Annotated in this window: 54 protein-coding genes and 3 pseudogenes (1 of these 57 only partly in view); 12 read left to right on the top strand and 45 right to left on the bottom strand. The window is 34.4% G+C overall.

The genetic code is table 11. The features are described 5' to 3' along the window. Nucleotide 1: 1 nt before the first annotated feature. On the top strand, nt 2-901 hold the full coding sequence (locus ACIP9W_RS03720) for a LysR substrate-binding domain-containing protein (RefSeq protein WP_400786168.1): 900 nt from the start codon (nt 2-4) through the stop codon (nt 899-901). 211 nt (nt 902-1,112) lie between these two features. Here ACIP9W_RS03720 and nhaC read toward each other — a convergent pair whose 3' ends face one another. From nhaC to ACIP9W_RS03700, 4 genes are read right to left on the bottom strand one after another with little or no spacing between them, the layout of a single operon-like run. Then, entirely contained in the window at nt 1,113-2,558 is a 1,446-nt protein-coding gene (gene nhaC, locus ACIP9W_RS03715) for a Na+/H+ antiporter NhaC (RefSeq protein ID WP_400786166.1), read from the bottom strand. Nucleotides 2,559-2,573: 15 nt separating this feature from the next. Continuing rightward, nucleotides 2,574-3,617 carry an Ldh family oxidoreductase gene (locus ACIP9W_RS03710; protein WP_400786163.1) on the bottom strand — a complete coding sequence of 348 codons (1,044 nt, stop codon included), beginning with the start codon at nt 3,615-3,617 and terminating at the stop codon, nt 2,574-2,576. Nucleotides 3,618-3,644: 27 nt separating this feature from the next. After that, a complete protein-coding gene (locus ACIP9W_RS03705; protein ID WP_400786160.1) occupies nt 3,645-4,400 on the bottom strand; it encodes a fumarylacetoacetate hydrolase family protein in 756 nt (251 codons plus the stop codon). 36 nt (nt 4,401-4,436) lie between these two features. Next, nucleotides 4,437-5,108 (bottom strand): GntR family transcriptional regulator, encoded by a 672-nt coding sequence (locus tag ACIP9W_RS03700; RefSeq protein ID WP_400786158.1) that lies wholly within the window; start codon nt 5,106-5,108, stop codon nt 4,437-4,439. Between the two features lie 447 nt (nt 5,109-5,555). Between ACIP9W_RS03700 and ACIP9W_RS03695 the strand changes: the two genes are divergently transcribed. Then, complete coding sequence (locus ACIP9W_RS03695) at nt 5,556-5,831, top strand: hypothetical protein (protein WP_400786156.1); 276 nt, start codon at nt 5,556-5,558, stop codon at nt 5,829-5,831. Nucleotides 5,832-6,052: 221 nt separating this feature from the next. Here the strand turns inward: ACIP9W_RS03695 and ACIP9W_RS03690 are convergent, their stop codons facing one another. From ACIP9W_RS03690 to ACIP9W_RS03570, 25 genes are all read right to left on the bottom strand, one after another. After that, entirely contained in the window at nt 6,053-6,409 is a 357-nt protein-coding gene (locus tag ACIP9W_RS03690) for a hypothetical protein (RefSeq protein ID WP_400786153.1), read from the bottom strand. A gap of 250 nt (nt 6,410-6,659) precedes the next feature. Beyond that, nucleotides 6,660-7,646 carry an agmatinase gene (locus ACIP9W_RS03685; protein ID WP_400786151.1) on the bottom strand — a complete coding sequence of 329 codons (987 nt, stop codon included), beginning with the start codon at nt 7,644-7,646 and terminating at the stop codon, nt 6,660-6,662. Between the two features lie 67 nt (nt 7,647-7,713). Continuing rightward, a complete protein-coding gene (locus tag ACIP9W_RS03680) occupies nt 7,714-8,370 on the bottom strand; it encodes an amino acid ABC transporter permease (protein ID WP_400786149.1) in 657 nt (218 codons plus the stop codon). 196 nt (nt 8,371-8,566) lie between these two features. After that, on the bottom strand, nt 8,567-9,118 hold the full coding sequence (locus ACIP9W_RS03675) for an amino acid ABC transporter permease (RefSeq protein WP_400786147.1): 552 nt from the start codon (nt 9,116-9,118) through the stop codon (nt 8,567-8,569). An 18-nt stretch (nt 9,119-9,136) separates the two neighbouring features. Beyond that, the gene (locus tag ACIP9W_RS03670) at nt 9,137-9,868 is read right to left on the bottom strand and encodes an amino acid ABC transporter ATP-binding protein (protein WP_400786145.1); all 732 of its coding nucleotides are present in this window, start codon (nt 9,866-9,868) and stop codon (nt 9,137-9,139) included. 38 nt (nt 9,869-9,906) lie between these two features. Further along, nucleotides 9,907-10,770, bottom strand: a complete 864-nt coding sequence (locus tag ACIP9W_RS03665; RefSeq protein WP_400786142.1) for a transporter substrate-binding domain-containing protein — start codon at nt 10,768-10,770, stop codon at nt 9,907-9,909. Between the two features lie 21 nt (nt 10,771-10,791). Continuing rightward, nucleotides 10,792-12,234, bottom strand: coding sequence for an aspartate ammonia-lyase (locus ACIP9W_RS03660; RefSeq protein ID WP_400786140.1), 1,443 nt, complete (start codon nt 12,232-12,234; stop codon nt 10,792-10,794). A 332-nt stretch (nt 12,235-12,566) separates the two neighbouring features. After that, on the bottom strand, nt 12,567-13,439 hold the full coding sequence (locus ACIP9W_RS03655; protein WP_400786138.1) for a LysR family transcriptional regulator: 873 nt from the start codon (nt 13,437-13,439) through the stop codon (nt 12,567-12,569). A gap of 1,269 nt (nt 13,440-14,708) precedes the next feature. Further along, nucleotides 14,709-15,890: a J domain-containing protein gene (locus tag ACIP9W_RS03650; protein ID WP_400786136.1), complete on the bottom strand. Its 1,182-nt coding sequence runs from the start codon at nt 15,888-15,890 to the stop codon at nt 14,709-14,711. After that, nucleotides 15,890-17,134, bottom strand: a complete 1,245-nt coding sequence (locus tag ACIP9W_RS03645) for a tetratricopeptide repeat protein (protein ID WP_400786134.1) — start codon at nt 17,132-17,134, stop codon at nt 15,890-15,892. Before ACIP9W_RS03645 ends, ACIP9W_RS03650 begins: the two co-directional genes overlap by 1 nt. A gap of 14 nt (nt 17,135-17,148) precedes the next feature. After that, nucleotides 17,149-18,894, bottom strand: coding sequence for an Hsp70 family protein (locus ACIP9W_RS03640; RefSeq protein WP_400786132.1), 1,746 nt, complete (start codon nt 18,892-18,894; stop codon nt 17,149-17,151). A gap of 13 nt (nt 18,895-18,907) precedes the next feature. Then, nucleotides 18,908-19,798, bottom strand: a complete 891-nt coding sequence (gene grpE, locus ACIP9W_RS03635; protein WP_400786129.1) for a nucleotide exchange factor GrpE — start codon at nt 19,796-19,798, stop codon at nt 18,908-18,910. A gap of 20 nt (nt 19,799-19,818) precedes the next feature. Next, a complete protein-coding gene (locus ACIP9W_RS03630) occupies nt 19,819-21,300 on the bottom strand; it encodes an AAA family ATPase (RefSeq protein ID WP_400786128.1) in 1,482 nt (493 codons plus the stop codon). 75 nt (nt 21,301-21,375) lie between these two features. Further along, entirely contained in the window at nt 21,376-22,797 is a 1,422-nt protein-coding gene (locus tag ACIP9W_RS03625) for a J domain-containing protein (RefSeq protein WP_400786126.1), read from the bottom strand. A 231-nt stretch (nt 22,798-23,028) separates the two neighbouring features. Next, nucleotides 23,029-23,925 (bottom strand): HNH endonuclease, encoded by an 897-nt coding sequence (locus ACIP9W_RS03620; protein ID WP_400786123.1) that lies wholly within the window; start codon nt 23,923-23,925, stop codon nt 23,029-23,031. A gap of 639 nt (nt 23,926-24,564) precedes the next feature. Further along, a complete protein-coding gene (locus ACIP9W_RS03615) occupies nt 24,565-25,029 on the bottom strand; it encodes a hypothetical protein (protein ID WP_400786120.1) in 465 nt (154 codons plus the stop codon). 283 nt (nt 25,030-25,312) lie between these two features. Continuing rightward, the gene (locus ACIP9W_RS03610; RefSeq protein ID WP_400786119.1) at nt 25,313-25,690 is read right to left on the bottom strand and encodes a transposase; all 378 of its coding nucleotides are present in this window, start codon (nt 25,688-25,690) and stop codon (nt 25,313-25,315) included. 94 nt (nt 25,691-25,784) lie between these two features. Next, complete coding sequence (locus ACIP9W_RS03605) at nt 25,785-26,501, bottom strand: hypothetical protein (protein WP_400786117.1); 717 nt, start codon at nt 26,499-26,501, stop codon at nt 25,785-25,787. Between the two features lie 570 nt (nt 26,502-27,071). Then, nucleotides 27,072-28,871, bottom strand: coding sequence for an ABC transporter ATP-binding protein (locus tag ACIP9W_RS03600; RefSeq protein WP_400786115.1), 1,800 nt, complete (start codon nt 28,869-28,871; stop codon nt 27,072-27,074). 330 nt (nt 28,872-29,201) lie between these two features. Continuing rightward, nucleotides 29,202-29,654 (bottom strand): lasso peptide biosynthesis B2 protein, encoded by a 453-nt coding sequence (locus ACIP9W_RS03595; RefSeq protein WP_400786112.1) that lies wholly within the window; start codon nt 29,652-29,654, stop codon nt 29,202-29,204. 31 nt (nt 29,655-29,685) lie between these two features. Beyond that, nucleotides 29,686-29,967, bottom strand: coding sequence for a lasso peptide biosynthesis PqqD family chaperone (locus ACIP9W_RS03590; RefSeq protein ID WP_400786110.1), 282 nt, complete (start codon nt 29,965-29,967; stop codon nt 29,686-29,688). Beyond that, complete coding sequence (locus ACIP9W_RS03585) at nt 29,957-30,889, bottom strand: aldolase (protein ID WP_400786108.1); 933 nt, start codon at nt 30,887-30,889, stop codon at nt 29,957-29,959. Before ACIP9W_RS03585 ends, ACIP9W_RS03590 begins: the two co-directional genes overlap by 11 nt. 247 nt (nt 30,890-31,136) lie before the next feature. After that, on the bottom strand, nt 31,137-31,265 hold the full coding sequence (locus tag ACIP9W_RS03580) for a paeninodin family lasso peptide (RefSeq protein WP_400786105.1): 129 nt from the start codon (nt 31,263-31,265) through the stop codon (nt 31,137-31,139). A 14-nt stretch (nt 31,266-31,279) separates the two neighbouring features. Beyond that, nucleotides 31,280-33,220, bottom strand: a complete 1,941-nt coding sequence (locus ACIP9W_RS03575; RefSeq protein ID WP_400786103.1) for an asparagine synthase-related protein — start codon at nt 33,218-33,220, stop codon at nt 31,280-31,282. Nucleotides 33,221-33,334: 114 nt separating this feature from the next. Then, complete coding sequence (locus ACIP9W_RS03570; protein WP_400786100.1) at nt 33,335-33,553, bottom strand: helix-turn-helix transcriptional regulator; 219 nt, start codon at nt 33,551-33,553, stop codon at nt 33,335-33,337. A gap of 420 nt (nt 33,554-33,973) precedes the next feature. Between ACIP9W_RS03570 and ACIP9W_RS03565 the strand changes: the two genes are divergently transcribed. From ACIP9W_RS03565 to ACIP9W_RS03550, 4 genes are all read left to right on the top strand, one after another. Further along, the gene (locus ACIP9W_RS03565; protein ID WP_400786098.1) at nt 33,974-34,375 is read left to right on the top strand and encodes a helix-turn-helix domain-containing protein; all 402 of its coding nucleotides are present in this window, start codon (nt 33,974-33,976) and stop codon (nt 34,373-34,375) included. Between the two features lie 497 nt (nt 34,376-34,872). Then, a complete protein-coding gene (locus tag ACIP9W_RS03560; RefSeq protein ID WP_400786096.1) occupies nt 34,873-35,112 on the top strand; it encodes a hypothetical protein in 240 nt (79 codons plus the stop codon). A 210-nt stretch (nt 35,113-35,322) separates the two neighbouring features. After that, entirely contained in the window at nt 35,323-36,507 is a 1,185-nt protein-coding gene (locus ACIP9W_RS03555) for a nucleotidyltransferase domain-containing protein (RefSeq protein ID WP_400786094.1), read from the top strand. A gap of 118 nt (nt 36,508-36,625) precedes the next feature. Continuing rightward, nucleotides 36,626-37,615, top strand: coding sequence for an IS4 family transposase (locus ACIP9W_RS03550; RefSeq protein ID WP_400786092.1), 990 nt, complete (start codon nt 36,626-36,628; stop codon nt 37,613-37,615). Nucleotides 37,616-37,824: 209 nt separating this feature from the next. On the opposite strand, the gene ACIP9W_RS03545 is transcribed toward ACIP9W_RS03550, so the two are convergent. Continuing rightward, a complete protein-coding gene (locus ACIP9W_RS03545; protein WP_400786090.1) occupies nt 37,825-37,950 on the bottom strand; it encodes a hypothetical protein in 126 nt (41 codons plus the stop codon). Nucleotides 37,951-38,006: 56 nt separating this feature from the next. On the opposite strand from ACIP9W_RS03545, the gene tnpB (ACIP9W_RS03540) reads away from it, so the two are divergent. The 4 genes from tnpB (ACIP9W_RS03540) (at nt 38,007) to tnpB (ACIP9W_RS03525) (ending at nt 39,654) form a co-directional block, all read left to right on the top strand. After that, nucleotides 38,007-38,177 (top strand): IS66 family insertion sequence element accessory protein TnpB, encoded by a 171-nt coding sequence (tnpB, locus tag ACIP9W_RS03540; protein WP_400786088.1) that lies wholly within the window; start codon nt 38,007-38,009, stop codon nt 38,175-38,177. Nucleotides 38,178-38,419: 242 nt separating this feature from the next. Beyond that, nucleotides 38,420-38,605 carry a hypothetical protein gene (locus tag ACIP9W_RS03535; protein ID WP_400786085.1) on the top strand — a complete coding sequence of 62 codons (186 nt, stop codon included), beginning with the start codon at nt 38,420-38,422 and terminating at the stop codon, nt 38,603-38,605. A 609-nt stretch (nt 38,606-39,214) separates the two neighbouring features. Beyond that, on the top strand, nt 39,215-39,403 hold the full coding sequence (locus ACIP9W_RS03530; protein ID WP_400786084.1) for a hypothetical protein: 189 nt from the start codon (nt 39,215-39,217) through the stop codon (nt 39,401-39,403). Then, the gene (gene tnpB, locus ACIP9W_RS03525) at nt 39,400-39,654 is read left to right on the top strand and encodes an IS66 family insertion sequence element accessory protein TnpB (RefSeq protein WP_400786081.1); all 255 of its coding nucleotides are present in this window, start codon (nt 39,400-39,402) and stop codon (nt 39,652-39,654) included. Before ACIP9W_RS03530 ends, tnpB (ACIP9W_RS03525) begins: the two co-directional genes overlap by 4 nt. 160 nt (nt 39,655-39,814) lie before the next feature. Here tnpB (ACIP9W_RS03525) and ACIP9W_RS03520 read toward each other — a convergent pair whose 3' ends face one another. The 4 genes and pseudogenes from ACIP9W_RS03520 to ACIP9W_RS03505 all read right to left on the bottom strand — a co-directional run bounded on the left by ACIP9W_RS03520 (nt 39,815) and on the right by ACIP9W_RS03505 (nt 43,078). Beyond that, a complete protein-coding gene (locus ACIP9W_RS03520) occupies nt 39,815-40,858 on the bottom strand; it encodes a tyrosine-type recombinase/integrase (RefSeq protein ID WP_400786079.1) in 1,044 nt (347 codons plus the stop codon). Then, nucleotides 40,851-41,363: pseudogene (locus ACIP9W_RS03515) on the bottom strand (tyrosine-type recombinase/integrase); the annotation flags it as partial. The pseudogene ACIP9W_RS03515 and the gene ACIP9W_RS03520, both read right to left, overlap by 8 nt. A 15-nt stretch (nt 41,364-41,378) precedes the next feature. Continuing rightward, on the bottom strand, nt 41,379-41,819 hold the full coding sequence (locus ACIP9W_RS03510; protein ID WP_400786077.1) for a hypothetical protein: 441 nt from the start codon (nt 41,817-41,819) through the stop codon (nt 41,379-41,381). Further along, nucleotides 41,816-43,078: a site-specific integrase gene (locus ACIP9W_RS03505; RefSeq protein ID WP_400786075.1), complete on the bottom strand. Its 1,263-nt coding sequence runs from the start codon at nt 43,076-43,078 to the stop codon at nt 41,816-41,818. The genes ACIP9W_RS03510 and ACIP9W_RS03505 overlap by 4 nt, the downstream gene beginning before the upstream one ends. A gap of 303 nt (nt 43,079-43,381) precedes the next feature. Here ACIP9W_RS03505 and tnpC point away from each other — a divergent pair. Further along, nucleotides 43,382-44,947: pseudogene (tnpC, locus tag ACIP9W_RS03500) on the top strand (IS66 family transposase). Nucleotides 44,948-45,792: 845 nt separating this feature from the next. Here the strand turns inward: tnpC and ACIP9W_RS03490 are convergent. After that, nucleotides 45,793-47,028, bottom strand: coding sequence for an O-antigen ligase family protein (locus tag ACIP9W_RS03490; RefSeq protein ID WP_400786073.1), 1,236 nt, complete (start codon nt 47,026-47,028; stop codon nt 45,793-45,795). A 197-nt stretch (nt 47,029-47,225) separates the two neighbouring features. Here ACIP9W_RS03490 and ACIP9W_RS03485 point away from each other — a divergent pair, with 197 nt between their 5' ends. Then, nucleotides 47,226-47,393, top strand: coding sequence for a DDE-type integrase/transposase/recombinase (locus ACIP9W_RS03485; RefSeq protein ID WP_400786071.1), 168 nt, complete (start codon nt 47,226-47,228; stop codon nt 47,391-47,393). A gap of 127 nt (nt 47,394-47,520) precedes the next feature. On the opposite strand, the gene ACIP9W_RS03480 is transcribed toward ACIP9W_RS03485, so the two are convergent. The 10 genes and pseudogenes from ACIP9W_RS03480 to ACIP9W_RS03435 all read right to left on the bottom strand — a co-directional run. Further along, entirely contained in the window at nt 47,521-48,348 is an 828-nt protein-coding gene (locus tag ACIP9W_RS03480; protein WP_400786069.1) for a transposase, read from the bottom strand. Between the two features lie 121 nt (nt 48,349-48,469). Beyond that, nucleotides 48,470-48,808, bottom strand: coding sequence for a transposase (locus ACIP9W_RS03475; protein ID WP_400786866.1), 339 nt, complete (start codon nt 48,806-48,808; stop codon nt 48,470-48,472). Between the two features lie 29 nt (nt 48,809-48,837). Next, on the bottom strand, nt 48,838-49,176 hold the full coding sequence (locus ACIP9W_RS03470; protein WP_400786863.1) for a transposase family protein: 339 nt from the start codon (nt 49,174-49,176) through the stop codon (nt 48,838-48,840). Between the two features lie 676 nt (nt 49,177-49,852). After that, a pseudogene (locus tag ACIP9W_RS03465) lies at nt 49,853-50,021 on the bottom strand (IS1595-like element ISSpps1 family transposase); the annotation flags it as partial. Between the two features lie 224 nt (nt 50,022-50,245). Then, nucleotides 50,246-51,241 carry a UDP-glucose 4-epimerase GalE gene (gene galE / locus ACIP9W_RS03460; RefSeq protein WP_400786861.1) on the bottom strand — a complete coding sequence of 332 codons (996 nt, stop codon included), beginning with the start codon at nt 51,239-51,241 and terminating at the stop codon, nt 50,246-50,248. Nucleotides 51,242-51,294: 53 nt separating this feature from the next. Then, nucleotides 51,295-52,461: a nucleotide sugar dehydrogenase gene (locus tag ACIP9W_RS03455; RefSeq protein ID WP_400786067.1), complete on the bottom strand. Its 1,167-nt coding sequence runs from the start codon at nt 52,459-52,461 to the stop codon at nt 51,295-51,297. A 66-nt stretch (nt 52,462-52,527) separates the two neighbouring features. Beyond that, nucleotides 52,528-53,979 carry an oligosaccharide flippase family protein gene (locus tag ACIP9W_RS03450; protein ID WP_400786065.1) on the bottom strand — a complete coding sequence of 484 codons (1,452 nt, stop codon included), beginning with the start codon at nt 53,977-53,979 and terminating at the stop codon, nt 52,528-52,530. Between the two features lie 696 nt (nt 53,980-54,675). Next, nucleotides 54,676-55,476 carry a glycosyltransferase family 2 protein gene (locus tag ACIP9W_RS03445; RefSeq protein ID WP_400786062.1) on the bottom strand — a complete coding sequence of 267 codons (801 nt, stop codon included), beginning with the start codon at nt 55,474-55,476 and terminating at the stop codon, nt 54,676-54,678. A gap of 55 nt (nt 55,477-55,531) precedes the next feature. Then, nucleotides 55,532-56,653, bottom strand: coding sequence for a glycosyltransferase family 4 protein (locus ACIP9W_RS03440; RefSeq protein ID WP_400786060.1), 1,122 nt, complete (start codon nt 56,651-56,653; stop codon nt 55,532-55,534). Then, nucleotides 56,650-57,671 carry the 3' portion of a glycosyltransferase family 1 protein gene (locus ACIP9W_RS03435; RefSeq protein ID WP_400786058.1) on the bottom strand. It continues 64 nt past the right edge of the window, so only the last 1,022 of its 1,086 coding nucleotides appear in the window; the start codon falls outside the window, past its right edge; it ends in the stop codon at nt 56,650-56,652. Before ACIP9W_RS03435 ends, ACIP9W_RS03440 begins: the two co-directional genes overlap by 4 nt.

Here is a 57,671-nt window from a genome sequence, read left to right as displayed (position 1 = left end):
AATGGAGCTTCGGCATTTACATTACTTTGTAGCAGTGGCAGAAGAGCTGCATTTCGGGAAAGCAGCGAATCGCTTGAATATTAGCCAACCGCCTCTTAGTCAGCAGATAATTCACTTGGAAAAAGAAATGGGTGTCCAACTTTTTCAACGGACAAACCGATCAGTCCAATTGACACAGGCGGGAAAATATTTTTTAGAGGAAGTTTATGAAATACTAGCGAAAATAAAATCGAGCGTGGAGGATACACAAAAGTTATACATGGGGGAGGCTGGAACCTTGAAAGTGGCCTTTACCGGGTCGTTGAACTCATACCTGATCCAGTTGATCAATATGCACCGTGAAAGCTATCCCGACGTCAAAGTAACTTTGCATCCAATGTCTAGCACCGATCAATTAAAGGCACTAACCGATAAAGAAATCCATTTCGGCTTTCTCTGTCCGCCTATTACTAATCCTTCTTTAGATTTTCAGCATATATACGGCTCTCGTTTTGTCGCGGCTTTACCAATAAATCATCCTTTAGCTTCCAGGCCAGGACCTATTGAAATCAAAGAATTAAAGAGCGAACCGTTTATTATGGCTCCTCGAAGACTAGAACCCGGCTACTATGACACCATTATATCTATTTGTTTAAACGGGGGTATGAGTCCCATCATTTACCAGGAAGCTGAAGGAGTTACTCATATTCTTTCACTAGTTTCGGCAGGAATTGGCGTTACACTTGTGACAGAAGCCGCTCAGCAAGAATATCCGAAAAACGGGGTCGTCTATAAGCCTTTGAAAGGCCGCCAGCATGAAATGGATCTGTACATCACCTGGAACAAATACACCATCATGCCCATCACAAATAATTTTGTCCAGACGATGAAACATTCCCTAAAAGAAAAAGAATCCATCTAAAAAAGCGAGCTTCGAAGTCATATGAATTCGAAGCTCGCTTTTTTAATGTCTGAAGTAGATATGTCCCTTTAAAAGAATAGTAAACGGCAAATAGCATCCACCTACGTCCAGGTGAGTGTTATTTACCGTTTAGTTAGCCATTAGTGATATATTAAACTATTATCTTAATTGCTTCATGCACAAGGACACCTTTATTGAAAGGGCTTACATATTATTTAGCAATAGATTTTCTCGTTTCGCTAGGGAATGCTATTGGTGTTTCTTCTGGTAAACCATCGTCATCATCATACGTTTTTATCGTAAATCCTGTAATAGAATAAATTACGGTGATAATTAAGGTAAAGAAGGATAGAAAGCAAAAAGGTATAAAATGCATAGGACTGACACCTAAGGCACCTGATACAAAGACCGCACCTGTATTCCAAGGAATAATAGGCCCACCTAATGTTCCAACATCTTCAATTACACGAGATAGGTTTTCTGGTCTAACTCGACGTTTTTCATACAAGGGCCGCATTATAGTAGCTGTCATAATTAGAGCAAAGCTTATAGTAGCACCTATCATATTAGTTGTATAGCTAACTAGAATTGTCATTAACAGAAGCCCGCGATTTGTTTTTATTCTGCTAGCAAAAGAGTTTAAAATAGACGTCAATATCCCAGATCCAGATAAAATTCCTCCTAAGCCTAATGCAAATATGAAGATAGCGACTATCTCATACATACTCACAACTCCACCGCCATTTAACAAATCATCCATAAAAGGATTTCCTGTCTCAATAATAAAACCATTATAGAGAGCAGAAAGAGATTCCGATATTGAAAAACCTTGATAGAGAACTCCTACAGCTGCTCCGGCCAGCGCTCCGACAAAAATGGAGGTAACAGCTGGTTTTTGCATGATGAGTAATGTCAACACAACAATTGCAGGAATTATTGTTACCCAACCAATGTTAAACAACTCATCAAGAGAACTAGTTATCGAAGTAATTTGCCCTTGATCTATATTTCCACCATCATAACGAAGTCCGATAATATGAAAGGTAATAATGGATAATATAAGAGCTGGTATTGTTGTCCACATCATATGCTTGATATGTGTAACGATATCTCCTCCCGATAGGGCAGGTGCCATATTAGTACTATCTGATAGCGGAGACATTTTATCACCAAACCAGGCGCCACTCACAACTGCACCAGCAGTAATCCCAACAGGAATTCCGAGACCACTTCCAATTCCCATCATTGCGACTCCCGCCGTTCCCACCGTTCCCCAAGATGAGCCCGTTGCTAATGAGACAAATGCACAAAGAATGACCACCGTAGCAAGAAAATAATTTGGTGAAATAATTTCTAATCCCGCATAGATGATTGTTGGTACCGTACCGGAAAATATCCATGCACCAATCAATGCACCAACAGCTAATAAAATGAGCATTGGCTGTAGAACTTTTCGAATCATATCATAAGCAAAATTCTCAACCTCTAAAAAGTTAAATCCAATTTTCATGGCTAATGGTATCGCCACGATGAGACTAATGAAAAGCATAATTTGTAACTTTGCATCAAATAAGGTAATGCCAACGACAATAAGCAATGTAATAGTTAATAAAGTAAAGATAGAATATTTCAGACTAGGCAGCTTTGGATCTGACATAAGATTTTCTCCCATCTATTGAATAATCAACTTTTGAATTTTTAATTCATTGGCTAGTTCATCTAATTGCTCTTTTAAATTCTCCTCTAATGGAATACCTCTAGTTTTATTCGCTCTTTCTTTCATAAACTCTATCTCACCCGGCAAATAGATATCCTTTACACCATCTGCTTTAGAGGAATTTTTTATAAAACCAGTTAATTTTTCAATACTAGAATAGTAGACTTCTAAAGGTATTAACTTCTTTATATCAATCGTCAACATAAAATGAGAAATGGACTGTTTGTTTTCTGTGTCATACATGGATGGAATCATTTTCGAAAAGTCTCCTCCAGATAAGATACCTGTCAGAATTTCTGCCATTACAGCTAACCCAAAACCTTTTGGTCCACCTACAGGAGAAAGAAATCCACCATTTATTATGTCTTCTGGATTAGTTGTAGGAACCCCGTTACGGTCGACTCCCCAATCAGCTGGAATTTCTTTATTATTTTCTTTATGGAAAAGAATTTTACCAAATGCAGTATTACTTAGAGCCATATCCAATACGATCGGTTCATTAACGGAAGGTGCAGCAATAGATATCGGATTATTTCCGATAACCTTTTCTTTGCCTCCGATTGCCGGCATCAAGGGAGCCACATTGCTAATTACTATGCCAATCTTATCTTGTTTAGCTGCCATCAGTGAATAGTACGCAGTAATACCAAAATGATTGCTATTTTTTACTGCTACTAATCCAAGACCGGATTCTTCCGACATAGCAATAGATTTCTCCATTGCTTCTTTTGCAACTACTTGTCCTGCAGAATAATTTCCATCCATGAGTGCAGTTGCTCCATGATTATTAATCATCGATATATTTGCTTTACTTGATATTAGTCCTTTTTGTATCCGTTCTATATAAATTGGTAATCTCAGAAATCCATGACTATGTATTTCCCTTAAATCTGCTTCCAGCATAACTTCAGTGATTGTATTAGCCTCTTCTTCAGGCATCCCCAACTTCATAAAACATTCATTTGAAAAATGGACTAACTTATCTTTCTCGATGAACATTCTCTCTCCCCCTATTAAAATTATTTATTATTCAACTATGTTTACAAGTCTCCCGATTCCTTCAATCTCTATTTCAACTGTATCTCCTTCTTTTAGAGGAGCTACCCCCGATGGCGTCCCCGTTAAAATGACATCTCCAGGATTTAACGTCATCACTTCTGTTATATTCACAATAATACTTTCTACATCGTGGATGAGATCGTTCGTATTTGATTGCTGTCTCGTTACCCCATTCACATAGAGTGAAATGTTTACATTATTGGGATTTAGATTATTTTCAATTACTGGCCCTAATGGTTTGAATGTTTGAAAAGACTTTGCTCTTGTAAACTGTCCATCTTTTTTCTGTAAATTCCGATCAGAAACATCATTATTAATTGTGTAACCAAAAACATAATCCAAAGCTTCTTCATGTTTTACATGAGTCGCTGTTTTCCCAATAACGATTGCCAACTCAGCTTCATAGTCTATTCTATGTTCTTTCGTTGGTAGTTTGATTGCATCATTTTGTCCAATGACAGCACTTGGAGAGACCATAAACATCATAGGTTCGTCTGGTACAGGCTTTCCGCTTTCTTCTGCATGTTCTTTATAATTTAAGCCGATCGCAATGATTTTCCCAGGTTCTACCGGGGGTAAAATATTTACTGAATCTAAACGATAAGTAGAGCCAGTCATTGTTTGGTCATCCACTAGAAAATCGTCTGCTAACTGAGCAATCTCATCTCCATTCAAAATGCCATATAATACTTTCTCATCCTTTTTAAATCTGATGTATTTCATTTTTTCTTCCCCCTACTATGTAAAATTTTTTTTAGCTCAAACCAATTTCAGATTCTTATAAAATTCATTTTGTGTAATTCTTAAAATTTCTTTTCCTGCTCTAGCTTTATGTCTAAGCATCCAATTTTCAGCCATGACCGAATCTTTATTGATTAATGCATCCAGAATTTTTTCATGCTCTTCGATAGACAAACGTATATGACTTTCATTACTCGAGAATAATGATGGATAGCGCTTTGTATTACTCCATAGATCAATAATAGTATTGTATAGCAACTTATTATTGCTTTGTGCGTATATTCTAAGATGAAAATCTTTGTTCAACTTTTCGAAGTGATCGTAATCCTTATTTTCAAAACTTACTTTAGAGTCCTCTAAATTTTTTTCCAGATATTTTATCGTTTCATCATTCATATTGTCATTTGCCAATCTGGTTGCGAGCCCTTCTAGTTCAATTCGCATTTCAAATATTTCTTGAATATCTTTTGCTGATAATGTGCTGACAACTGCCCCCGTATGAGGCTTAAATTCTACTAACTTATCAGCATTGAGCATATTTAAAGCTTCTCGAACTGGAATCTCACTACTTCCATAACGCTTAGCTAATCGGCTAATTACTAATTTTTCGCCAAATTCGTAGGTTCCATTCATGATTTCCTTTTTTAAATCGTTATAAATTATTTCTTTTTTTGTACTATACAGGTTCAAAATCTATCCCAACCTTTCATTATGCTAAATCCTATATCATATATCATATATGATTTTAAATAGTCTGTCTATTGGTTTTAAATAAAAATTCAGATATTTAAACAAACTCAATCATAAGGTAATATGCAAAATAACATCCACCTTCTCAGTTCATTGTTATTTCCTAAGGCAATACCAACATTCTCTTTCCATAAATTAATTATTGGTTAATTATTAATTGCTAGTGAAAAAGAGCTAACCTATCATTCAAATATTTGGTATCAGATCCTCCTTCACCAAAAGACTAAGACTCAGAAACAGCTAAAGATTAAACGGTACGTAAAATATTATGTGGAACCCAAGACACGTCCCGCAGTTGCAATTTATAGAAAAAAGTTTATCTCATAAAAAAATAAGGTACATATACAATAAGACAAGTTCTTTAAGAAAGTTAAGGAGGAAGTTAAAATGAAAAGAAAAATAATTGCTCTACCTTTAGCATTATCGTCTTTATTTATATTAGGTGCATGTGGTGACGACGATACAGATGTGGATGAAATTGAAGTAAATGAACCAGTGATAGAAGAGGATGGAGAAAGCGATGCAGGTGTTGAGAACGAAGTAGAAGTAAATGAAGAAAACGAAGCAAATGATGAGAATGTGGAAGAAGTTGAAGAAAACGAGGAACCAGAAATGCAAGAAGAGGGTTCTATAAACGATTCAACGGAAGACGCGAACGATTAAACGAAATCACTTTTCACTTTAATATTAGTGAAAAGTGATTTTTTATTGGCTGAGGATATTGTATAGTTTAATAGACATATTTGAAATTGGCTTTGTTCCAAATTTGTCATAAAAACCCCACCAAAAGGTGAGCCAACATATTGGTATCATTAAATATTTGCAACTGGCAAAACAGCAAAACAGACACATTAAATGTGCCAAAAGCTATAATGTGTAAAAAATTATAATTTACTCTTAATCATTTTATCAATTATCCCTAACATTTCTCTATTTTGTTTTAGAAGTTCTATCTCTTTATTTGAGATTTCCTCGACGACTTGATACTGACTTACGGTGAGATGAACGCTATCTCCAATATCATCTCTAATAACTACTTGATTGACATTGACCACTCTATGAACGGTATACACCTTTTCCGAAGACAAATCCTTAAAGGTGTTCATTCTATTTGGGGTTAATATAGTCCTAGCTTTTGGAATGTCCAAAATTCGAATTAGATTACCCACTTGCGGTTTCACCTGAAAACCTCGGTATTTTTTAAACTCTCCATTTGGATCCATTAGATCAAATATTTCCATTGTTCATCCTTTCTGAAAAATGATTACACCTATCTCTAAAATTTTTAAAACCAAAACAATAGTAATACTCTCTAACAACATATCATAGTTCTATTGTAACAATTTTACTAATTATCGAACAGTCTGAATGTGAAATAAATATAAATGAAAACACAAAATAACGTCCACCTATTAATCAAGTGGACGTTACTTCTTTCTTGCTTATTTAAAGTCTGGATAAAGAAGAATCAGGGATATACTCTTAACTCAGTCACTCTATCGTCCCAGTAGCTGACACCGGAACGTTTTGTAATTTACGATTGTTTTTTTCTTTCTCTTTCAATATATGGCTCATGAAGTTTAACATGGTCATAGCTGCTACACGTGTTGTGGAGTTAGTTGGATCATATTGGGGTGCCACCTCTACTAAGTCAAAGCAGATGATCTCTCCTTTTTTAGCCATTCCTTCAAGGATTTCATTTAAGAAATCATAAGAAAAGCCGCCTGGTGAAGGAGAACCTGTTCCTGTAGCTAGTGAAATATCAAAGCAATCAATATCAATTGTTACATAGTATTTATCTGCTTTTGGAATTTTGTTCAGAATTCCTTCCACTCCTAGCTCTCGCGATTCTTTAGCCGAGATTAAGGTACTATTGTATGCTCTTGCAGCTTCAAAGTCTTCTTTTCTACTACTGCCTAAACCACGCAAACCGATTTGGACCATATCTTTAATATGATTCATTTCGGACATACGACGCATCGGGCTTCCATTCCCCCAGCTTTGTCCCCCTGGAGAATCTGACCAATCCAGATGGGCATCTAACTGGACGACCGTAACAGAACCCTCTGGCTCTAAGGCACGAGCAATTGGAATAGAGATGGAATGATCGCCACCCATAATCGCTGGAATTGCACCTTTTTCACGAATTTTTCTCACAGCCCATTCGATTGCATCAAATGAACCTTGGATATCTCCATGAACGACATCCGCATCGCCACAATCGACAATTTTATTTGGTGCCGCTAGATATACTTCATCACGCTCTGGATCATAGAAACCAGCGTCACCGCGGCTATAATGAGTCGATATTTCGCGAATACGTCTCGGACCAAAGCGGCATCCAGATAAAAAGCCAACTCCTGTATCATATGGTACTCCTAAAACTGCAATGTCAGCATCTAGTTCCTCTATATTGTTACATATTGGATACTTTGCAAAAGAAGCGATTCCTGTAATTGGCATATTTACTTTTTCCATGATAATTCCCCCGATATAATTTTTTTGGTATTTAAATAAATATTACTTATTGCTTTAATTCTTCCATTTATACTTTCAGCTGTCTTTCTAAGTTTCTGGACCATAAAGAAAGTGGATAACAAATGATGAAATATCCTAGTAACACAAAAGTGTATAATATAAAGACAACGGAGCTTTCGCCTGACATTTCTATACGCTCCATTGTAATTTGTGCAGTTTTTAAAAATTCTACATTCCCGATTAAAACAGTCAAAGACGTGGATTGAATTAAATTAGTTAAGATACCAATGATGGAAGGTAGAATCCTTTTAGTAGCTTGTGGAAGAATCACATACCTCATTGTTTGGGCATAATTTAAACCTAACGCATAACTAGCTTCTGTTTGCCCTTTTGTAATCGATTGAATGGATCCCCTTACAGATTCTGCAACATTAGCACTTCCCCATAAACTTAATCCGACTACCGCCGAAAGAAAACTGGAGATATGGATTCCTATTGCAGGGAATAAAAAAAATACTAGAAACAAAATGACCAAGGAAGGAATTCCCCGAAAAACGGTAATATAAAATTTCGTTATCGCAAGAATTACTTTCTGATTCATGGAGCGTAGAATTCCTATAATGACTCCTAAAATGATAGACATCACAACACAACAAATACTCAACCAAATAGTATTGATAAACCCTTCCACTAAAAATGGAAAACTTTCAGCAATCGCATTCATAGGAATACGCACCTCTCTTTCTACTTATTTAGCTTTGATTAATGCTGATTTTGGAGCTTTGTTTATTTCAAGATTAAATTTTTTACTCGTTTTACGCGTTACATCTAATTTTTTTTCGATCAAATTAAATAAGAAAGAGAGTATCCACACCATTAAGAGATAAAGGGCGCCTATAGTCAAAAACATTTCTAGTGTTTTAAAACGTAACTGCCACCGTATCGAGCGCTGTAAAAGTTAATTCGACTACACCTATACCAGCAAGATAGCTTGTATTTTTCACGACTGACATAGCCGTATTACTAAAAGAAGGAAAACTTACGCGGAATCCAATGGGAATGATGATATATCTATATACATGATACGTATTCATCCCAAGTGAATAGCCTGCTTCCTCTAATTGTTGAGAAACGGAATTAAAACCACCACGGAAATTTTCAATTGCATAAGCCCCTCCCCATAAACTAAGGGCAATTATTCCAGTTAAAGGACCAGAAATAGTGACCCCTAAAGAAGGAAGACCAAAATAGATTAAAAATATTTGAACGAGTAGTGGTGTGTTTCGAAACAATTCCACATAGCACTGTACAATTGGAGAAATAATTGGCACATTTCTATTTCGAATAAGCGCACCTGTAACCCCTATAATGAGGGACATTATTAGACTAATAACGCTCAATAAAAGCGTCATTTTAATCCCTAACATTAAATACGGAAACGTTTTGATCAAAAAACCGATATCAAATCCCATTACATATACCCCCTTCCACTATAATGCCTTTTGAAGGAATCTCTTTGTTCGTTCTGACTTACATTGATCGAAAACTTCCTCTGGGGTACCCTCTTCTACAATGACTCCTTCATCCATAAAGATGATTTTATCTCCAACTTCTTTTGCAAAGCCCATTTCATGGGTAACAACAACCATGGTCATACCACTTTTAGCTAGATCCTTCATCGTATCCAGCACGTCTTTTACCCGCTCTGGATCTAGTGCTGAAGTTACCTCGTCAAACAAGATTACATCTGGTTCCATCATTAGTGCTCTTGCAATGGCTACCCTTTGCTGTTGCCCACCAGATAGTTGATGCGGGTAGTTTTCCGCTTTATCACTCAAACCAACTTTACTAAGAAGTGACAGTCCGAAATCCGTTAATTCGTCCTTTTTTCTATTTTTTTGCACTTTCAACGGTGCAAGCAATAGGTTTTCCATGACGGTAAGATGCGGGAAAAGATTAAAGCTTTGAAACACCATGCCTACTCTTTGTCGTAAATTCTGTAGCGGGATATCGGTATGAGATTGATCATTCAAAAAAATACTGCCTTGTTCAATCGATTCCAATCTATTTAAGCAACGCAACAGCGTACTCTTCCCAGAACCACTAGGCCCAATGATCACTGTTACTTCTTTTTCAAAAATGGAAGTTGTAACCCCGCGTAAAATTGATAATTCACCATAGCTTTTATGCACATTTTCTATTCTAATTTTAGAATTGACCATTTTGGACTCCCCCTTCTCCGTGTTAAATAATTCAATTATTATTTCCTTGGCAATAATTCTGGTGTGCTATTGTACTCTGGGAACCAATTGTTGAACCATACGTAAAACAGGTCTTCTTTTGCAGCTTCTTTCGTAGCTGCATTTAACCAATTTAACCATTCTTCTTCTCCCTTTCTGACAGCAGCCGCCATAGGAAGTGCTTCGAATGGGTCTCCAGTCAGTTTTAAGGAGTCATCATTTGCTACTATTTCATATAACACCGTTTCATCATTTACCATCGCAACGGCACGACCATCTTTTAAAGCCTTAATCGCTTCGGAGTTCGCTTCAAGCTTCAATTGTTTTGCAGATGGCACTAATTTTTCAAGAGCGATACTACCAGTAGTTCCTTTTAGCGTCACAACTGTTTGGCCTTCTAAATCTTCTAAGCTATCAATATCACTGTCTTTACTAACCATGATCATATGAGAAGTACTGAAATAGGGATCCGTATAATTGATCACTTCTTTTCGTTCTTCCGTTACTCCTAGCGAAGCAATTAACACATCTACTTTTTTCGAATTTAATAGTGGAATACGGTTTGCACTTGTTACTGTTACTAATTCCACGGCATTCTCGTCACCAAAAGCATATTCCGCTAGTTTCTTTGCAAAATCGATATCATAACCAATATTCTCACCTTTTGCATTCATCGAACCAAAAGGTGGGAAGTCTGTTTTCACACCAACTACTAATTTTCCTTTTTCCTTTACGAACTCTGGAAGTTCAGGGAGATTTGCATTAGCTTCGGATAAAGTGCCAGTTGACTTGGATTCTGCTTTATTGGAATCTGAACTGCAGGCTGTTGCAAACAGTAAAATCATTAAACTAAGTGAAAGAAGATAAAACAAATTCTTTTTCATAGAAAAACCCCCATTATTTTTTTATTTATGTTCTCCTACAAACTGATTTTGTTGTAAGAAACTAAGCAAAAGGCTACTGCTCTTTTCGTAATCGGTCATTATTTTTGGATCTAATAACTGTTTTGCATCCAATTCGTTTAACAAGTTATTTTTTAATACGGTCTCTAAAATTGTCGTATTTTCTAAATAGGCCTGTTCAGCTATTTGAGTAGCTCTTTTATATCCCAGTAATGCCGCTAGCATAGTCGCATTAGATAGAGAGGTTTCTGCGTATTCCGTTGCATTTTCTTGAATTAGCTTAGTTCCATCCAGACACTTTTCTGTAAATATCGTTATAGCATTCGTGAGTAAATGGAAAGAAACAAAAAGATTCTTAAAAATGATTGGTGTCCATACGTTAATATCCAATTCTCCATTATCGGCTGCCATTGTTATCGTTTGATCATTCCCATACACCTGATAAGAAACTTGAATCATCATTTCAGGTATGACGGGATTAACCTTCCCTGGCATGATGGATGATCCAGCCTGTACAGGTGGTAACGCTAATTCACGAAGTCCTGCTCTTGGTCCGGATGATAATAATCTAAAATCCTTTGCCATTTTGGATAATCCGGTCGCAAGTCCTTTAAGCGTAGAAGATATTTTCAAATACCCATCTGCGTTTTGTAGTCCATCAAAGAAATTTTCTTTTTTTACTACCGGAATTCCTGATTCTCCAGGAAGGTGATGATAAATTGCTTCCATATAACCAGGAAATGCCCCTAAACCAGTTCCCACTGCCGTTGCTCCTAAAGGAATAGAGAGACAGGTAGATTTTAATTTCTCTATTTCATTTATTTGTCGTTCGATAAATGAAAGATAACCACTAAATTGTTGTCCTCTTGTTACAGGTAATGCATCCTGTAAACAGGTTCTTGCAAGCGCAATATCATCAGAAAACTCCTGAAACTTTGTTTCCAAGGACTTTTTAATAGTAGATAACGCTTTAAGTAGCTTTTCTATATATAGGAAACACGTCATGTTTACTGCGCTTGGTATTACATCATTGGTAGATTGCCCCATATTGACATGTGTATTAGAATCAACAAGGCCATCTCCAATACGTCCTCCCAATAATTCATTTGCTCTATTTGCGATAACTTCGTTAATATTCATATTGATGGAGGTTCCGCCCCCTCCTTGATAAGGATCTAGCGGGAACTGCCCCTGCATTTTGCCTTCCATTACTTCACTTGCTGCTTGGATAATCGCTGTTGCAATAGAAGGTTCCAAAACACCGATTTGTTGGTTACTTATTGCAGTTGCCTTTTTTATAGCTGCAATACACCATATAAGCTCAGGATACTGTTCAATAGTTTCTCCTGAAACTTGAAAGTTTTGGCGTGCCCGCTCCGTTTGAATTCCGTAGTAAGCATCGTCCGGTAAAAACATTTCCCCAATTGAATCCTTTTCACACCGCAAGCTGAACCCCTCCTATAAAAGACTCCACACAACCATTAGTACTTCTTTCGAGATACAGAAATTCGAATATACTAAAATTTCTGATATCAAATAGTTATTAGTATAATATAGCACAAAATAAATGCATGTATAGATTAATATTTTTTGTTGATTAATAGATGATTTTTATCAATTAAATAGTATTTGTAACATACTTACCTATCACCTAGTGAATATATTTTACTGAAAGCATGTAAAAAAGCTGTTCCAGATGGTGTATCCATCGGAACAGCTTTTAATAACAGTATAAGTTTTTCGCATATATAATTCGCTAATAGATTTATATCAAAGCGTTATTTATAAATGGTTTTGATAAATTCGATAATAGGGGAAGCCTCTTTTTCCTTCAAATGAACAAGCGTAATAGAAGTACTCATATATGTATTCATTTCTAGGGGAACTTGAGCTAATGTTTTATCGGCCAACTCTTCTTGAACCGCATGCTCCGGCAAAAAACAAATCCCCAAATTTTTCTTAACAAGTCTTTTCGCTGCTTCCATATTATCAATGTTCACGATCATTTTTTGGTGCAAATTAACCGACTCCAGAAGCCTGCTTACTAAAATCCAGTCTGGCGAATTATGATCATAAAAAATAGTATGGTGATTAGCTAATTCTTCTATTAAAACGGGTTGATCTGTCTTGAAAATGGGATGGTCAGGACTAGCATATAACCCAACATGGCTTTTTAAAATAGTAATGGAATTTAATTTAGGATGTGGGATATCTCGAATGATGCCAAATTCAACCTCATTATTTAGAACTTTAGTAATAACTTCTTCCGAGTGATGCGACATGACTTTTACACTTATATCCGGAAACTTATCCCTTAGTAAAGGTATTATCTCGGGTATTAAATAACTGGACACGGAATTGGAACAGCTGATTTTAATTTGATCCGGAATATATAATTGCTGATTTAATTCATACAAGGATTCTTGATATTGGCTCAGCATTTTTTCCGCATGTGGTAAAAAGTTTTTGCCAGCCTCCGTTAAATACGATTTTCGTCCCTCTCTTTTTAACAATACCGTATTTAATCCACTTTCTAATGCTCGAATGCGTGCAGAAATAGATGGCTGCGATAGAAACAATGCCTCTGCCGCTTTTTTATAACTCCCAAAATGAACGACATATACAAATGTCTCTAAGTTTTGAATGTTCATTTGCTCACTCCATTTATTTCTTAATTTACTCATTTTTCTTTCGTAAGTAAATGTGTTAGATTATTATAAACCTAAATAATTAGTTCTTATACCCGAAATTGGGGCTATTGGAAATGGAATGGTCAATAACTTCTTTCTTGAATCTTCCCATCAAACAGCACATAATTATTTTAGAAAAATGACTCTTGATGAACGTTTTGGAAAAAATGAAGTGTCAGAATAAATAGGGAAACAAAGAGAACTAATCCGTAAAGGAAAAGAATTATTAAAGTTTAACGGATTGGCTATTAAATAATTAAAAAGGTTATTAGCTTTAAAAGGTGCATCCAATGATTTTTTTCGCACTTAAAATAGGAGTACCACTGCAAGATTTTTAACTTGCACAGAAGATAAAACAGTATTGCTAGAATTTCGGTAACTTTATGTAGAACTTTAACTGCTGTGTTTTCATAATTCAAGGTAGAAGGTTGCGTATTTTCCACTTCAGTTGTCGCATCTTTCTGTTCTTCTACAACTTCTGCTGCAACCTTTTCTTTTACTGGCTCATTTTCAACTACTTCTTCCTATTCAGATCAAGCCCCTAGAATTAGCCAAGAAACTCTACCATACTATACTTTCAATTTTTTCATGGTTAGTTTCCAATTATCTAATAGTGAATATTGCATCCCAAATGAGCCAGTAATGCGTTAAATTAAGCCATCGATTGCGGAGAATAAAGCCACCCTTTGCGTACATGAGAGCCGACTACACGAATTCGGTTAGAATCATGCATACAATGAGTGTACTAAGGTATTCGCCATCGAAGACAGTTTATATCGAGCAGCGGGTATGATAGCCTCGTTTGGCAGAGCCAGCTAGATTTAGCTGGTTCTCTGGCGCAAGTCTCATGCCCGCCGAGGCTCGATGTCAAGCCAGCTTAACGATAGCCCATTAAAGATGAACAAAAGCCATATAAAGGTAAAATGGATTCTTTCCGCAACAGGTGGCTCTATCTTTCGCATCTAGTGGCTCAAAGCTCCGCACTGCCGGCTCAATCTGTCCGCAATACTCAAATAGACTGGAATTGACAAACTGATTATCTAACCGGTAGTCCCTGCCACACAAAGAAGCACTCCATATGGAGTGCCTCTTTGTGTAGCATGTCTGACTACTGTTTGTTCCTTGACAAATTGTATTTTACCAGTCTAAGCCCATCGTACTTTTGCCAGTCTAACAAAAATTATGCACCAGAACACAAACTAAATGATATTAAATTTCACAAATCAATATTTACAACATAGATATTATTCCTATAACAAAAACTATCACACCTATGCAACCCAGACAGCCAATAATATTTTTAATAAAACCCGCATTAAAATACCAAATGACTCCTACTATTACACCAATTATTGGATTGAAAATGAAAGAAGCAATTATAGCAAAAATTATTGAGAATGCTATAGAACCTCTATTCATCTTTCTATCACTATTTGTTTCATTGGTTTGGCTTTCTAGTGGAGTTTTGTTTTTATTACTATGATTGCCATGATCACCATAATATATTAAGTCCTTTCTGATATGCTTTTCTGCATTTATGACCCAATCACTTATATTAGTATTTTCATAGCCATTAATATCTTTAATAATTTTTATCAATTCTTTAAATGCATTGTTTGTAGTGTCTAGATTTTCACATAAAGTTATTAACATGTTTAAGAGTATATCTTTGTCTACATCTGACTTATACAGTTTTTTAATACGATGTACTACATCCGTATGATAAGAATAATCATCATTTATTATTGTAAGAAAATATAACTCTTCTAAGAGAGGAAAGTCTCTTACATTCTCTTCTTTTTCCGCAAGTTTTTCTTCAATAACTTTTATTGCAAGGTCATACTTTTCTTGCGTAATATATATTCTAGCTATATTTAGTACATAATTTAAATTATTTGAATTTAGTTTTACTAACCGTTCGTAATAGTGTGTTGCTGGGTTATACATTTTCAAGTTCAAATAATTTTGGCCAAGCAATTCTAATAGAACTTCGTCATTTGGATAAGTTTTTTCTAATGAAAGCAATAGAATATTTGCTTCTTCAAATTTTTCTAATTTCATTAAGCAATATGCTCTGTTTTGCTGAATAGTGAAATCACCGGAATAAACTAAGATTAATTCATCTAGAATATTAAGAGCTTTTTGCGGAAGATTCTTGTCTAAATAATCATCTGCCATGCTTAACATTCTATTATATGTACCATCATCATTTAATTCTTGATCGTATTTTTTTTTCTTTTCAGCATCCATTAATACTTTATAAGCTTTTGATAATAATTGAAATTGTTCTGGATAAGATTCATTCGGATATTCACGAATTTTTGTAAAATATGCTTTTTTTATATCCAGATTCGACGCATTCATATCAATTTCCAATATCTCATAGTAATTGGGTCCAAGATTAGTTACCATCACTGTACCTCTTCCAGGTCATTTAAGAATTTTTGTGCTCTCTGTGCTGTCCATTCTGTTGAGAAATCTTTCATTATCTGCTCGAATAATGCGATTCCTTCCTCATGCTGTCCATTTTTAATAAGCAGCTCGGCTTTTCCTAATAAAACATCATCGTAGAAAGGAGATGATATAAAGTTTTCTCCTTTATTTAATAAAAATTGATCATATAAATCTCTCAGTTCAAAATCTGAATTCAATCTACTAGTTGATTGAATCAAATAATAGTATGCATCATCAGAGAAATATTCATTGGGTCTATATTCTAAGCTTAACTTAAGAGAGTTGGTAGCCTCCTTGTATTTCTTATCTTTAAAAAATTGAAGCCCTTTTTTATACGTTGATAAACCTGCTTGACTCTCTAAATCTGAAATAGAAATATTTGATGCTTCTAACGTTGATTGCAATCTATTGAGATCTTCAACCTTCAGCTCTTTCTCACTTAATTGTTTTGAAAGTGCTTCATTCTCTTGAAGGAGTGTTTCTAGAACAATTTTATTTTCCTCAACTTGTTCTTCATACTTATTCGATAAAATTAATTCACTTTTTTTTGCTGTGACAATACTTTCCTCATTTTTTTCCACTTCTGTTTGTTGAATAATAAAAGCTCCAAGAAGTGCAGAGGCTACTAAACCTATTCCATATAAATATTTTCTGGATTTCTTACCTTTGGATGAAGATAAATTTCTAAATCTTTGCTGCTTCCACTGTTTAATTATCTCCTTTATTAAATTCATCTCTTTAATATGAATTGGTAATCTGTTTATTTCAACCAAGATGTCTTTACCACCTCTGATTAACAATAAAAGGTAACCAATATAAATATTTTTTGGTAAAGGGAAGCTATCCTGGTAATTTATTAGATTCTGAAATATATTAAATGCTTCATCTGTATTATCATTTTGAATATGACTGACAGCTAGATTATATTCTTCATATATTTCTTCGTATTTAGGTAGTTTTTCACTAACTAACTTAACAAATGAATAATGATTAGTTTCTTTTTCTAAATGAAGATTTCTCCAAATGTCAATTGCCTTATGGGGATTACCTAACGTAACTTGAGTTAGTCCATAATTCCATATAATATTTTGGTTATTTGGAAATTTTGAATATAGATTAGTTAAGATTTCATCAGCTTTTTCAAAGTTTTCGTTTTGTAGATAAATAATTGCCTCATTATATAATTCTACATATTCTCTCATAATATAGAATTCCCTTATACAAGTTCTATTAACAAATCTGTTAACTCATCTTCAAGCTGTTCTACTTGGATTTTATTATTCTCTATGAGACTTTGTTTTAATTTCTCTAGTAATCTATCAATTTTTTCTCGTTCATTTCCATCGACATCTTCACGTACTTTTTCTGCTCTATTAATTACTAATTTTACTTCATCATAAAGTTCTGATTCATTCCAAAGTACTTCAATTTTCGCTTTAGACTCTGCAATTTCTTGACTAGACATTACTCCGGTCTGAATGTCGATAACTTTGTTTATTTTCTTACCAGTACTAATCACTGTAGCTTCAACACTTAGCATTCCATTGATATCATAAGAAAATTTCACTTCTATTTTTTCTTCTCCTGCTGGTTTAGATGGTATCCCCGATATCACAATATCTTCTTTGGATATTCTTAATTCATCCCGAACGTAAATATCTTGGTCGTCCCCTTGGAATATTCCTAGCTCCACTAGTTCTTGATAATCATTAGAGGTATGGTAAATGTTGCTTTCTGTAATCGGAATAGTGCTGTTTCTCATAATAATAGGATCAAAGAACCCCGGTACTATTTGCCCTCCTACATTTTTCACGACATCTACGCCTAATGTGTATGGACAAACATCGATTACCATAAGACCATTTGAACTGCTAATCTCTCCACTCTTAATTCCGGCTTGAACTGCTGCACCCAAGGCAATGGCTTCGTCAGGATTAATATCTTTGCGTGTATTCTTAGAGAGTTTAGTTTGTATCATCTCCTGAATTAACGGAATTCTCGTTGATCCCCCTACTAGAAGGACTTCATCGAGATCTTTAATAGCAAGGTTTGCATCCTTTAAAGCCTTATCAACTTCAGCAAATGTAGATTCAACTTTTTCTCTAATCATATTTTCAAATTGTGATCTTGTTATTTCATAATCTAAGCTTATAGGATTATTCCCATTTATCGCGATAAATGGTAAATTAAACTTAGCGAACTGTTGGGTTGATAAAGTCTTCTTCACATTTTCTGCTTCCAACTTCAGTCTAGCTGTTCTTTGTAGTATCTCTTCATCTAATCCTATCTTTAGCAAATCTAGTCCACTTTCATCTTTGTATTTCTGTAATAACCACTCCACAATTAAATTATCAAAATCCATTCCACCTAATTTATTGTTTCCTGCACTTGCTTTTACTTCAATAACACCTGAGAATAATTCAACAACTGAAACGTCAAAAGTTCCACCACCTAAATCATAAACAAGGATATTCTTATTTTTTTCCATATTCTCTATGCCAAATGCAATTGCTGCAGCTGTTGGCTCGTTAATAATTCTCTCTACTTTTACACCAGCCAATTCTCCTGCTATTTGTGTTGCTTTTCTCTGAGAATCTGAAAAATAGGCAGGCACTGTAATAACTGCCTCTGTTACTTTTTCTCCTAGAAATTTCTCAGCAGACGATATTAAATACTTTAATATCTGTGCTGAAATCTCTTCAGGCCTAAATTCTTGTCCAGAAACCTGAATTTTCTCGTCAGTACCCATTAATCTTTTTACTTCAAGAGCAGTTTCTTTTGGATAAGAAGGGTAACCTTGTTTTGCAACTGATCCAACTTGTATTTCTCCTTTATAATTTAATTGAAAAACAGATGGCGTCGTTCTCTCACCTCTATCATTTTCTATAATAACCGGCTTACCATTCTTTAAATAAGCAATTGCAGAGTTTGTGGTTCCTAAGTCAATACCAATAATTGTCATAATAATTTTCCCCCTAATATATAGTTATTACTGTTGCTTCTCTAATTAACTTGCCACTATCTTTGAATTGAAACCCTCTTTGTTTTACTAAATATACTTGATATCTCTCTAGTTCTGGTGCTTTAGTATTCGGTACAGTACCAATGCTAATCATTGTTTCTCCATTAAAAAATGTATTCTCAGCAATAATTTCTTCAATACCGAAACTATCCAATACCACCAAAAATTCTTTTATAATACCTTCTATTTGTGGAGCCCATTCTTTCATATCTGTAGATAAAACAGACTGATAAATTAAATCCATAGAATCTAATGAACTAATTGCTAAATTCATGAATTTATTAGTTTTTTGTTCAAATTCTATTAAGCTATCTTTAATTGATTCCTTAGCTGTAGAAGAAGCATTCATAGACAGCTCTTCAATAGTTACTTTTAATTCTTCAATTAATTTAAACTGCACTTTATTACCTTTTTTCACTTCACCCTTAATTTCACTTACTATAGATTCAATATCCAGGTTATTTTCAGTTGATTTCAATTCTGAAAATTCCTCCAACTTTATTGTACTAAGTTCAAGTAATTGAGTCTGAATTTCTTTCATATACTCACTATCCATTCTCACTGGCATACTACCTCCTTTAAACAACTCAGATTCCAATTCACATTCATATTCATCATCTATTCGATTTTTTAATTTTTTTATTGTTGACTCCCATTTAAACAATACTGCTGAGTCATTTTCCAAACTCTTAATTATTACTGCGTGAAATCTAGAAAATAGTCTATTGAACTCCACAAAAAGATAACCAGTATTCCATTTCAGACTTCTATTCATATACACTTTGATACAACTTGCATGTAGGGTAGAGAAATTCCTGATAGAAATAATATTAATATTCCCCATTCTTCATCTCTCTTTCTAAGTTAGATAGACATTTGATTCTTAACTATATTATTTCTATCTCTCTCTCCTGACCAGGCCATTTGGACCCTTCTCATAACCGTTTCATCAATAATGTCTAATTCTTGTATTAACATATCATTTTGCTTTTGCTCGACTATAAGTGATGCTTTACTTAAAATTTCTTCTTCAATAATATTTCTAATCAGCCTTCCATTACCATGGCTATTTGGGTTTTCTCTAACTGCTTTTTCAATCAGTCTCTGTAAGATAAATTCAGCTTTCCTTGTTAATTTATACTGTTTCTCCTTTAAGAGAAGATGATGAATCTGCATAAGCTGCTCTACAGTATAGTCAGGAAAATCAATCTGAAACTTAAAACGAGAATTTAACCCCGGATTAGATTGGATAAACTTTTCCATCTCCTTGGGATACCCAGCTAATATAACAACTAATTCTCCTCTCATGTCTTCCATTTCTTTAGTAATCGTATCAATCGCTTCTATTCCAAAATCATTCCCATTACCTCGACTAAGTGAGTAGGCTTCATCGATAAATAAGACTCCATGTCGAGCCTCTTCTATTTTCTTCTTAGTTTTAATGGCTGTTTGGCCTACATACTCTGCCACTAATTCCGCCCTAGTAACCTCCACTAGATGGCCTTTTTTTAAAACCCCTAACGCTTTATAGATTTTAGCCAACGTTCTTGCAACAGTTGTTTTACCTGTTCCTGGGTTTCCGATTAGTATCATATGTAAGCTAATATCATCTGCTTTAAGTCCATTTTCTCTTCTTAATTTTGAAAATGTTACCCAATCACTAATTTCTTTTACTTTACGTTTTACCACTTCCATTCCAATTTTTTTATGAAATTCCTCAATTATTTCATTAAAGGAAATTTCTTTAATTGGTAAGGAAAGTGTATCTACCAGTATTTTGTTATTATTTATTTCCTTTTCTATTAAGTCTATCCACCCTAATAAATAGCGGATGGTTTCGACTTTTTTATCTTTATTTATATCTAATGCACTTTTTAAGGCTACTCTTGCTCTTTTTAAGCATATTCTTATTTCTCTCACATTGTGAACTGTAATAATCTCCATGTTTTCGTTAATTTCTTTATTAACTAACAATCCTTTGTTCCGTAATGTTATATGTGCGTATTGAATATAATAATCTGCATCCATATGGTAGGAAATTGCAGCTAACCAGCATGACTCTGATTTTTGGAAGTCTCCAAACATTTCATTTTTATAAGCATTAGCAGCATACCATTTACCAAGGCTAACTTTGATCTTATCTGTCAGTTGATATAGTTTCATGGCTTGGTGATGATTACTGCTCTTCATCGTCTGTTCTACAAGTGTCTCTATTCTATTAAGTAACTTGAAAACTCGTAGTAATGTATACTGTTCTTTTTCAAAATCATTTTCAGTAAACGCAATATTAAAGTCTTTCTCTAGTTGTATAAACGAAGCTAATAGAAATTCATTTTGCTCATTCATTTACATTCCCCCTTCTATTGAGGATTTAAATAAATATACTTGCTGTTGTATGTTTGAAATTCATTGCCTTAGTTTTTAACATAGACTACTTTTTAGTTTTGTAAAATACTCACTATTTAAAGCAAATAATCTTGGATAACTAATACTTAAACGATTTATAGAATCAATTATTGCAGTAGGATGTTCATCCCCCATTTCATCAAGTATATCTTCAAAGTAATTGAGCCTCTCCTTTTCTTCAACCGATGACAGGTATAAACTAACTAATCTTTTTAGGGAATTTACGATTAAACGATCCTTCAAACATTCACTATACTGTTCTTCCCTTTCCTTACTCTCTTTACTAAGTGTCTGTATAGTTCCAAAAAAATCTTCACGTTTTTTGTAAGTATTAGGATAGATTACTTTAATTCGCTTAATGGTTTTAAGTGTTTCAATTGGATCATAGATATATGCTGTCTCTAAATCCTCATGCATTTTTTCAAGACTTTCATTAAATTTACTTTCCTCATAATCATCCTTAAATAAAAATAGATACATTGAATGTCGTATTGGTCCGATTATCTTTTTGTCACTGTGTAGCGAATTGAATTCTTCATATAAATTCTTCTTATTATTAGTTTCTTCCAAAAGGTTTGCTAAATATATATCTTCTGGATTTAATTCAATTCCTTTTTCGGTAACATAATGCGCCCATTCAAAAGCATTATATTCAAATAATTTACTAGCGAACTTTCCAAATTCTATAGCGGCATATTTTTTTTCGCTTGGATGGATACTTAAAAGTTTCTCTATCCTTTTAAATGTTTGAAGAAATGAATTAATATCCTTTGCGAACACATCAATTTTGAGCTGTTTAAAAAGGAATACAAAATTATGAAAATTATCCTCTACATTTTGATTTATTACATCTTCCATAATCATTTTCGCACTTTTATAATCTCTTAATGTTACGTATACATCACTAATTGCAAATAAAATGTTAATATTATTCGAATCAAGAATTAGAGCTTTTTTATAATTTTCTATTGCAAGATACTCTTTATCTATTTTTTCATATGCAAGTCCCAAATTAAAAAAGTAGACAGCATTTGTATCGTCTAGCTTAATCAGTTTTTCTAATTGAATAATTGCTTTATCTTCATTGTTACTATTTATTAATGCAACAGCATATTTATTTCGAATATTCATTAATGAGGGTACTATAATCAATATTTTTTTATAAAACATCGCTGCTGAGGCATAATCTTCTTTTAAGGCTGACTTTTCAGCTTCTAAACTTAATACTTCAATTTCCTTACCGTGAACTGTCATTAAATCATATTCATTTCTACTAATTGGGTCACTTAATACCTCATAGGCATTTCTAATAGCTTTAAACTCTTCAGGATACTTTTCATTTGGGTACTTTCGAAGCTGTAATATGTATCCTTTTTTTATCTGTTCTTCCCCAGCGTTCTCTTGAATTTCTAATATGTCATAATAACTTTCTTTCAATAGACATTTACCCTCCATAGAAAAAACAAAAAAAGTTGAATGTATAATTAACTACTACATTAATCATTTTTGCTTTCTTAAAAATGTTCTGATAAATCATTAACATTAGAACCTGTTCATTTTCCTTATATTAGTCAACATCTTTAAATCCAAAAGAATTTTTCAAGATATCTTAATTTAATCACTTATCCTTTTTTGAAGCATTTGAATAGATATCTTCACCTTGTCTACTTATCGATGTTCACTACCCCCACCCCAAATCTCCCTGCCACCTGTGTGCCCAGTGTTTTGATGCGTTTCTTCATCAACTAGTTGAAGTACCCCTGGTTGTTCATTGTGGTGCCAATCATAGCCGGCGGGTGTTATGCCATTAGCTAATGCTTGTACATCTAATTGAGATAATCCTAATTCAGTTGCTACTTTTGGTGATTCTTGAATTGCTTGGTAAAGTGTTTGATTTGCTATTTGAAAATGGGTGTTGTCGCTTTCTAAATACATTTCTTCGGCTAATATAATACTGAATTGAGAGGCGAACGAAGGAAAAGTGCCTGTTTGCAATTCACCAGTAGGTAATTCAATTGTTCGCTCTATGAACGGAACCCCTGTTTCAGAGTGATTCAATCCAGCTAAGTGATCATTGCGAGTTTCCAGGGTTTCTGCTTGCACTAAGTCAGGGCCGTCGACAATATCAAACACTCCTATTGCAAAAGCACTGACCGCTACAACTTTACCTAAGTTCCCCACGCCTTGGAGAATCTCTTGTTTGTCTTTATTCATGATCCCATGGAGCGTAATGCCAGTACTTCTCACTGTATATTTGATACCTGAACCAACGCCCTTTATGGTTCGTCCTGTTGAATCCTTAATATCTCCCCAACCTTGTTGTTTGTGATAAGTATCTTTTTTGACAATTCCATAGACACCTTGCACTGTACCATCGGCAAATTGCCCGACTGAATCAACGGCGCATTTTGAAGCTTCAATAACAGTCTCACCCAATTCCCCTACATAACGTCCGATTTTTTCATTTTTCTTAGATACTACATTGCTAATTAATTTAACCCCGCCTTTAGCAGCTCCTCCAAGATATGTATTTGCTAATTTACTAGTATCCCTAAATACCCCCACCGAAATACCCCTCATTTCATTCGACATTAGGAATATTATATCATCTTTTTAAAAGTAATTAGACATTTTAGAATGAAATAATTACAATTTTTATATGTAATACTAACTTTTTCACTGTGAATAATTCTAATTCGCTAGTTTAGCAAAAGTGGCCAAATTGGCATAAAAAAAGAAGACAACAATTGACCAGCTAAAGCTAGGATCAAGTGGAGCCTTCCAATAAGCACCTCCTCATTAGCGGAGAGTGATTGGATACCAGAATACATATTTTATTTAATTTTGCTTTAAAAAATATAGCTTATTGCTAAGAATAGTCTTTTTTACTATTTAGTGAACATATCCAAGCTATATAAACATCCTCAGATGTCATATCGGCATGGGCTATACTTTGCTATTGCAACAGATAAGCATACTTAAAAACTCATCAATTCAAGTGTGCGTTGTTTTTTAGGAACGGAAAATTGCGAGTTGTTCTCAACACTGCGAGGCTTTAATTAGGTAAGATTTTTGATTTTAGCTCCTTCTGGTGCAAGTGGGTATGGATGGTAGTTCTGTAATAGGTACTTCTTATTTATCCTAAAGTAAAAGTTTTTATCTTATTTTCTTCTATTAATATTGTTGGGAACCGTTTTAACTATTTTAATTATAATCCCACAGTATCCTCCACTCTTCTTCATCCTTAACCACATATACCTCTTGTAGGAAGCTGAACTTTCCGTATTTTCCTTTGTAGGTTTGAATGACTTTAAATTTGTAAGCTACATCAAATGGTTCCGATTCTTTTGCCATTTTCCAACCCTTAATTTTATTGTCTTCCTCTATTGTAAATTGGAAAGTATCGGTACCGTAATGGCCTACAAAAACATGCAAACGGTCAGTCATAAACTGTGTTTTACTCCATCTATCCTTCATAAGAGGATGAAGTAATTCCCATGAATCAGCAAAGTCTGCACTTTGTTCATAAGTATAAAAAGCTTCTACTACTTTTTTAGATTGATTGCTCGACGAAAATAGGTAATTAATAGAGCCTATCAACACAATTAATGAACAGATGGAGATGATAATAAAAAGTAAGAGCATGCTTCTTTGGCCTTTTCTCATCATGAAATCCCCTTTGTTAGATTAAGCTATATGAAGAGGATATGTTTCTAACATTTTCATTATCCAGAAGGACAGACTGTTTTTAAGAATCCTTCCTCTGTTTCTTGTCACTTTACACTACTTCTACTATTCGTGTTTAGAAAAACTTCAAGCTGAGTACCTAGGTTTAAACAGGTTTCTTTCCAGACAGTTTGTTCCAACCGTACAATTATACAGATCTATAATTGAACTTTTTTACAGGACTGTCACAGGCCTCATATATCTTCTTCCAATTGTTGACGATACTCTATACAATACTGAAAATAGGCACGTTTGTTTTTTCCATTGTTGGCAGTAGTAACTCTTTTAGGATTTCTGTATCTAGAAAAAGAGGGGGCGGTTTCGTTTCATCGAAGTAGTAAGGATAAGAGCTATATGGATACCATTCTAATTGCTCGACCATTGGTTGTTTCGTATCAATTGGATTACGATGTATATAACTGCTTACTGCAAGTAAACCTAAACGCATGTCTACTTCTTTTGCAAAATATCTTTTTTGATAAATTCTGCCTATATGGTTATAGCGTTTGGCGTATGAATCACTATAACGCTTATTGATAAGACCCATAATTTTACTAAGTGGATCTTTCATTGGTTTGATCAAGATATGATAGTGATTGGTCATGAAACAATACGCAGTGGATTATCAGAATAGTGTAGATCTTTTCTCGCAGAGGGACATGTTATTTTCTGTCTTTACTTTCTACAAGCAATCAAAATTAAGAAATCTCAAAGTTTCTAAAGTGGTGTCTACATTGTTTAAGCCTGTTTAGGTATTCATCTAGCATTAAATAATATTTCTTTTGCATTAGCTTTTCTTCTTCTTTTGCCAATTGCAAAATTTGTTCCAAAATCTTTTTTTCATGCTTGTCATTTACTGGTATCTTTATACTTTCTATAAAACGCAGTCCATTTCTACAATAATTTTTTAAATCATTATAGTGATCTAATTCAATCTTTGCAGCAAACTCTGGAGCTAGTTGTAACGAGGACATATTATCAAAACTGTCCTTCATATTACCATTTTCACTGAATAGTAATACACGGATATCCTGTTTGTACCAGGGCTTGTGATTTTTATAAAATAATTGATCTTTTAGATAAGCAACAAAATGTCTTGTTGAATCTTTCTCTTCTATTCTTAATTCCAAAAACTCATTTATTACCATACTTTCATTGTTATTCACATGAAAAGTACCTCTTTCTTGAACATCTGAATAAAACGATGAAAGGTTTGCATCCTTTTCGAGCTCAATACTAACAGCCCCATAATCTTCCGAATTTCTGTTCGTCGTAAAAACAAAAACATACTTATCGTAAAGGAGTTTTGCCTTTTTCGAGGCATAATTTAAATCTATACGAATATATACAATATCATAGGTTCGAGATTCTGATTGGATCTGTGAAATAGAAGTAACTCGAGGTTCAAATATCATAATCATTCCCTTCAATGCAATTAATTCACTTCCTCTACATATATATTATTCTTCAAAATCCCAATCTATTCCCTAATAATTTATTATATCGGTGATCCCTATATACATAAACAAGCATCATGTTAACCATAAATGCAGGGTATCTGTATCATGTAGTTTTTTTAAACCAAAGAAAATAACGCCACCTTTTTTTTAGGGAGCGTTATGCGGTGCTTGCTTATCAGAATTTTTTCTAAAATAGATGCGTTTTTGAACCAGCCAACTGTCAAAAATTTCACGCCCCACTACATTGTCATGCCGTTTTTCCTTACATATCCACAGCGACTGCAACGATCAGAGTAATAACTCATCCGATGATAGCCTTTCAGCTTACACTTCCATTTCCCAAACCATCTTCTCATAAGAATCCCCCTCGTCAATATATTAAAATCTCTATATTTTTGATTTCCTTCTATATAAATGTGAGATTATGTCTGTTTATCTTTTTAGAAATAGTTGCTTTCACTATCTTTCAATCTATAACGATTTAAAACATCCATTGTTGTGGGTAGGTACTTGTGCAAGATGCGATCACATGCTAGCTTGCATTTGGATATCTAGAAGGTTGCCAAACATTCCATCTTCTTCATTCGCTAGCTGGTTATATTCACCTTCTTGAATAATTTCTCCCCCGTCCATTACGAGGACTTGATCCGCGTTGCGAATGGTAGATAAGCGGTGAGCAATTACGATAATGGTCATTGTTCCTTTTAATCTCTCAATCGCACCTTGAATCTTAAGTTCGTTCTCTACGTCTAATGCACTTGTTGCCTCATCTAAAACAAGGATGGATGGCTTTCGTAAAATGGCCCGGGCTAATACAAGTCGTTGCCTTTCTCCACCAGATAGTCGAATTCCTCGATCGCCTATAAGGGTATCCAGGCCTTGTGGAAGTTTTCTTACAAAATCAGCAGCTGCGGCAAATTCTAAAGCCTCCCAAACGGTTTCTTCCATTGCATCGGGATCAATGAGCAGTAAATTTTCTCGAATGGTTGCGTTAAATAGAAATGGGTCTTGTGGAATATAACTAACCAATTTTCTTAAGGATACTAAGTTATTTTCCGTAAGAGGTTCATGATCAATGGTGACCATTCCCTGGTCCGCTTGATTTAATCCCATTAACATATCTATTAAAGTGCTTTTTCCAGCACCCGATGGACCTACTATAGCTGTCATCCGGTTTGCTGGTATGTGTATGTTTATATTTTTTAGCGCATACGTATCTTCCTTTCGATTATATTTAAAGTGAACATGCAGACAATTTAAGCCTTGTGTAATCGCAATTGGTTTAACATTTTTATAATCTGTATTATGTAATTCTCTTGCTTCCAAACTTTCATTTTGTAAATTCAATAGTGCTCGAAGAGATGGAATAGTCGCACCTAGTTGCTCTAAATTAGATTGAATACCTGTTATCCTTGGCCATAGCCTTGTAAAAATAATCATGATCAACATAATTTGTGCTGGTTGGGCTGCGAACATTTTTATGGAAATAAACACAAATATTGCAATTAGAATAGCTGAAACCATTTTGAAAATCATTTGGGAAGTCGTATTGACAGTCGTTAATTTTATCTTGTTTTGCTCCATCTTTTTAGTTAAGGAGAAAAACCAATTCAAATGAGATTCCTCTAATGAATTACTTTTAATATCCTTGATACCATTAAAGTGATCCGTCATCCCCGCTAAGTATGTTTGCGTTAACTCCACCGTTTCCTTTCCAAAAGATTGAGAACTTCTAATGAACTTTTTAGAAAAAAGAAGAAGAATAAGACCAAAGAATAAAATAAAACTCGTCATGGTAACGGATAAGTAAAATGCAATCGCGATTTGAATGCACGTAAAGATAAGGGAAGATATAAGCTGTAAAAACAAATAAACACCTGCATTAACGTTATACATCTCATTTGTCATGATATTGATAATATCCGATTTCCTTTTTTTTAGATAAAATCCCCAATTAGCTTGAAGCAAACTTCTATAGGTATCTTCCTTTAATCGACGAATAAAACCTTGCTGAATTTTCGCTCCCAAGATTGTTTGATTTCGTTTAAAGACACTTTGTCCCACCATTAATAATACGTAAACGCCTAATATGATGAGGAGACTGACTGTTTCAGGAATTCCTGAAAAAATGTTAGTCATCCAACTTAATAAAGAAATTCCATCGGTGCTGATATCCAAAATACCCGTTAAACCAATCAGAGGGATTAACAAAAAGATCCCTACACTTTCCAATAAGCCAATTAACATCATACAAATAAGATTGACATAAAGAACTTTTCCTGAATAATCATGTATTTGTTTTGTAAAGTGCCAGAGATACTTCAAAATAAAATCCTCCAATCGTATGCCCTAAACCCATTCTTCACCTAATTTTTGTACTAACAATAAAGCCTGTCCATTCGGGGCAATAAATCAAGAGGATAATAGAAGCGAGGGAATTGAATAGTACGGAAAACTCCAGAATATCAAAAGTAATTCAACGTTACGCTGATTTAGAAAAAGAATAGTTTACCGTACCAAAATCTTACTGCAGTCAAAACATCAACGAATCACTGGTAATCACAATGACCTGTCCTACATACATAGAAATTAAATAAAATTACCAATAGATTTTTTCAGCACCACAAACAATCCTTTTTAGTCATCCAGCCTATTTCATTTGCTTTCCTTCGCAAATTTAGCCACAACCGTAAACCTGTCCATCACTTCAGCACCTGACACATAAAAGGGTCCACTACGTAACCATGCATGTGCAATAAAATCTCCATTTTGATCTTTTGCGGTTCCCAGGTAAAGGGTACTTTCAATATTTCGTTTCTCAAGCATTTTCATGCCAGCGATTGCTTTGACAAGACATTGACTTTCCCAAAAAGTATAGCGACTCATAAGATGAATGGCTTTAGATATACGCGCTAATTCTTCTTTGTTCGATATAAGGGGAGAAAAAGACGTCTCTTTCATTTCTTCACCAAGGGAAGGTGCTACTTTGGAAAATGGAATGCTTTTTAGGTAACGTCCCCTCCCTAAATGATAGTAAGCCTCCATAAGGAGCAATTTTGTTTGCATATTTAATCGTAAAAACATACGAAGTTTCTTTAACATGTTCACTGTTTCCTCCCTAGAGAAAGTCATGAATCTACTAGTTTTTGTTAATCAATTCCTCCTTGAGCAATTTAGTCAAAAAGGCAGTAACTTGTTCTTCACACTCAGCTTTCTCAACGTCATAACGAGACACTAAGTTTGCAACCAACTTTTCAATTGTAATGGGTTCTTCCATAAGTCCCCAAATCTCCCCGCCTAATTCGCCTAGATTGTAATACTTTCCACTTTGGATGCTTAGCATTACTTTTTCACCATCCATATCACTTACGATGTTTCCTTGTTTTTGACTAAATAAAGAATTCTTTTGATTAGTAACCATGTATAGTCTCCTCTAGCTTTAGTGTGGTTAAAATAAGTTCGGCCAAGTCATTCGCCGTAAAACGTGTATTCGGACGGCTAATTTGATGAAAATCTATTTTATTCATCATTTTAGAAGATAGATCAAAATGCCATTCCATTAATCCAGCACGTTGTATAAAGAAATTGCGATAGGTGTGGGTATACAATTTATAAAACCGTTGCATCTTTTCAATTGGTTGAATGTCAATCTCCTGACAATCTACTTTGACTAATTCGAAGATCCCAGCAAGTGGGAATGGTTCAGTAGCGAATTGTGATTCAACAGGAACAGCGAATTTTGTTTCTCTAACAAAAAGCGGTTGATAATTCGTAGATTCCATTTCGAAATGATTTAAGCTTTCCAACCATAATTTTTGTTGAGGATAAGCTGGCTTTACAATTGGCACATTCGCATGATTTAAGGTTATAGGTATCACATCATCACTCAACAATTGATAACCCTTTTTTAAAAAAGAAGAAGCAAGTGTAGATTTTCCTGCACCAGAATCACCTACAATGGCGTAAGCCTTTCCATCTATAGCAATTGCACTTCCATGTAAAGGAAGGATTTTTCTTTGTAATAAGATGGCTCCCATGCAAGTTCCCAAGAGTAAAAGGCGAATTTGGTCTTCATCGGATCCATTCATTGGGGAGACTACGATTTTATTTCCTTTTTGAATTAAAAAAAGTGCTGTTTGTGGGATTTTAAACAGAATCCAATTTTCATTTATAATAAAGTCTTCTTCTGAATTCTCAGGCCACAATGTACGAAGATTACCTTGTTCAATTACAACATCGGTTACAATTCCTACATCACCAATTTGGGTTAATTCCGGCAAATGAATTTCACTTGAAATTGTTAATCCAAACGCTTTATAAATTGATTTTATTTTACTCGGCATATAACTTTCCCTTCTGATACCCGGGATTTCAACAAAGCACCTCTCCGAATAGTCTAAAATGAAGTGAGTTCTTTCTTGTAGATAATGTAAAAGTTAAAAATATGTTAACCATTTAGGTAAATTTCCTTAGTATCTATATAAGAGTAAATAGGGAAACTGTGATCTATTCTACGCTCAGAATACAATATCTCCATTAGTCAAAAATATTTGGGCTAATGGAGATGATGATACAAACACTCCTGTTAGCTTAACTAAAAATATCAAAAGCAGGATGACCTTGCTCATAAGAGCCGTCAAGCCTAGTGCCTGTGGCACCAGCCATAGTCTCATTTACATCAAGTACTTCTAATTCAGGCTTTTCCCATTCCATTTTCATATGTATCACCTCCTTTAATTAAACTTTTTTAAGAATCGATGAACAATTAAAGCCTGCATTAAAAATTTATAGTGGGGATTACTGTCATCTTCGACCACTGGCTGCTGCTCTAGCTTTATTAAAGCTGCTTGTAAAGATTGACCATCAATATATTCTAGTGTTCTTTGATCCAAACGAAGTTGGAGTACCTCTTCTCTAAACGCCTCCCAATTGGGAATCATTCGATGAACCCAATCAGCTCCTTGAACACCTCGTACACGTTCATTTAATCGAACCTGATCTGGCAAATAATTTTCAGTAGCACGTCGTATGAGCGCGCGAGTCATTCCATTTTGTACATACTGACTTTCAGGGACCGATAAACAAAATTGGACGACACGTAAATCATTGGTAGGATCTCTCTTCCACACGGAGTAACGCAAAGAAAGTTTTGAAGCAAGGGTATTACTAGCATTCCAATGAAAGACATCTTCAAAGTGCTTTTTTCTAAATTCAAACATATCCGGATTACCGTACCTACCAGTATGCTCCATTTCATACTTTTCAAATGTAGAATAAACACTTGTCCTTTCGGCGAAACTGGGATTGATGAAACGAAGAACTTCATCGGGTGGACTCCTTGAAAATAGTCGATCCATAATCGGTAATCCATTTCTCGCAAGGACCTTCAAGTATCGTAATCTAGAGCCGCCAAAATTATTCCGATAGGCAAGTAATTCTTTATTGAGTCGATTCCATTGGAACCTTCTTAGAAGTAAGGTGTAATAGTCTAAGGCAGATCCCCAAGAAACTGTAAAATTCCCTCGATCACCATTTAGTAATAGATTAACATCTGCTTCTAACGCTTTTTCAAACATCCCCTTCAGCCAAAAAGAATTCCCGAAATACTTATACGGCATTTCTAGGATGTCAAGATAGTCATCGATGTCGGAATAAGAGTCTTTCCCTTTAAAATCACAGTAATGATCGACAATCCCCCCAACATAATCTACGGTGGATTTGATATATGGCCTTTCATCCGCTACTAAATATTTTGGTGTAAGATCTTTAAAATCACTTGGAGGAATATAACTAAATGTATGTAACTGTTTGTTTTCCATCTTTAGCTTTTTTACAGCAAAGCTAACTACAGCCCCTGAATCTAATCCTCCACTTAATTGTGCCCCAACCTTACCATATGTTCTTAACCGTGCAGTCACAGCCTCCTGAAAGACATGTTGAAAAGCTTCGACATATTCCTCATCGGACTTCAATTTGAGTGTCTTACCTTTAGTTAAATGAGAATATCTTTTGAGAGTAACCTTATTTTTCTCTATCAAAATGCTATGTGATGGTGGTACTTGTTCGATATGTTGATAAGGCGTTATAGAGGTATCTACAGCATCCATCATTCCAGCTATCGCTAGATATTCCGCCAACCACTGTTCATTTAGTTTTTTTTCTATAAAAGGTAGTGTTAATAGCGGCTCTATTATCGTACAAAAAGCAAATTTCTTATGATTTTTGTAATAATACAACGTTCGACTCCCCGAGAAATCTCTAGCCCCGAAAAGTCTTTGTTGTTTCTTGTCCCAAATCATAAAGGCAAAATCACCCATCAAATATTTAGGGGCATCTTCTCCCCATTTATAGTAAGAGCGTAAAATCAGTTCACTGTCCGTAATATGCTTTTGATGCGACGGTTCAATTTGTAATCTTTCAAATAATTCTTTTCGATTATCGATAATCGCATCTGATGTAATAGCGCACTGTCTTTCATAATCGTAAAACGGAAGCTGTTCTCCTACAGATTCAGGGGTAATCCATTGTACGTGACATCCAAGAAAAATAGAATCTAAGTGCCATGTTTGAATTGTATCCGCGGGGTACTTCTGTAAAGCTCTCATCAAATCACAACCATGCTGGATATTTATTGGTTCTTCATTTAAATGAAAAATACCGGTGATAGCACTCATTTTCCTCCCCCCTTTTTAAATAGTTATATATATTTGTGGTACGTATCGCTGTCTGCAGGTCAGCGATACGTGACCTTCAACTCTTTCAATTCTCTTTATCACTTCAAGTAACCCTTAACCTTCTGTGTCGTTTTTCGAAACATCTGTGTTAAAAAAAATATCGCCAATCGGTGCATTAAAGTAGTTCGATATTTTTTGCATTGTCTTGGCACTTGGAGAGTATGCCCCATTTTCAATTCTTGATAGGGCTGTTCGACCAATACCAATATGTTTTGCCATTTCTTCTTGAGTTGCACTTTTAATTTTCCGATAGTCTTTTATATTGTTAGCCAACAATTTGAGCATCCCTCCACATAGCGCTCTTTTGTTTCGTAATACAACACATCATAACTTTTTTTATTTTTCAAGTCAACACAAAATTAGAACTTTTCTCACATTTGTTTATCGCCCTTAGGAAAATAATAGATTTTCATAGAGAAATACTAGTGCATACGACTTAATCAGACAAAATTCCTTGTTTTTCGCAACATTATTCTATTACTTTTCATGTTTTTAGTTTATTATGAATATAGATGCCTTTAAGATAGATTGGATTTTGATTTTTCTTTACCTCTCCTGCATCCAAGAGAACGATGCTACTTCTTTACTATCAACTAAACTTAGGCGCATTTGATATCGCTAGTTGCGCTGACTTTGGGGCTAAGTATGTTGTATGCCATCATCATCTATAGAAGAAAATGGATGTGATATTGTATGAATAAATTCGGAACTCGGATAAATAAATTACGTGAAGAAAAAAAGTTAACATTACGAAGTTTAGCTGAACGATCGAACTTAAGCTATTCCTTTATCGCCTCTTTGGAAAAAGGAAGATATAATCCTTCAAGAGAATCCATTTATTCTCTTGCAAATCCATTGGGCGCGGATGTGGATGAGTTGCTAATGCTTGCTGGGTTTCTCCCTGAGCAACAAGAAACGATAAAGCAGCAGGAAGAGAATTATCCGGTTGAACATATAAAAGGCAATGAACAATTTGCACTCGAGAACATTATGAAGATGCCAGTAACTTTTCAAGGATTTGAACTCAAAAAATCCGATAAAATAGCGCTCTTCGCTTTTCTGCAAACGGTTTCTGGATTAAAGGATTCCGAGTAATTTATTTATTTTATGCCTCATAAAATAACACCCTTCTTGTAGATGATTGTGTAAAACATCAAATACAATAAGAGGTGTTTTTTTAATGACTAATAATATTCATTTAGTTATTTGTCTAATAGGGCAAACGTAATATAAATACCTGAAAAGGAAAAAAGATTATATTACTTTAAAAATAGTTGGGTATCTTTACCTATCAAATTAGATTTTTTTTATCTATTTATAATAAGTATAAAGTTTTATTGATATACATTACTAATTATAGTTTAATTGTAATAATAGAATATTCCATCTTTTTACACACCGACAAAGTTAACTAGAGAAATAGGTATTGGTTCATCTATACAAGCTTCGAAAGTTCTAACAAATCTCGGATGAGGAAATCATTATTGTGAATAGCGAGCGTTCGGGGCAAGCATAATGTTGCAATAGCCATTCATACACTAATTAAAGCGGAATAGATACATAATGCCCCATTAAATCGATAAAAGTAGGTGTTGAAAATCGAAGCTTATATGGTGAACAACTATTATATTTTTACTAATTTCAATGATTTATCTTCTCATATTCACGACGTCGTTCATTTTGCAAGGCCCATGTTTCAAAACAATAGTCACCCCTTCTCGATTATTACTGGAAAAATACATCGGGATCAGATGATGTTCGTAAACGATAATGGTGAAACTATTCCTCTAGTGTATGAACAAGAAGATGATTTTTACTATTCAGCACTATGACAATTATTCAAACTGTACTTATTCCAATTTCAACTAAATCTTACTTAAGATATATGATTCCCAAATCCTATCACTGCTTTTTCACACTACACCACGTAATTTCTAACACAGGTTTGCGATTTTATATGAACCTTATATACAACATCCGCTTCTGAAGGAATCGATGGATTTACATTAGGACCAAATTCTTTAAAACTAAGGGAGAAAATTATGGAGAACAAACTTAACCTATCTAAAGTACCGAAAGAAATTCTTTTTATTTTGGAATTATTGGAAGATGACAACAAGGGGCAATTTCAAAAAAAGAATCGTCTATTATATAGCAATTTAGATTGGCAATTATTCATGGATTATGCAATTCATCATCGTCTCTATCCAGTGCTATACAATAAATTAAAGCAACTTGACGAACCACTATTTCCTAATTTTGTTTTACAATCTTTTAAAGAACTATATCAACAAAATACCTTTAAAATGCTTCAATTGAGTAGAGAGATGTCTTCTATTAATAATCTCCTTTATGAAAAACGTATAAAATCTATTTTTTTGAAAGGACCAATCCTTGCAGAAGATCTATATGGGGGCTTTTCCCTTCGTACATCTAAGGATATTGATTTTTTAATTCCGATTAATCAAATTGATGAAGTAGAACAATTATTAGTGTTACAAGGATATAAGAGAGAAGACAATTTTGATAGAATTTTAAATGATTGGAAATTTAGAAGTCACCATGTTACATATTTTCATCCTTATAAACAAATTACTGTGGAGGTACATTGGCGACTTCATCCAGGTCCCGCAAGAGAAACAAGCTTTCAAGATCTATGGAGTCGAAGAAGAGAAAATAATATGACAGCATCACCAATCAATTATTTAGGTAAAGAGGATTTATTTCATTTCCTTGTTGTCCATGGAGCAAGACATGGTTGGTTTCGCTTACGGTGGTTACATGATATTCACCAAATCATGAAACAGTCTCTAAATTGGGATTTAGTGTATGCATTGTGCAAAAAAAATCATCATGAACCTCACGCTGGACAAGCGCTTATATTAGCTTCCCAGTTATTTGGAACGAAATTGACCAATGATTTACATGTATTGATAAATAATAAACAAGCTTATCCATTAGCTCAAAAAGCCATCTTTTATTTAAAGAGAATGGAGAACTTACATTCACCCACTGTTTCCAAAGATATCACTCAATTCCATAAGCACTATCTATTATCATTCAATACCATACAATCAAGATGTTTAAAAACGATAAGTAAGTTATATCCTTCTTCAACAGACGCATTAATGTTACCATTACCCAAATATATGCACTTTTTATATTTTCCTTTGAGACCCTTTTTATGGGCATGTAGAAAAGTGAAAAAACCTGTTTTGTTAAAGTAACATATTAAAGCATGCGTGTTGATTAGCTAGTTTTTACCAAAAATTAAATACAAAAAGAGAGATGCTTCTTGTAAAATGTTAGTTACGACACAAACATTAACGAAAAGAGGCATCTTTCATGAAAAAGCATACCATTTCTCTTCAATTAATTCAAAAATTTCTTTCAAAAGAGGAGTTAGAAACGATTTTACAGGAATTCAATCATATCGAAACTGCGCGTAAATGTACGACGTATGTTTTGCTTTCGTACCTAATTCATGCAACAGCGAATGAATGGAAAAGCTTGCGTCACGCAGCTGATGTAGGTTCGAGTGCAGGATTAATTTCCGTCGATCACTCTTCTCTCTCCAAGCATATGAAAGCATTGGATTATGCCATTATGAAACGCATTTTCGATGTGATTGTGAAGAAGCTCAATCGTGCTGCACGTCGAAGTATTAATCTGCCGAAAAAACAAATGCTTTTGGTAGATTCAACAACAGTGACAGTTGGCAAAACACGTTTACCCTGGGCACTATATCATGGTCAAAAAGCAGGCATTAAATTACATGTATGTTACACAAACGCTAAGGGTATGCCTCTTAAAATCATCGAAACAACTGGTTTAAAGCATGATGGTCCGATTGGCATTGAGTTAGAAGATCCACGCTTCATCCTGGTTGGTGACCGTGCCTATTTTCCTATTGAAAAGGTCGATCGTTACGTAAAAGAAAAACAGGACTTTGTACCCCGTTTAAAAGAAAATATTACACTTCACAGTAAAAAGTCACTGACGGGAACACGTCCAGAAGGATCGAATGTCGTGGCAGATTTCACCTGTATCATTGGTCTAACACCAAAACAAACCGAAAAACGACATCGGGTCGTGGAGTTTTTAGACCACGACGGTGATATGATTCGTGTGATAACGAGCTTACGAAACATAACAGCCCAAGAAATTGCCGATATGTACAAATCTCGCTGGGGCATCGAAAGCTTTTTCCGCTGGATCAAACAAAATTTGAATGGGCCAGTGTTGTTTGGTACGACCGAAAATGCGGTGTTCAATCAGCTTTTCGCAGCCAACCGCTTACGTTATTCTCAAGTGGTTACACACACAAGGAAATAAACAACCTTTTTGCAAAACCCTGTCATTTGCAGGTTTTTTACGTATGCTTCTTTGCGATACCATGCAAAATGAATGGAAACTCGTACTACAAGAAATCACAAGAAATAGGCTAATCGTCTATGGAATTGCTGGATAAATTTAGTTAATCAACACGCATGATATTAAAGGATAGATATCATCTATTTTATAGTTAAAACAAGTTCTCAATTTTACTTTAAAAAAGCTTTATCCATTTTTATTACCGTTTTACCCAATAATTCTTTAAAATCTTCTTCCACCACAAAAATTTGCTCGATCAAAATGGCACATGCGGCAATCCCCTTCAACAGTGGCATAGATCAGCGTATCATTCAAACCGTTATGAGGGAGTTGAAACATCTATGAAACAGGATTGTACAAGCGAAAAAACATTTACATCGTTTGTGGGAAAACGCATATGCGGAAAGGAATTGATGGATTGGCTACGTTAATTCAAGATTCTTTTGAGCTAGATCCCTATAGCGATTCCATTTTCTTATTCGCTGAATGGAGTAAAGAACAGTATAAATTGTTTGTAATTTGATCGAGATGGCTTAGTCATGCTTTATAAACGTTTGGATACCGGCAAACTACAATGGCCTAGACGCGCGTAATCTTTCACAGAAGGAGCTTCGTTGGCTTCTTAATAGCTTATCCATTCAGCAGCCAAAGGCGATTCAACCATCTTCAAAATATGTATTTTAATTTTTTGATTTTCATCTTTCTTCCATTATCAAAATTCGTTATAATAAGAAGAACGAAATAAAATGGAAAGTGGTGAAAGACTTGGCAAACGTATCTTCTTCAAATGAAAAATTAATTCGACTACTTGAAGAGCAACCGGCTTATTCGAATCAACAGAACCTAGAGCTTTCAAAAAAGTTGGGTGAAACTTTGAAGCAAAATGAAGCGCTAGCCGAACAACTTACTTCACCAATTAACAAAGATTCTATATGGATCTCAATCAGATAAAACCAAATACAATGTGCCCGACGGCAAGGGTCATTATTTGATGATGACTCGTCTTTTACTGATTCTGAGTACACAGAAGAACAAAGCCAGCAGACCGTTTCTTATACTGTTGTACGAAACATTCAAAAGAAAAAAAGAAATGATTCGTTGCCTGATGATGTGAAAATAGAGACGATGCACTATCTTCCCACACGTACAAACTACGACTGTTCCCAATATCAAATGACGAAAATCGGTCATATCCTTGGGCGTGAAGAAGCCAAATGTATACCTGCTAAAATAATGAAAGTACAGCATTTTGAGTATGCGTATGAATGTATACACTACAAGGGTGATCTACCATTCAACATAGCATCGCAAGCCCTAACGTCCTTGCCATAGTCATCTATGATAAATTTGTACAATACTGACCTCTTTACCGGCAGGTAAAGGGGTCAGTATTGTTTGCGATGGTTATTCTGCCGACGACAAGTTGGAAGGTAAGCGTCAAAGGAAAGGCAAAACGAGAACAAGTGCCTTCAATAGTAAGCCCCCAATCAAATAACGCATATTTTTAAAAAGCATCTCTTAGTATGATTGATTTATCAACTTGAAGGAGGTGCTTTTCTAATGTCACAAAAACCATTGATGATAGTCCCCGTAAGTTTAGATCCAGCCTCCGAAACAAATCTACCGGCCGCTTCTTTTACTTCCTTCGGCTCTTGTTCTATCAAGATTGGAAATGCCGAAGTCACTTTCCAGAATGGCGTGGAAGAGCGCCTCATCCAGATTGTCATAAGGGAGCTGATCAATCGATGAGGCAGGACTATACAGAAGTTAAAAACATCTACATCATCTGTGGGAAAACAGATATGAGAAAAGGAATTGACGGTCTGGCTACGCTTATTCAAGACTCTTTCGAGCTTGATCCGTACAGCGATTCCATTTTCATGTTCGCAGGATTGAAAAAGGACCGGTATAAATGCCTTTATTTCGATGGGAACGGCTTCGCCGTGTTGTATAAGCGATTGGATAGTGGAACCCTACAATGGCCAAGAAATGAACGTTAAGTAAAGAATTTGACGCAGCAGGAGCTACGCTGGTTGCTTATCTGGAATTCTGAATAAGCAGCCTTATGCCGACTAAAAAATTATCCCGACTTTTTTCTAACATCTACATACTTAAGATAGTTACCTTTTTATTAGTCGGAATAATTCTCTCATTTCAAAATCATTTTAATCCATACAACTTACGTATCATTTCATCATCATCTTTCCATAGGGGGACAAGCATTTCATTATTAATATCAAGGTTAATGGTTGCTTTTTCTATAGCTTTTCTTTTCATTTCGGTATCTGCTGAAGCATAGATCAAAGTTGTTTCAGGATCCTCATGTCCAAGGAATTCCGAAAGTAGTGGTAATGGCATACCGCTTCTGTACAAATGCATTGCTCTACTTCTTCTAAACATATGAGGATGAACTTTACAAGGGACTTTTGAACATTTATCCCGTGCTTGTTTAGCATATTTACTTATGAATTTGGCAACATTATCATCTGACATCTTCATTTTTTCACCACGATGTATAACATAGAATAAATAATCCTCTGGATTATAACTACTGTGAAATTTCTTTAAATATGTCCTGTAAATCTCCATAGTTTTATGCATCAAAGGAATAGTTCGTTTCTTTCGTCCTTTCCCGTTTACAAAGATATAGGGAGTGTTATTGTTTATAACATCTTTCATTTTGATTGATAACATTTCACTGTTACGAGCTGCCGAATCATACATTAATGACATGTAAAAACAGTCCCTGAGTCCGTTTTTATTTGATTTAGTGTCAGGACAGGAGAGTATTGCTTTGAGTGCATCTTCCGACATGAACTCAATGGTTTTGTTTTTATCGACCTTTCTTTGTGGTATGGTAAGTAGCATACTGTATATTGATGCATAAGTTACATCTTCGTAGGCGATGTATTTTAAAAAACTCCTTATGCAAGAAAGCCTTTGATTAATTGTTGAATTTCCGCAATTACGGTCTTCTTTAAGCCAATCAAGAAATCCTGTAGTGATCTTGATATCTTGAAAGGTTTTAACCTCAATCTTTTTCAGTGGAATTTCAAGCTGTTTAGTAGCGTAATCTATAAGTAAATTCAGGGAATCTCTGTTTGACTGTATAGTATTTTCACTAAGATTTCTATGCCTTGGCATGAATTCTGTCAGATATTTACGTGCATATTCAAAAAACTTCATAGAAGCAACTTTAGTCATCACACGATACCTCCGGTATTAAGGAATTAAATTTATTCCAGTCAAAGTTTCTATTTTTTCTCAAACCTTCTGGAAGCAGATGAATGTAGTAGTAAGTGCTTTGAAATTCAACATGTCCCATGAATGAACTAAGATAAGGTAGAAGTGCAGTAACATCCTCTCCTGCATCAAGCCATTGCATTATTATTCTGGTTGCATAATTATGACGAAAATCATATACCCTTGGAGTTGTTCCTGTTTTTTTATCTAGTCCTGCCTCTTTCCAATATTTTTTGAGTTGGTTTGATATCCATCTTCTCCTATAACTATCTTTTATTGACATATGAAGAAACCATTGTCTGTTAGGAAATAGTTTATCGGCTATCTGATCATATTTTTTGCATACTTCATTCAAATCTTCCGTCATACTAATTAAGCGATCTCTTTTTGATTTTGAATTGTAAATAAAAATAGTTCCTTCATTTAGGTTAACATCATATCTCCTAAGATCTCGTAGTTCATTAGGACGAAGTCCGCACCCTTAAGCCACCCTAAAAAATACTGGTACTGTATATTCAGTAAACGGGGTACCGTTATTATGTTTAATGTTATCTATGGTGCGGAAGAAAATTGTAACTTCCTCGTCGGTAAATATATACGGTGTATATGGTTCATAGTCTCCAATTAAATCAGAGGGTAATATATATGCATTTTTTCCGGAAAAGTTCATATACTTTCCTAATTGTCGGATTGTAATCTGCCTATGCTTATGCATGTTTACGCTTTCTGTTTCTCTTTTCATAGCCCATTCCATTACCAGTTCTTTTGTCAAAGTATCCAAATTGGGGTATTTCAAAGAACAGAACTGATCAAAATTATAAAGTTCAGAAGAATAGGAATAGCGGTTATAGCCCATAGATTCTCTGAACTTAAACATATTTGTGATTATAGTTGAAAACTTACTTGTATATTCATAATTCATGATAATCCATCTTTTAGGACAGGAATACCATCCAATCCAAGGCAGCATTTCTTCATACTTTCTATGTTATATGATAAATAGCTTTTAGTGGCTTCTGTATTTGTATGTCCTAAAAACTCGGCTATGACGGGCAGTGGAGTACATTCTCTGGACATCCACGATCCCACGCTTCTTCGTAATGCATGAAATGACTTGCCAGTGTTCTCAAGATCTTTCCCCATTTTGGTAAGATATCTTTTCATCATGGTATTACCAGACGAATGCCCTTCGAGCTTTGTGTAGGGAGGAACATTTCTTAGGAATATCCAGTCTTCATCTACATTTGGTCTACCATTCAATATATAATCTGCCATTGCATTTCCAGCAAAAGCACTCAATGGTAATACCAAGGTATTTCCTGTTTTCACTTGTTTCAACTTTATATCATTATTAATCCAGTCTATGTCTTGTAACTTCAGGTTGTATATATCAGAGGATCGTAGTCCAGTGTAAACAGCAAGAACAATAATTGCGTAGTCACGTTTACCATTTCCAGTTGAAGTATCAATTGATGCCAGTATGCTAGAAACTTCTTCCTGCGAAAAATGCGGAAGCACTGGTTTGCGTCTTCCCGCTGGTTTCAGCATATTGAAATCTATTTCTAGTTTTATATATCCTTCTGCATTTAGAAAAGCAAACAGTCTTTTGAGCATAAGAACATTCTTATCAATACTATCTTTTTTATTTTTTGCATCCGATAAAAATTCTTCGATACATATACGAGTAATATCTGCAATATTCAATATTCCATTTTCCTCTAAATATATCCAAAGCTGTCTACTGTTTAACTCATATCCCATTAATGTTCTGTGTATCATATGACCGGAAAGGCTCTGTAAAAATTCTTTGTGAAGCTTTTTATAACATTTAGGAATATACTTCTCGTATTTTCTGTGCCTACCCATCCGTACTAGCATACCGGTATGATATAACTCTTCACACAAATCAACTGTATTCTGCATATACAGATATCGATCATGTGATAGTTCGCAGGCATCAAGTCTAACTTTTTGCATATTGAGCCAACCATAAAGTTTATCTGATGAATACATTTCCTTATCACGTGAACTGCCTGAAAAAGCCCTTCTGATCATTAAAATTCTGGTATAGATAGTACTAGGATAATAATTAAGCTTTTTCATCTCATCCTCAAATAGTGTAATAAAATCACCCATTAAAATCTCAGATGAAACTTTGTCTTTGGGATAATAAATATCCATTTGAATTACCTCTCTTCCAATGTGACTATCAGGAAAAATCCTGATATCACATTTTTCCCAAAAGAGGTATAAAATATTAATTATACCGACCAATTTCAGCATCAACCTAATAAAAGTTTTAGCTGAGTATTAAAAATCGGAATAATTTTTTAGTCGGCATAAGGCTGCTGGAAGGTTTGTCTATTCAACAGCCGAAAGCGATTCAGCCATCACTACAAGGAGCATTCTAAATTTAATCTTTCATCCGTTCTTCGAACTATATATAATAGAAGAAATAAGACAGAACGGAAAGAGGTGAGTGAAATGGCAAACGAATCTTCAACCGAAAAGATCATTCAATTATTGGAGGGACAATTGTCTGTCGCAAATCAGCAGAACCAGCAACTCTCTAGACAAATCGAATCGCTCACCCACCAAGTGCAGAATCTTACCAAGCTTTTGTATGGATCTAAAACAGAGAAATCCAAGTACAATGCGCCCGACGGGCAAGGGTCACTTTTTGAGGATGATCCTTCTTTTACTGACTCTGAGCACACAGAGGTACAAAGCCAACAGACGATTTCCTATACTGTTGTCCGTAAAGTCCAAAGAAAAAAACGTAATGATCTCATGCGGGATGACATCGAAACTGAAGTCATCCATTATCATCCGGAAAGTATAGAGTGTGCCTGTTGCAGTCACCAAATGAAAGAAATCAGCGGAACGGTGATACGGGAAGAAGCGGTATTCATCCCTGCGAAAATGAAGAAAGTACAGCATATGGAACATTCCTATGAATGTACACACTGTAAACGTGATGTATCCCTACCAGCCCAAATCATTCGCGGCAAGGCTCCACAGCCACCTATTCAACGAAGCATTGCTGGTCCCACCGTCTTAGCCAAAGTCATCTATGATAAATTCATTCAATATTTACCCCTTTACCGCCAGGTAAAGGAATGGGAACGCCATGGACTGATGACTAATGACAAAAACTTGTCCAATTGGGTGATTTCTGCGGCTGATAAATGGTTGTCGCCTATATATGAGCGGATGAAAAGTCTGTTGAAGTGTAAGAACGTACTGCATGTTGATGAAACGTACGCCCAGGTAATTCACAGATCAGACGGAAAATCTGGCCAGAAGAACGCTTATAATTGGGTATGTCGGACTTTACCGGTCCAAGGACCTGAAATGGTCCTTTTTCAAAGTTCCCTATCGCGTTCCCGTTAAGTATTGAAAAACTTCACTCACGGCTTCAAAGGAACCATCATTTGCGATGGCTATTCTTCTGCCTATGGCAATCTGGAGGGCGTTACTTTTGCCAACTGCTATGCGCATGTACGCCGATACTGGCTCAAAGCTGACAGTAAGAATGGTCGGATTGGCGTAGAATATTGCGATAAGCTTTATCGGCTTGAACGGAAGTTCAAACATTTGCCTCCCGGCAAACGGCGAAAAATGAGAAGAAAGTATTCGAAGCCGATTGTTGAGGAATTCCTCCAATGGGTGGAACAGTCCCCATTCTATGGGAAAAGTGCGCTTGCCACTGCAGCGGACTATACGCTGAACCGTGGGGAAGGATTGAAGGCTTTCTTAAATGACGGCCGAATTGAAATCGATAATAATCCCGCCGAAAATGCCATCCGCCCCAATGTGATTGGTCGAAGGAATTGGCTATTCTCGGTCAGTGAAGCGGGCGCGCAAGCGAACGCCATTTGTTTAAGCCTCGCAGAAACGGCTAAAATTCATGGGGTTGATTTCTATGCCTATCTCAAAAAGCTGTTGACGGATTTGCCGAACCTGAATTTTCAGCAGATGCCAGAGATATTGGACGACTATCTGCCATGGTCAAAAAACATCCTGCTTTCATGTGGAAAGCAAAGATAGCCCTACATTCGAAGAAAAAAATCTAATGTCAGGGCTATTCGTGATGCACACCGTATAGGTGTGATTTTTTATATTTCGGGCTTACCTTCAATACCTACAGCATGGCCATGCTATTGTGGTCAAGCTCACTAAAATTCAATATCAGTGAGTATTAAGGACAGATTGAGCCACTAGATGCAAGAAGAGTACCATTTTACCTTTTATATGGGTTTTGTTCATCTTTTAATGGGCTATCGTTAAGCTCGGATGGCTTGACGTCGAGCCTCTGTGGGCATGAAACTTGCGCCAGAGAACCAGCTTAATCTAGCTGGTCCTGCCAAACGAGGCTATCATGCCCGCTGCTCGATATAAAGCCTAACTTCGATGACGTATACCTCAGTACACTCATTGTAAGTAAGATTCTAACCTAATTCGAGTAGCCGGCTTTTATGTACGCAAAGCATGGCTTTATTCTCCGCAATCGACGGGCTTAATTTAACGCACTACTGGCTCATTTGGGATGCAATATTCATATTATCATAGTCTTCATAATTTACATCCTTTGGGAAATATCTCTCAACAATAAGGCTACGTAATGTAGAGACTGTTAATGAAACGTCCAAATCAACTAATTCTTCATCACTGCAATCGGCTTTTAGATTATGGACATTCCGAACAACGTCTTCACACTCTAAAATATGAAATGGCTGTATTTTTTAACATAATCAGTTCATTTTTCACCTTTAGAACCTCCTTGTTTTTGACAAGCATTCTCAAATTAAATTTAGTAAATGTTTCTCCATTACTCTAACTTCGACGTATCATCTGTTTTTAATAGGCTTTAAATTGATAATTTTGATAATACTCTACTTCGCAGTTTGATCCAATCGTGTGGAATTATTATTATTTTTAAGGTAATAACCAAGCAAAAGCCATGATATTGAAACTGTAGTTAATGGTCCAAATGGATAAGTATATTCAAATATACTAATAACTACCATAAACAAAATTAGATATAAACTCAAATCATGCTTTTTCTTAATAACAATTTTAAATATAACGAATACCCAAAGATAAATATAAAAGATTGTTATTGGAAGTACCCCTAGTAATCCGTAGTTCAACCATGAATTCAGTAAGTAATTATGTGGTGTTTCAAAAATATTTGAGGATAAATATAGTTCTCCAAAAAAAGGTGAAGTTTTTAAAAACTGTAAAACGTTCATATATACATCTGCCCTACCCGCACTTAAAGAGTTTAGATCTGATGTATCGTAATTCAGAAAAAATGAGCGATAAAGTGTATCAACAACAGGATCAAATATATTTGTGTTTATCACAATTGTAGATAAAACAATAATCGTGATTGGCATAAGTAAGATGCCCTTATTAAATCGCTTTTTCATCTTTATTTTAGATAGCAAAAATACTAATAAACAAACTCCTAATGCCACAATCCCTGACCTATTTCTCAATGCAAGCAAGCTGGCAATATTAATTATAAAAATAATAATCAATACATTTTTATTTATTATCAAATTGGTTTTATAACTCCTGCCGAAAAAGCTAATTAAGGACACCATTGCAACACTAGCAATAAAAGGTCCCACCTGATTTTTTGATGAAAAGTAGTATTGTCCCGATATTTGAAAGCCACTTCCATAAAAAAACACTACAAAAACCCCAAGAACAGTTACTGAAATCATATACCGTAAAATTAACTTACTCATTTGATTTCTATTAGCATTACTCTTAAACCCCATATACAATATAACAAAAGGCATTGCAAATTCAATTAAGGCTCCTAAAATTAATTCGCTTTTAAAAAAACTAATTAATAAAAAGAAAATTACAGAAAGGTAAATTACTATGGTATAAAAATTTAGAAAAGAGTTTCTTGTAAAACTCGGATTAGCGCTTATTATTGATAGAAGTGTCAAAATAAAAATTAAATAAAGAGATATCCTTAACAATGGATATATCCCTGATTCAATAAAGAATTGTAAGACTACTGTAGTAAGAATACTAAGATTTAACATAAATAGGGCAAAACTTTCGTTTTTTATACCTTTACTACTATCTCTTATGCGCGACGCTGTCATATAATAATTCTCCATTTCCTTTTTGATATATTTTACCACAATAATGAAAGTGAAATAGAGAATTTATAAACCCTTTTTAAATTTATAACGAGATAAGTAAGTTACCTCAAAACCCTACCACGTTGTTTAGCAACTTGTTTCCAAGTGTATTCCGACAAGAACTTAATAGCATGATTAGTTAACAGATGGATCTGATTTTGGACTTATTTAGTAAAAAAGCAGTTGGCTGGGAAGTATGGAAAACAGAAGAATCCAAAAATGCGGAAGCACTCGTGAAAAAAGCGGTGATCAAGGAAAGGATTCAAGGAGCACCACTCATGTTACATACTGACAATGGTAGTCCGATGAAAGCTGAACATTCCTAGTGTTACTAGAGAAACTGGGCATTCAAATCACCTTTTTAAGACCGGGGGTCAATAATGATAACCCATATTCACAATCGATGTTTCGAACACTTAAGTATCGTAAGCGTCAAATAGGTTCTTTCCATCGTTAGTTGAATTTACGGGATTCGAGCAATAATAGTTTATTCCGTAGAAGTTCAAAACTGTTTCTGCCATACATGATACGTTTAATGGTTTTTAATTTATTTACACTGCCTTCAGCTAATCCGTTATTATAGGGTAACGTGCATGCATTTTCAACCGCATCGATATCCTTTTTTATGCCATTGAGAAAACTAGTCAATTCATTTAAGTCAAGGGCTGCAGCCTCTGAAACCCATGCATGTAACAACTCTTTATCTCCTGATTGCAGAATTTCTTTGAAGCGCCAAACCAAGCGAAGTAATGTACCGACTAATGGATACTTCTGGACAACGTTTTTTACTTGTTCTAGGGAAATTGCTTTCACTTTATTTAATGGCTTGTAAAGTAACTTTACAAGCCATTTTCTTGCCACTATTTCCGTCGGTCCATCGGTGATTTCATCTTCCAGATCACTTTGCAATCTTTTTTCTTTCGCTATGAATTGTCTAATTGCAGCTTCTGTGCCTGTATATCCTTTTATACAAATGTAAGTATAGATTTCTTTGTAGGTTGTTCCTTTCGAGCGTAACGCAACCACTTCATTTCTAAATGGGGACAGTTTTCCAGTACGCTGTACACCATATTGACCATGAACAGGATTGAAATTGGTCGATAAATAATTTTTTATTGTGCGTTTTGTATAGCCTGTCTCATCGGCTATTTTTCTAATACTATATCCTTTTTTCTGTAAATCTTTCACTTCTTTAACTTTATTCATAGTCTTCTGGATTGCTTCATTATGTTCACGTCCACGTTGATCATCTGAATCTTTAGGGATGTCTTCTTCTCGCATTCTGATATATTTTCGAATCGTTTGATGGCTGCATTTTGTCTGTGATCGGATATCTTGTATAGTGCAACCTTGGGATGCCAAGGACTTGACCCAGAGGGTTTTAGTGCGTCGTGAAAGTTTACTAGTTAACAGTTCGTTCATCGTTCTGTTCCTTGGTTATTGGAATGACAATTCGTCCGGCTACAGCTTTATATATGTAGAGTGTGATTGCGTCCGTCAAATTTTTCACTAAGTGAAATCGATCACTGATATGATTGGCATCAGGGTGAGCTTCCCGAATCGCAGCAGCATAGGTAAGAGAGCCATCTCTTGAGACATATTTTATATCGGGAAATAGAGAGAGCCAGATAACCACGTCTTCTTTCTCTCTTGAATCTATGAGATCAATGACCCTACCATCGGCTAGGTCTACCATGATGGTGCCGTAACTCTTTCTCTTTTTCATTGCGAAATCATCGATACGAACGGCTTCAATATCCTCTTTATTTACTACCAGTCCGCTTTTTTTTGATAATTACAGATTGTACTCTTTTTAAGATCGACTACGTGTTTCGATAGATAACACGATGCCGAGACAGAGCTTTGTGTCAGTGAAACTTCCAAAATGGTTTCTTTCAATCGTTGGGTTTTCTTCGCTTTATTGTCTATAAAAGAAAATGTTTCGGCAAATGTCGTTCGATCACATGATGGATTATCACAAAACATTTTTCGATTAGATAGCGTAATAATTACCTTTTTATCTTGGATCGGCAAATCTTGAAAAATTCGGTTATAGTGAGAGTGGACTCTAGAGGATACACTTTGACAAAAAGGGCACACACATTCCATTCGAGTAGATGTCACAAAAAAATAAATGAAATCTGAAGTTATATCCGTACTCGTACATATCAAATTTTCGTCAAGTAATGTGATGAGTTCATCCATAAAGCAATCCCTCCTACATTCTTTTTTCACTTCATTATAACAGAATATACCGTCAATTCAACCAACTGTGGAAAGAACCTACTTGACGCTTACTAAGTATCGTCCGAATTTTTCGCACCAAGGTTTCGGATCACTGGAAGAGTCGAGAAGATGGGCAGCTCAATTGTCCCAGATACAACGAAGTTCATTTACACAGCGAGCTTAACTTCATAAACCTATGCACTGTCACAAGGGATCACATGTGGACATACTAGAAAAACGAAAAAAAATGTATAAAACGGCAAAAGAAAAGCATCGGGAGCGTTGGGCATGGGAGACACGAGACTGGGCACCCTTTCAACAAGTCGCGCTCCCCCTAATGTGAGATGAGGAGAAAACAGAAGCATTGGTTAACCCGTAATTCCTCCTTACCCTGGTGGCTTGAATGGAAAGAAACGCTCTTCCTTTCCATTCAAACCACCAGGCCAGCAAGCACAGCGCACTAGCCTTGACAGAATTAGGGTTTACAAGATTATAAAAATATGTATTATAAATCAACTAAACTACCTAAATATGACAACTATATTGACAATCACCGGCAACAATGAGAATCATGTGAATACTTCCTCTCTCTTAATTCACCAATTAATATAACTTGTTGTGGAGCAGACGTCGAGAAATGACGAGTTAAAAAAACCTAAAATCGTTTCTGTTTTACTATCGTTTAAAGAGGAAATATCAGCTTTTATGTTTGCTAAACTCTTTTGAATTACCCCTCTTATTATAGTTAAAATCCTACAAAAAGGATTGTAATTCCAAAATAAACCAATAACTTTAACATAATTTTTTAAAAACACGAGTAAGAAAATCCCATTTACTCAAATTATAATCCTAAGCATCGATAAACAAATTTAAGCTAAAAAACACAAAAACATTAGCCTAGTTTCAGGTAAACCCGACGTAATCATTATATCTAGACGGGTTATTCCCATTTCTATTCTTTATAATTCTTCTCAAACCGCCAGGAATCCCAGCACATGGCGATAATATCGCGTTTTGCTGTCCAGCCTAGTTCCCTCTTTGCCTTTGATGCATCGGCATAGCATGAAGCAATATCCCCTGGACGGCGATCCACAATTTCATAAGGTACTTCAATACCATTAGCTTCTTCAAAAGCTCTAACTAATTCTAGTACACTAGTACCTTTACCTGTTCCCAAGTTATAGATATGAACACCTTCAGTTAGATTTTCCAGTGCAGCAACATGGCCCTCAGCAAGATCTACTACATGGATATAATCTCTTATGCCCGTACCATCAATAGTTGGATAATCATTTCCGAAGACTCTTAATTTCTCAAGTTTACCTTTGGCCACTTGAGTCACATATGGCATAAGATTATTTGGAATTCCATTAGGTGCTTCACCGATTAATCCACTTTCATGAGCACCCGCTGGATTGAAATATCTAAGGATTGATACCGATAAAGTAGGATTTACATTTGCTATGTCAGTTAAAATTTGCTCACTCATGACTTTTGTTTCACCATACGGATTAGTGGCTGGTAAGAGATCCATTGTCTCTACAAACGGTACTTTATTATTTCCATAGACTGTTGCCGAAGAGCTAAAGACAAATCTATTCACACCATATTTCTTACAAGCTTTTGTAAGAACCATTGTACTCACGATATTGTTGTAATAATATTTTAGTGGCTTTTCTATAGATTCACCTACTGCCTTAAGTCCGGCAAAGTGAACAACACCATCAATCTTATAATTTTTAAAAATAGCATCAACAGCTTCTACATCCGTTACATTTATTTCGTAAAAGGTAACTTCTTTACCAGCAACATCCATAATTTTCTCAATGTTTTCACGTTTACTGTTACAAAGATTATCAGCAATAATTACTGAATGCCCTGCTTCCATAAGTGCTATACAGGTATGTGAACCTATATATCCAGCACCACCGGTAACTAGTATATTCATCATTTTCACCACTATTCTTTTAGATTGCAATATATTTTTAATAATGTATAATATTAATCTCTACTAAATAAATCTCTCGTATACACTTTGTCTCCAACTTCTCGTAAATCCTCTGACATACGATTTGCAACGATTACATCGCAAATATTCTTAAATTCCTCAAAGTTATTAACTATTCTAGAATTAAAGAATGTTTCTTCATGAAGGGCAGGCTCATAAACAACCACCTCAATACCCTTCGCTTTAATACGCTTCATAACACCTTGAATAGCCGATTGTCTAAAGTTATCTGAATCCATTTTCATAGTAAGCCTATAGATACCAACAATCTTAGGATTCTTCTTTATGATATTTTCTGCAATATGGTCTTTTCTAGTTCGATTGGCGTCTACTATAGCTGCCATGATATTATTTGGAACATCTTCATAGTTAGCCAACATCTGTTTTGTATCTTTTGGTAGGCAGTAGCCACCATATCCGAAAGAAGGATTATTATAATGATTACCTATACGTGGATCTAAGCCAACTCCATCAATTATTTGTTTAGTATCTAATAACCTTATCTCTGCATAAGAATCGAGCTCATTAAAAAATGCTACTCTCATCGCAAGGTATGTGTTAGCAAATAGTTTAATTGCTTCTGCTTCTGTTGAATTTGTATACAACACAGGAATATCTTCCTTAATAGCGCCTTTAACTAATAAGTTAGCGAATACTTGAGCTCTATCAGATTGTTCACCAACGATTATACGTGAGGGATGTAGGTTATCATACAAGGCCTTTCCTTCACGTAAAAATTCAGGAGAGAAAATAATATTGTCGGTTTCAAATTTCTCTTTTATTTTTTCCGTATAACCAACTGGAACTGTTGATTTGATTACCATTATAGCATCTGGGTTTATTGATAATACATTTGCGATAACCGCTTCAACTGTTCTAGTATTAAAATAGTTTTTCTCCGAATCATAATTTGTGGGTGTAGAAATTATTACATAATCAGCATCTTTATAAGCTTTATAATTGTCAGTAGTTGCTGTTAAATTTAGTTTTTTCGTTGTTAAATATTCCTCTATCTCGTTATCAATTATTGGAGATCTTTTATTATTAATCATATTTACCTTTTCTTGAATAATATCAAGAGCTATGACTTCATTATGTTGAGCTAGCAATATTGCATTGGATAACCCTACATAACCTGTTCCAGCGATTGTTATTTTCATATATAATACATCTCCATTACTTTTAAATTATTGATTTCTAAAGGCTTTAAAATATAGTTATTACTATTAACCTTTATCCATCCTAGTCTTGAACTTTTTAAAAAACTGCATTGCTACTTTCTCCCTAATTAATAGAAGGACAATAATATAAAAAAGCCCCCCTAAAACTGTGCTAACGACAAAAGAAACCAGCATATTATTAATAATATAGTCTATATATGAAACCAATCCCCCCATTGGTAAAGCTACAAAAAAATAACTAATAGATGACTTATTTACAAATCGGATATCGCTGTATTGCAATTTCTTTTTAGCATAGAAGTATCTAATACCTACTGCTGTGATTTCTGCGACAACTTGGACAATAGCAGCGCCCAGAAGACCAATTAAAGGAATTAATATTATATTTAAAATTAAACTTAATATGCTAGTCCAGGCTGCAGCATATAAACCAAACTTCTCTTTCCCAGAGGCTACTAAGACTTGATACTGAAGATAAGAAGATAGCGGTGATAAAATTATTGTTAATGCAACCACTTGTAACAAAAATGTTGCCTCTAAAAATTCAGCTCCACCTAATAAATACATAATATTAGAAGCTAAACATATACAACCTATAGCAATAGGGATACTAATCAACAAAATATAGTTTGGAACCTCTGCCAAGAGCTTTCTAAACTTAAATTTATCAGTTTTCATGTAATACGATGCACGAGGAAGAGTTACATTTGTAATCGCAGTTGAAATAGAAACTGCCATTCCAACAATAGCTTTAGTTCTATTCATAAAGGCGACTGATTTTGTATCTATCAAAAATCCTAAAAGTATTTGATCTAAATTAGTATAAATACTTACTATAAATGTATGGAAAAAAAACACCCATAAATGTTTAATATGTCTTAAAGGATTTATATCATTAAACTGTAGTTTGAGAAATCTCCTGCTATACAGATAATTCAAAACTCCACCTAAACCTGTTGCTAAAACACTGATTAAACCAAACATTACATAATGATCTGCTTCGTTTACAAATATAAACATGCATACTAAGGCAATTACCTTTATAATTGTATTTCGAATCATAATATAACGATACTCTTCAATTCCTTGAAAAAACCAGTCAATCGCAAACATATTCAAAATAACGCTTAGTGCCATAATTGAAAAAAGTGGAAGTTCAGATTTAAATTCCCCTAAATTAATAATTGCCAATAGATACACTATTGTTACAACTAATGACATTCCTCCATTAATTATAAAAATTTCTGAAAATACTTTATTTAAAGCCTTTTTATCGTCCCTTACCTTGGCTACTTCTCTAACACCATAGGTTGCTGTGCCAAAAACAGCAAATAAAATAAACCAGCTTACAACAACTGTTGCAAAATTTACTTTCCCTAGATTTGTTGCTCCTAATACTCTCGATACATACGGTGCCGTGATTAAAGGATATAAAAAGTTTAGCCCAGTATATATAAAGTTATAAAATACATTTTTAACTAATGATTTTTGTTTCATGGTTTAATACCCTGACAAAACATAACTTTTTCCTCACTTTTTACCGAAACTAATGCCTAATATTTGTAATGTCTAAATAGATACTATACCTTAAAATTGTGATTGTGAAATAAATCCAAAAAATAAATTGTTTCTATGAAGAAAGAACATAAAAAAAAGGCACAGAAAATTGTGTTCACATATTGTAATTAATTTTTCTTTAAAGAAATATGCAAATAAAAAGCTTATAAAAGTAAGAATTATTTCAAAATTAACAGTACCTCCTTAATAACTCACCGAAGTTAAATAATCAGACAATACTTTGAAAATCCATTTAAGACTTGAGTATTGTCAAAATTATCGTCGACGTTGTGACTAAAACATACTTTTATTTTGGACGTACTTGTTTAATTTAAATACTATAGCAATCGCAATGTACTATATTAGAATATAAAATGAGTAATATAAAGGATGTTATTAAAAAAATATTTTAGGTTATTTGTAAGATAGATGCACGCATTAAAATCTGTACCAACATTATCTCGTAAATCTGATGCTTAAAATATTTATATTGAATAAACAATTTTTCTATATGCTTTATTTTATTGTATCCCTAATTAAAGGGTGACTTAATAGTAGAACCAATTATTATTAAGTAAACTGACTTTACAACTTCCAATTCAAATAAATAAGTAAAAACAGCTTCCTATACTATATTTATATTTTTTTAGTTTTTTTAATAAAATCGTAAATTTTTGTAGGGATTCCATGAAAAATACTTAGCTTTACATTTTCTTTTTCCCATTTCTCGATTATTTCCTTATTTCTTTCATTTATTTCGGAAATTTTTTTTTGCATAAAAAAATTGTTACCATCTACGACTCTTTCAACTAATATTTGATTAATTCCATAAATAGCATTATTATTGGCTATCTTTAATAAAGTGAGGTAATCAATACCTGAAGAAACCTCTGTTGAAAAACCACCAACTTTATCCAATGCTTTCTTACTATACATAATACTACTGTGTGGAAAAGGCATTCCTATAAATAATCTCCACATAGGGAATTTATTTTTAAACAAGATTCCATATTTCAGATAGTGGTCAGTCTTATCACCTTTATTTGTATGATAAGTTTTAAAAGCAGTACCCAAAAGACCAAACTTGTCTTTATCTTTAATATTTTTATCAAAATAGTCTAGAGAAGTATAAATTCGTTGCACATCAGATATATCATCAGCATCATTAATAAAAATAAAATCTCCTGTACATTTAGAAAGTCCTTCATTTAAAGAATAACTTCTCCCCATATTTTTACTCCGATTAACAAATACTATTCTTTCATCTTTTTTGGCTTTTGTATTTATAATCTCACTCGAATTATCAGTTGAACCATCATTTACTATAACAAATTCAAAATCCTGATAAGTTTGGTTAAGGATACTTAAAATACTTTGTTCAAGATAACGATTACCATCATTATAAACTGTCATCAAAACAGATACTTTTTTATACATTTAATTTACTCCTTAATAGATTCTTTTAATTAATTCAAATCTAAAATTCAGAACTTTAAATAAACTCAAACTTACTATTTTCTTTCACTTTTAAAATTTCTAAATGCTTATTTACCATATTTTCAATAGTGTATTTCCTTATAACTTCTAAATTTTGATTTGACATATTGTTTTTTGTTTCCATATCTTCAAGAATTATATTCATTTTTTCTGATAACTCTCCACTATGATCTACCGGGACAATAAACCCGTTTCTATAATTTTCAATTAGCTCTATACCCGCAACACATTTATCTGTAGTTATAACAGGAAGCCCATGACACATGGCCTCATTTATAACAAGACCCCAAACATCTCCTCTGGTTGGCAGTACAAATAAATCCGCAGCTTTATAGTAATTCTTTAATTCCTCTTTTGTTTTAAATCCAATAAAATGTACATTGGTAAGATTATATTTATTTTTCAACTTCACGTATTCATCAGTTGGATTACCACCCACAATATACACACCTATATCTTTTCCTATTTCGTTACAAGCATTTAATAGTACATCAAAACCTTTGCCATGTATAAATCTACCGACCGAAAGAACTACCTTTTCTTCCTGTATATTTAGTTGTTTTTTAAGTACTGATTTTTCATCTGCCTGAATAACCTCATTTAATATGTCTTCCCTCTTGAGGGATGTGAAAGGATAACGATAAATCTGTTCTCTATCAGCTCCATAATAAACCAGAAAATCATCAGAAGATTTGCTAGGGCTAAAATAGCCTTTGGCATTGGAAATCAAGAAAGATTTTAATTTGCTTTTGAAATAATTTTCATCAGTCCGAATTAATCCCCCATCAATCTCCAGGTAATACGGGATTTTTTTAAACTTTAAAGTCAATAATGCAACCATTTCAGTTAGATACGCATAACTTGTAACTATAATTACGTCATAATAATTTTTTTTTATATATTTTAATATACTCCAATCAACTTTTTTTTCTTCTATGTTACTCTCTTTTAAAAATTTTGCTTTAAACCACTTTATTTCTTCGAGGTTCCAATTAAACTTAATTTCGTTAGCTAATTTAGCTTCAAATATTACAGTAAGATCAACAGCTTTTCCTAACTCATTAAAGAAGTCTATCCTATAAGGTGAGGGTATATTACTAATAATTAAGACCTTCATGCTTTCACTCCTGATAATTTCAAGTAAATATTCTCTAATCTTTGAGATTCATTAACTATTGAATATCCTGCGTTTATAAAGTAGTCGTAGTTAATATTTCTATTTATATTCTCCTTTACATCTAATAAACTATTAACCCATTTTTCTATAGGAGCATTTAAGCTAATGAATTGAGTTTCACCGCTAATATTTACTTCCCTGGGCACCTCATTTGAAGTAATACACATTAATCCATTAGTCTGAGCTTCTACTAGCACGATACCTAACCCTTCAAAATGAGACGGCAGACAAAAAACATCAAAAGCATTCATAATTCTATCTACATCATCTTTAATTCCAGCTAGAATTACTTTATCCTTAATATTCAATTCTAATATTTTTGTTTCAATCTTATTTCTAAGATGTCCATCTCCAATTAAAAAAAGTCTAGCATTAGGTTGTACTTTCAATATATCTTTAAATATATCTAATAGAAAAAAATGATTTTTTTGATAATCAAATCTTCCTACATGACCAATAACAAATTCATTCTTCAAATCATACTCTCTTCTAATATTTTCTCGAGTGAGATTATCAAACTTATATTTATCCAAATCAATAGCATTCTTTATATAGATAACTTTATTATCATCAACATTTTCATTTCCAAATAACCATCTAGCTGCTGGCTCAGAGCAAGCAACATAATGGGTCGCGTATCTTGAAACATTTTTTCTAGCGTATTCATTAAGTAAATACTTTATTCGATTATTCGTTAAGTGTTGAGTATTATGACTATGAGCAATTCTAATAGAAATTCCACATTTCTTAGCTTGTTTTAAAACAACCATGCTCATAGCATCCATATGAGAATGAACAATTTTATATTTTCCACTACTAAAAATTTTGTTCAATGCATTTACATTACCAAAATAATCCTTGCTTTTTACCGGTACATTATAAATTCTTCCACCCATATTAGTTATTTCATCATCATATACTCCCTTTTCAAATCCATGTACAATAAAATCAACTTGGA

Origin of the sequence: Psychrobacillus sp. NPDC093180, from assembly GCF_044754065.1 — a bacterium.
Taxonomy (GTDB): domain Bacteria; phylum Bacillota; class Bacilli; order Bacillales_A; family Planococcaceae; genus Psychrobacillus.
The sequence above is the reverse complement of the archived record's forward strand: the minus strand, read 5'-3'. Positions and strand labels throughout refer to the sequence as shown.

What these genes read in the sequence shown, in the direction of transcription:
- ACIP9W_RS03455 (WP_400786067.1), bottom strand. Translation starts at nt 52,461, where the DNA reads ATGAAAATAACAATCGCTGGAACAGGTTATGTAGGGTTATCCAATGCA.
- ACIP9W_RS03680 (WP_400786149.1), bottom strand. Translation starts at nt 8,370, where the DNA reads ATGAATGCGATTGCTGAAAGTTTTCCATTTTTAGTGGAAGGGTTTATC.
- ACIP9W_RS03685 (WP_400786151.1), bottom strand. Translation starts at nt 7,646, where the DNA reads ATGGAAAAAGTAAATATGCCAATTACAGGAATCGCTTCTTTTGCAAAG.
- ACIP9W_RS03550 (WP_400786092.1), top strand. Translation starts at nt 36,626, where the DNA reads ATGAAAAAGCATACCATTTCTCTTCAATTAATTCAAAAATTTCTTTCA.
- ACIP9W_RS03505 (WP_400786075.1), bottom strand. Translation starts at nt 43,078, where the DNA reads ATGGATATTTATTATCCCAAAGACAAAGTTTCATCTGAGATTTTAATG.
- ACIP9W_RS03630 (WP_400786128.1), bottom strand. Translation starts at nt 21,300, where the DNA reads ATGAATGAGCAAAATGAATTTCTATTAGCTTCGTTTATACAACTAGAG.
- ACIP9W_RS03615 (WP_400786120.1), bottom strand. Translation starts at nt 25,029, where the DNA reads ATGATGAGAAAAGGCCAAAGAAGCATGCTCTTACTTTTTATTATCATC.
- ACIP9W_RS03580 (WP_400786105.1), bottom strand. Translation starts at nt 31,265, where the DNA reads ATGAAAATGGAATGGGAAAAGCCTGAATTAGAAGTACTTGATGTAAAT.
- ACIP9W_RS03645 (WP_400786134.1), bottom strand. Translation starts at nt 17,134, where the DNA reads ATGAGAGAATATGTAGAATTATATAATGAGGCAATTATTTATCTACAA.
- ACIP9W_RS03575 (WP_400786103.1), bottom strand. Translation starts at nt 33,220, where the DNA reads ATGAGTGCTATCACCGGTATTTTTCATTTAAATGAAGAACCAATAAAT.
- ACIP9W_RS03520 (WP_400786079.1), bottom strand. Translation starts at nt 40,858, where the DNA reads ATGACTAAAGTTGCTTCTATGAAGTTTTTTGAATATGCACGTAAATAT.
- ACIP9W_RS03545 (WP_400786090.1), bottom strand. Translation starts at nt 37,950, where the DNA reads ATGCCACTGTTGAAGGGGATTGCCGCATGTGCCATTTTGATCGAGCAA.
- ACIP9W_RS03710 (WP_400786163.1), bottom strand. Translation starts at nt 3,617, where the DNA reads ATGTTCATCGAGAAAGATAAGTTAGTCCATTTTTCAAATGAATGTTTT.
- ACIP9W_RS03470 (WP_400786863.1), bottom strand. Translation starts at nt 49,176, where the DNA reads ATGGAATGTGTGTGCCCTTTTTGTCAAAGTGTATCCTCTAGAGTCCAC.
- ACIP9W_RS03565 (WP_400786098.1), top strand. Translation starts at nt 33,974, where the DNA reads ATGAATAAATTCGGAACTCGGATAAATAAATTACGTGAAGAAAAAAAG.
- ACIP9W_RS03445 (WP_400786062.1), bottom strand. Translation starts at nt 55,476, where the DNA reads ATGTATAAAAAAGTATCTGTTTTGATGACAGTTTATAATGATGGTAAT.
- ACIP9W_RS03510 (WP_400786077.1), bottom strand. Translation starts at nt 41,819, where the DNA reads ATGAATTATGAATATACAAGTAAGTTTTCAACTATAATCACAAATATG.
- ACIP9W_RS03650 (WP_400786136.1), bottom strand. Translation starts at nt 15,890, where the DNA reads ATGGTAACTAATCTTGGACCCAATTACTATGAGATATTGGAAATTGAT.
- ACIP9W_RS03450 (WP_400786065.1), bottom strand. Translation starts at nt 53,979, where the DNA reads ATGAAACAAAAATCATTAGTTAAAAATGTATTTTATAACTTTATATAT.
- ACIP9W_RS03640 (WP_400786132.1), bottom strand. Translation starts at nt 18,894, where the DNA reads ATGACAATTATTGGTATTGACTTAGGAACCACAAACTCTGCAATTGCT.
- ACIP9W_RS03605 (WP_400786117.1), bottom strand. Translation starts at nt 26,501, where the DNA reads ATGATATTTGAACCTCGAGTTACTTCTATTTCACAGATCCAATCAGAA.
- grpE (WP_400786129.1), bottom strand. Translation starts at nt 19,798, where the DNA reads ATGGGGAATATTAATATTATTTCTATCAGGAATTTCTCTACCCTACAT.
- ACIP9W_RS03530 (WP_400786084.1), top strand. Translation starts at nt 39,215, where the DNA reads ATGTCACAAAAACCATTGATGATAGTCCCCGTAAGTTTAGATCCAGCC.
- ACIP9W_RS03665 (WP_400786142.1), bottom strand. Translation starts at nt 10,770, where the DNA reads ATGAAAAAGAATTTGTTTTATCTTCTTTCACTTAGTTTAATGATTTTA.
- tnpB (WP_400786081.1), top strand. Translation starts at nt 39,400, where the DNA reads ATGAGGCAGGACTATACAGAAGTTAAAAACATCTACATCATCTGTGGG.
- nhaC (WP_400786166.1), bottom strand. Translation starts at nt 2,558, where the DNA reads ATGTCAGATCCAAAGCTGCCTAGTCTGAAATATTCTATCTTTACTTTA.
- ACIP9W_RS03585 (WP_400786108.1), bottom strand. Translation starts at nt 30,889, where the DNA reads ATGCCGAGTAAAATAAAATCAATTTATAAAGCGTTTGGATTAACAATT.
- ACIP9W_RS03695 (WP_400786156.1), top strand. Translation starts at nt 5,556, where the DNA reads ATGAAAAGAAAAATAATTGCTCTACCTTTAGCATTATCGTCTTTATTT.
- ACIP9W_RS03480 (WP_400786069.1), bottom strand. Translation starts at nt 48,348, where the DNA reads ATGCGAGAAGAAGACATCCCTAAAGATTCAGATGATCAACGTGGACGT.
- ACIP9W_RS03610 (WP_400786119.1), bottom strand. Translation starts at nt 25,690, where the DNA reads ATGACCAATCACTATCATATCTTGATCAAACCAATGAAAGATCCACTT.
- ACIP9W_RS03655 (WP_400786138.1), bottom strand. Translation starts at nt 13,439, where the DNA reads ATGAACATTCAAAACTTAGAGACATTTGTATATGTCGTTCATTTTGGG.
- ACIP9W_RS03690 (WP_400786153.1), bottom strand. Translation starts at nt 6,409, where the DNA reads ATGGAAATATTTGATCTAATGGATCCAAATGGAGAGTTTAAAAAATAC.
- ACIP9W_RS03675 (WP_400786147.1), bottom strand. Translation starts at nt 9,118, where the DNA reads ATGGGATTTGATATCGGTTTTTTGATCAAAACGTTTCCGTATTTAATG.
- ACIP9W_RS03490 (WP_400786073.1), bottom strand. Translation starts at nt 47,028, where the DNA reads ATGACAGCGTCGCGCATAAGAGATAGTAGTAAAGGTATAAAAAACGAA.
- ACIP9W_RS03705 (WP_400786160.1), bottom strand. Translation starts at nt 4,400, where the DNA reads ATGAAATACATCAGATTTAAAAAGGATGAGAAAGTATTATATGGCATT.
- ACIP9W_RS03720 (WP_400786168.1), top strand. Translation starts at nt 2, where the DNA reads ATGGAGCTTCGGCATTTACATTACTTTGTAGCAGTGGCAGAAGAGCTG.
- ACIP9W_RS03670 (WP_400786145.1), bottom strand. Translation starts at nt 9,868, where the DNA reads ATGGTCAATTCTAAAATTAGAATAGAAAATGTGCATAAAAGCTATGGT.
- ACIP9W_RS03555 (WP_400786094.1), top strand. Translation starts at nt 35,323, where the DNA reads ATGGAGAACAAACTTAACCTATCTAAAGTACCGAAAGAAATTCTTTTT.
- galE (WP_400786861.1), bottom strand. Translation starts at nt 51,241, where the DNA reads ATGAATATACTAGTTACCGGTGGTGCTGGATATATAGGTTCACATACC.
- ACIP9W_RS03590 (WP_400786110.1), bottom strand. Translation starts at nt 29,967, where the DNA reads ATGGTTACTAATCAAAAGAATTCTTTATTTAGTCAAAAACAAGGAAAC.
- ACIP9W_RS03440 (WP_400786060.1), bottom strand. Translation starts at nt 56,653, where the DNA reads ATGAAGGTCTTAATTATTAGTAATATACCCTCACCTTATAGGATAGAC.